The sequence below is a fragment of the uncultured Mobiluncus sp. genome (assembly GCF_947087965.1).
Taxonomy (GTDB): Bacteria; Actinomycetota; Actinomycetes; order Actinomycetales; family Actinomycetaceae; genus Mobiluncus.
Genome location: NZ_CAMUES010000003.1, coordinates 57672 through 115342, shown reverse-complemented (window position 1 = coordinate 115342; position 57671 = coordinate 57672). Strand labels below are relative to the sequence as shown.

Sequence of the window (57671 nt, the reverse complement as noted above, 5' to 3'; positions counted from 1 at the left end):
CATAACTTGCCCATCCTGACTGGCGCGGGTTGGGCAAGCTGAACGGGGGAACGTTATGGGTGTGAAATCTGGCCGGACGCTGATGCCGCGTCTGGTTAATCCTCGCACCGGGCGGCCCTACACCTTCCAACGTTGGGATTGGAAAGCAATGCGCCGCAAACCCGCCCTGCGAGGATGGATTCACACGGTGGCCACTCCGCTGTCTATGGCGGCTTCTATCGTGTTGCTGGTGTTGGCACCGAAATCCCTAAAATTTGCGTGCGTCGTTTACATGTTGGCTTCCCTGGTGCTGTTTGCGATGAGCGCCGTGTACCACATGGGTTCGTGGCCTAAATCGGTGGACGCAATCTTGCGCCGTTTCGATCACGCCAATATTTTCCTGTTGATTGCCGGCACGTACACACCTATCTCGTTCGGTCTGCTGGCAGGGCGCGATAGAGTCATTTTGCTTTCAGTAGTCTGGGTGGGAGCCGTTCTCGGGATTGCCACGTCTTTGATTTGGCCTCACGCTCCCCGTTGGGTCAACACGATTCTCTACGTGGTTTTGGGCTGGGTCGCTTTGATGTATTTCCCCGAGCTCTACGCGGCTTCCCTGCCCGCCTTTTGGATGCTGGTCGCGGGCGGTTTGGCCTATACGGTCGGAGCGGTTGTTTATGCCACAAAATGGCCTAACCCCGATCCGGACGTTTTTGGGTTCCACGAGTTTTTCCACGCTTGGACTGTCGCGGCCTGGGCGTGTCACTGCGTTGCGGCCTATTTCGCCATTCTCGGTTAGGGGTTCACAAGGCCGGTGGTTCGGGTTTCCTTGCAGCAGCGGTCTATTGCCGGGTTGTGTTCGTTTTTTCCAGCGTTTTACTTGGTTTTAATATCTGGTAAAGTAATGAGCGCTTGCGTTGCGGCTGATTTTTGAAACAAGCTAGCTTTCTCGCCTGACGCAGGCGCTAATCTTTTAATCTTTCAAGGAGACGATTATGGCTGAAGAAGCGAAAAAAAACTGGATGACCCAGGCGTCTTTTGACCGTCTACAAGCGGAGCTCGACGAACGCACGGGCCCGATTCGCTCTGAAATCACCAAGAAGATTGATGCGGCCCGCCGCGAGGGCGACCTGAAAGAAAACGGCGGCTACCACGCGGCTCGTGACGAACAATCCCAAAACGAAACCCGCATCTTGGAACTGCAAGAAATCCTCAAGTACGCCGAAGTTGGCGAAGCCGCGGCCGATGGCACTATCGGACCGGGCAGCGTAGTGGAGGCAAAGGTCGGACCGAAAAAGATGACGTTCCTGCTGGGTTCGCGCGATGCTGCCAAGGGGATGGATATTCAGGTGTTTTCCCCCGATGCTCCCCTCGGCGTGGCCCTGGCTGGTCACCGGACTGGCGACACCGTGGAATACGTCGCGCCGACCGGCAAGAAGATCAAGGTTCAGGTGCTGGACACTCACCCTTACCAGGGCTAAGTTCTTTCTCTCGTTTTTCTCGTTTGGTGCAATATTCCGCCCAGGTTTTCGACCAGGCGGCGAGTTTCGCATCAAGCGGGGCGGTGAGACGCGCCATAACCCACGCCAGACCCACTGTCGCCGCGAAGCACACCAGGGCGTAAACGTAGGGAGCGGCATCAGCCATGCCGAGTTCCCGCAACGCCAGCATCGGCAAACGCTGCAGCACATAAACCCAGAACAGGTGTTTACCAAACCAGTGCAGCACGGGATTATTCAGTTGTATGAATAGCGTGATTTGCACGACGAGGAGGCAAAACAGCATGGCTTCGAGTTCAAACACCAGGAAGCTCAAGTAATCGAGTTTAGTGGTGAGGACAAAGAGCGCCGCCGTTATGAGTAACGCGGAGACGTAACCCCAGGTACGGCGGTAGACACGCTCGAAGTGCTCGCGGGCCAGGCAGTAGCACATGCCCAACAGATAGCAGCACAGCGTGTTGTAGGTGTAGGTGGCGTTTCCTTTGAAATGCCACATGAACACGGTAAAGCCTCCCACCAGGACACAGTTCAGGATGAAAGCCAGCCACGGGTGGTTCTGGAAAATGCTAAACGCCAGCCAAGTCAGGGCATAGAGCACCAGAATCGCGAAAATGTACCAGCTGGAAGAACCGATGGACTTCCAGCCAAGGAACGCCCAGGCGGTCTGTGCCGGGGTGAACGGGCGGGACAGCGACAGGTTCATGATGATGAACAAGACCTGGGCGATAGCGAAGTTCACCCAGGTCACCGCCACGCGCTTGAGCGGCATAGTGTGGACATAACCGGGCTTGTGCACCAGGGAATACGCCACTCCGAACCCGGAATAGAACAGGAACAGAGCCACCATCAGCTGACCGAGTCCCGTGGCAACGTGGTGCATCACCCCGTCCCACGCCGGGTTATAGGGCATGTAGGAACGGATGTGGGCATAAAACACAATCAGGATAAAGACCCCGTTAATGCGAGTGGTGTGATCGTGATCGAGGTATCCCTCGAAATTGTCACCGTGCCGGTGAATCCTGGCGCCCCACAGCACCAGGATGACAATGAACAGCAGAAACAGATTCATTGTGCTTACCGTTCCGCGATAGGGCCTATTTGAATATCACATCGTCCACGCATCGGTCCCCGCTTTGTCCAACCCCACCAGCAGGCGCGGACGGGACGGCCGGAGCAGCCGGAGCCGGAGCGGTCGGGGCAGCCGGTACTGGCGGCGCTGGAACGGCCGGGGCCGGCTGAGGAGCCTGGCGAGCCGGCTGCGAAACGTGAGCGGGCGGCTTTGCAGGCTGCGGCGCCGCGGATTGAGCCGCAGCTTGAGCCGCGGCCTGGGCTGCAGCTTGGGCATCGGCCGCCTGCTTGGCTGCCTTAGCCGCGTCCAACAAACTGAAATCCTGACCTTTCGCGTCCCGGCCCGTGAGGTAGACAAATCCACCGGCATCATCTGACCAGTTCAGCCGCAACTCGCGGCTCTTGGACAAAACCTCATCAGTAATCTCGGGAACGCTGGCGGAGCTACCGCCCTCGAAAACCACCTGGAGAACATAAACCGGCTTCAGCGCCACTTGTGCCCCCGAACCGTCAGACGCGGTCCCTTCTGAAAGGGGCTTAGCATAAAAGACCTCCGCCACCTTGTCGACCCCCAGGTTCGGGTCGCCTGAAATAAGCAGCTCATCACTGGTGGCGACCCCGTTTTGTGACAACTTCAGGGAGGTAATGACCTTGCCCGTAGCATTGCGGAACTGGGCGTGAAGCGGCTGCGAATCGGTCTTTCCAAAGGTGACGTCGGCCGGAGCCTCACTCGGCGCTGCCGAAGCGGTTTTCTTAACCGGCTCCGGCGCGGTTTGCTGGTTTCCTGACGCACAAGCAGTCATGGTCAAAGCCAGCACTCCCGCACACCCCGCGGTGGCTAAACCGGAAACAATCCTAGACAACTTCATGAATCATCCTCTCCGCTGACTTACATCGGAAGGCTAGCAAATATATAAGCATTTCCACCGAATTTTGCGGATACCGCCACCATTTCTATCCGTCCATAGGTCGCAAAGTCCGTATCGGTCAGGAAAAACCGATACCCGAAGTCGCTGGCCTTCGTAGTCACATCATATCCGCGATAGACCGTTGGGAGACTTTGCGAGTCTGCGGCGTTTTTCGGGATAGCCCGCAGATAGACGGCCACATCGGGTTGACGCAAGGATTCCGGGATTTCTCCGGAAATGACCTGATAGGGGCCGTCAGGGGTGACTGTGGGCGCGGGCGTGGTGCCGGTACGCCCGACGTTTTTCTGTCCCGGCTGGGCGTGTTTGTCCCCAGCCAACCCCGGATTGCCGGTTTCCGGCCTTTTCACTCGATAGTTCGCCAGCGACCCGTAGAGGGAGGGGATGACGGCCGGGTCGGTTGCGAAAAAATCCAGGTGACGCTGCGCGCGTTCAATCACGATGGCCTTCGCCCCGGTGGACAGTGCGGTCCCCATGTCGTAAGGCACCAGTTTTGAGTAGTAGGTTTTCGCGTAACTGGGCGAAAACATGGGCACCAGGGAGTTGCCGAAGGAATCTCGGAACACAAACAGCGTGTCTGCGCCCACACCGTTGGTGGCAAAGTAGTCCGCGGTAACGTCACTGGTAGCGCTGTGGGCAAAGGTCCACAGTCGGCCGGTATATTCCGGCCCGTCGTTGGCATCCACGCTGACCCAGTTCGGTTCCGGAGTCGCCCCGGTAGGGGTGAGCATCAGGGCAATATCGCCCGTGAATCCCGGATCCGGTTTCCACCGCGGGGTTCGCACCACGTTCTCGGTGCCCAGCGCAGTCTCGATAGCGTCGGCCGCCACCCAAGCTCCCCGATAATCCCAGTGGGTGTCGGTTTTTTGATACAGTTCAGATTTTGCCGACTGACCCTCACCCGGCAGGGTTGGCGTCGCCACTTTTGCCTGACGCAATACGGAATCGAGGTCCACATAGTTCACGGAAAGCGCCTTGAGTTGAGATTGCAGGCGCTGCAGGTTTGAATCCTGGGGGTTACCCGGCAAATACCGGGACGGCAGATGCTCGGGGTACAGGGTGGCTTTATTCGGCGCGATGGCTACGACCAGCTGTACCCCTCGGGATTCTAGGTTGTCACTGAGTAGCTTCAGGTTCTGGGCCGCATTGCGCACCGAACGTTCGCTCATGGTGCGCCGTCCCAGGTAATCGTCTAGGGTAGCCGCATAATACAACCAGCCGTCCGACCCGATGATGACTTGGTTATTGGCCGCGGTGTGAAACAGCCGCGATTTTAGAGTGGCGGTGGCGCTAATCATCGGACCTCTGGCCGGGAAGTGCGACTCGAAGTAATCTCCCGCCTGTTTCAGCTGGCCCAAAGGGAATGCTTTGTGGGTAGCGTCAGGGTCTTCCGCAGTAATCTCGCTGGGGTCGGCGAAGCGCGGCAGAGGGGTCAGCGCGGAGGCCGCCGGCACCACCATGACCAGCAACGTTAGGGCCACAAAAATCTTTTCACCGAGGCTTTTCAGGGCGAACCGTCCGGCGGCTCCCGCTTCGCGAGGCCTGTCCGCCGAGTTTACAGCTGGCTGGATAGTGTCTTTCTGGCTCATTTTTCACCCCGAGAACCCTAGAACCTGAAATAAATAAACGGATGATATCCCCCGCTAGCCAGCAGGAGTAAATCGAATACCAGCAGCACGAACGCTCCAACAAACGTCACCGCACTCGGCCGAAACACGACCGGGGGACGGGGGGTGGTCTCTGCTGACGTCGCAGGACCGACTAGAGCGGGAGCGACCTTCTCAACCAGTCGCGTGACCGGGGTCATGGCGATGAGTGCCCCCACCAAAACGCACACGGTGAACGGATCGAGCAAACTCAGAGCCAGGCTGCCGGGCAGTATTGCACCGGGAGCCCCAAACATACGACCCCACATCAGCACAGCTTGCCCGAAAGTATCAGCTCGGAACAGTACGAAAGTTAGGAGGACTACCAGCAGGACGTAAACATGACGCAGTATCCGCGGGAGGCGCTGAATCGGCAGGTATTCTTCCAACAGCAAGAAAAATCCGTGAGCCAGCCCCCAAACGACGAAAGTCCACGCCGCCCCGTGCCACAGCCCACACAGCAGGAACACCACAATCTTGTTCATCACCGCCCGCGGACGGCCCAATCTGTTGCCACCCAACGGAATATAAAGGTATTCCTTAAACCAGGAGGACAGCGAGCGGTGCCAACGGCGCCAAAACTCCCGGATAGATTGGGACACGTAGGGGTAGATAAAGTTTTCGCGATAGTGAAAACCAAACATACGGGCCATGCCGATGGCCATGTCGGAATAGCCGGAAAAGTCGAAGTAAATCTGGAGCATGAACGCCAGCGCCGCCAGCCACGCGGCACCCGCATCGATTTCGGTGCTGGGCGCGTTGTAAATCGTGTCCGCCACCACCGCCAGTGTGTCGGCGATGATGACTTTCTTTGACAGTCCCACCACGAAACGCCGCAGCCCCAAGGCGATATCTTCGCTGGTAGCATGCCGGTTGCTCAGCGCCTGGGCAATGTCGGGGTAGCGGACAATCGGTCCGGCGATGAGCTGGGGAAAGAACGCGATGTACAGCAAAACATCACAGTAGTTCCGGTTGGGAGCGCACTTGCCGCGCGACACATCGATGACATAGCTCAGCGCCTGGAACGTATAAAAGGAAATCCCAATCGGCAAAGCCAATACTGGCAGGTTAAAGTCGGTGTGCAGCAATAGACCAAACGTGTCGGCGATCATCGCGGCGTACTTAAATGTCGCCAGCATTCCCAGATTCAGCACAACCGCCAGGGTCAGAAGGATTTTGCGGCGGGTTTCGGGGTTCCTTGGGGTGCCAGGTTCACCGGGTTTGCTATTGGAATCATCGGATAGTTCGGTTGACTTGAGTGGCTTGGCGCGAGGGGCACCGATGGCGAGGGCCACCCCCCAGTTAAACACGGAAGAAACCAGCATCAGCAGCACATAGACCGGCTCACCGTAGGAATAAAACAGCAGACTGGCGGCAATCAGCCACAGGTTGCGCACTTGGATTGGCCTGAACACCAGATGTACCAGGAACACCACCGGCAAGAACACCGAGAGGAACACAATTGAGGCGAATACCATAGTTCTGCGCTACCCTTTTACACTTTAACCGAGGCTAGTAGATCCTTTGACCCGCAGCGTCATAGTAATAAACCGGCGCGCCGGCGTAGGTCGTATAAAAGATAGTTTTCCCATAGGCTTGCCCCAGCTCCACGTCAATCACATATCTTTGACCGTTTTCAATGATTTCCGTCCATCCATGAGGACCCAGGCCGCGCCTAGCTTTCAGGTATCCCACCCTGACTTGGGCGTTATATCCCAGTGCTCGCGCATGCCACATCGTCATCGCCGCATACCGGTAACAGTTTCCACCCTGGTTGTTCCAGGCTTCAATACCGTAAGGCAGCTCGAAACCGGGGGCCGGATGCGGCTTGTGGTGAGCTCCCAGGTAGCGGAAGTGAGTGTACATGTAGTTGTGGAAACTCCCTAAGTCTGGATACTGCTGAGCTAGAGTCCGCAACACCGCGTCGAAGTTGGGGTCACCGGAAATGGAATCGCCCGAAACTGGTGCGGGATCCACGGCATTTGGTATCGAATTAGCGGCACTTGGTGCCGGCGAGGAAGCCGGCGCCTCGATAAAGCCGGTGTTGGAACCATGGTAGGCGATGGTGTACTGCCATAAGTTTCCGCCTCTATCTAGTGCGTAGACACACGTGTGTGTGTTCCAAGCACCGCAGGGAGCCATCATTTTCAAATCCTGAGAGGACACACCCAGGCGGTATGGCTCGCTGAAAGTGCCATTCGGGTTTTGCAAGATAACGCTCAACCACCCGTCAAAGTCCCTCATCAGCAGGTCGGTGCGACCGTTCTTGTCCAGGTCTTCCACCGGCCACGCCTGATAAAGGTAGGCGAAGTTCCCCGACAACTCGACCGGCTTGCCCAGGGTTCCATCCGAGTTAAACGGGAACTGCGTGACCTGGCCGGTGGAACTCAATCCAACCACCGCGGGGGCTCCATTAATCCCGTTGCGCATCGCGAATAAGTAGGCGAAACGGTTGAATCCGGAGCCGCGGGTTTCCGGTTCAGACAAGCCGCCATGTCCATCACCGCGGCGCAGCTGCAGGGTCCCGGAGGGGTCGACCGTCAACACGTCTACCCGGGTGTCATTATTCCAATCTACCCCGGTGAAAATGCCGGGGTATCTGCTCAAATCGGAGAGAATCATCTGAGCCCCGGTGACCCCGCCGCGGCCGTCAGCGAAGTGCGACCACAGCTGTCCGGTATTCCCCAAATACCCAAACTCTTGACTTCCGTTAGACCGCAAGAGGCCCATGCTGTACAGGTTGCCCCAACCCAGCCCGGAAGCAACCCTGGTTCGGCTGTAGGTAAACTGGTTCGCCACCTGGGGATAGACCGCCAAAGGGTTCACAGTAGTGGGATGCTTTCCCCACCGACACTGTGCGACCTCGGTTTTTAGCACTGCATCTGCGATTGCTCCCGGCCCTCCCAGAGCCACCACATCGTTGACTTCAGGGTGGTCCATCAAGTACCGGCAGGTCGCTTCGGGAATCGTGTCCGGGCGGGTCAGCAGCATGATACCGTCCGTCAATGTTCCTCCCGCTACGGCATCCACGAAGTTCAACCCGTTAGCCAGGTACACTCGGGATTTAGGCTGGGTGGAGGCCCCGGAAACCTTTACGGCTGTCTCAAAGCGATCCGAGCCTGCCAGCTGGGACGTTGCGGTGAACCCGGCCACGCTGCGCCCTCCGAGCTGGATTTTTTCATGCGCCCGAGCCACCACAGCCGCTGATGCCGGAGTCAAACCCTTAGCGGAGGAACCAAACAGGATTGGCCCGGCGGTTAACATACCGCCAACTACCGCATCGGGAGATCCGGCACCGTCTGCGCCGTATCCATCCGTCACATAAACTCTATCCGACCCGCCGGGAAAAGCCCGCGCGGCAATGAGGTTAGCCGTCTCGCGTCGATCCGCTCCCGCCAGACGCTCGGTCGCAAGACCGTCAGAGGTGATGGCCTGTTCGACCTGCGGGCCAAGCACGCCCTCGCCACCCAGAAGGATAACTTTTTGCAAACCGGCGTGACGCAAGCTGGCTAAATAATTCGCGACCGGTGCAGCCAAAACCCTCGCGTCAGTGAGCAGAACCGGGCCATCCGTGAGGGAACCGGCCGCCAAAGCGTCAGCCAGGGATTGAGCCGAAGCCACGTAGGCAACCGGCGCACCGGAAGGAAACGCCCGGCGCGCAATCTCTACTGAGGTTTCCACGCGCGATGCTCCAAAAATTCGCGACACGGGCGGCGCAGCCTGCGCGGGCAACACCACTCCTAAACCCGAAATCGACACCGCTACCGCAGCTAGGAAAGCCGCGAACTTTTTCCTGCGATTCACTGCTATTCTCCTGTAGTATTTCGACCTCCAGCGCCCCCGCAAGTTTTCTCACAGAGGGTTGCGCTGCAAATTATTGGCCGATTCCGGCGCTCCGTTCACCGGATTAGTGCCTCAACTCAGCTGGATGGAAACCCCAATCCTGCTGGCGAGCAACTCGCCAGCCGAACGAGGACTCACCCGTCAGCAAACACCGAGCCACAACCAGCATGACCCCGCATGACCCGCCAGCCGGTAAACACCACACCAACCAGATTGACGCCATGTCAACCGGTGAGTGCCTCGCTAACTCGCCATTACCCGCCAACCAGCCAGTGCTTCGTCAACTAACAAGCGAATGCTTCCGTCAACCAACGAACCACCGCCAATCAGCGAACGCCGGGCCACAACCAGCATGACCCGCCAGCCAGTAAACAGCACGTCAACGAGCTTGACGCCATGTCAACCGGATAAACACCTCATTGTACGTCTTATCTCGGCACGTTTGATTTATCACACGGCCTGTTGGTAATACCTTCCCCCTTTCTGTTCGGTACGACCGCTGCACCAGGCATTCCGAGCCGTGAGAGCTTAGCCCCGTTCAGCCAAGGCAAACAAGACAACTCACCAGACACTCCGTATCTGCAGAGCGTAGCCCCGTTCGACCGCCCTACCTTGCTTCGCTCCCCGGCAGGAACCATACTCCGGGTTCTGCCACCTGGCGATGGCACCCTGCCTTGTCTCAATCCCCGGCAGGGATCAGACCTGCGTCCCTATCTAGGGTGTTATCGGGGTTGCCTCGCCTCACTCCCCGGCAGGGGCCATACGCTCGTTTAACTTGGCTTGGGCAGCATCCAAGATGTCTTGGCAGCGTGAGGCCAGAGCCTCGCCGCGATCCCACAGTTTCAGAGTGTCCTCCAAGGGCGCCCCAGCGTTTTCCAGAGCCTGTACGGTTTCGATGAGTTCGGCTCGAGCCGCCTCATAGCTCATCTCAGAGACATCTTCGTTGCCTGCCACGCCCTTCCCCGCTGGGTCAGCCGGGGTTTGCTTAGCATTTTTTTCGCTCATGATTCGTTACCTTTCATCTGTGTTTGGGTTGGTGCCAAAAACGGTGGCGACCAGGGAGCCGCGCGCCAACACGGCCTCCAGGAGGTCGCCCTTCTGAACTGCACCAGCGTCAGTTACTACGGTTTGGTCGGGTTTGCGTAACACCGCATACCCGCGTTCCAAAGTGGCCTGGGGCGAGATAGCTCGCAGGGTAGCCCGAGCCGCCGCCAAGTCACGCGCCTGATTAGCGAGGACCGCCGCCACTCGCGACCGTAAGATTTCCAGACCGTGGTTGATGTCCCGGCGCCGTTCGTCCAGAGCGGCCAGCGGATTTTGCATGACCGGCCGGGAGCGAATCGCGTCAAGTTCCCGTAATCCCAGCTCAATACGGTTGGAAATGAGTGCCGTCATCCGGGAGCGCGCCCCGTTCAACCCCTCAATTTCAGCTGCCAAATCCGGGACAATCCGCTTGCCCGCATCGGTAGGGGTGGAGGCGCGGAAGTCCGCAACAAAATCCAGCAGCGGAGTGTCCTCCTCGTGGCCGACAGCGGAAACAATGGGAGTGCGCGCCGCGAAAGCCGCTCGCACCACGCTCTCATCAGAGAATCCCAGCAGGTCCTCCAGTGCCCCACCCCCGCGAGTGACGACAATCACGTCAACCCCTTCGAGGCAGTCAAGTTCAGCAATAGCCGCACTGACTTCCGCCGCACAGCGTTCCCCTTGCACCGCGACCTCACGAATCTCGAATTGCACCAGGGGCCAGCGCCGCGTCGCGTTTTCAATCACATCGGCCTGCGCCCGGGCGGCATGCCCGCAGATAAGCCCGACCCGCCGCGGGAGGAACGGCAAAGACTGCTTGTGCTCCCGAGCAAAAATCCCCTCGGCGGCAAGTTTTTGTTTCAGCTGTTCCAGCTGCTCGAGAAACCCGCCCAGGCCAGCCGGGTGAATCTCGGAGGCCATCAGGGACAGCGACCCGGTTTTCAGGTAGAAATCGGGCTTGACCCGCATCACCACTCGCGCTCCGGCGCTCAACGCCGAGCCGGCCGCAGCCACCACCCCACCAAACGCCTTGACCTGCATAGACATATCGGCTTCCAGGTCCTTCGCCACAAAAAAGGACATCCGGTTACCGGGGCGTTGGTTGTATTCGATGATTTGCGCTTCCACCCAGGTCGGATCGACCCGGTCGACGTATTTGCACATATTTTCGCTCAGACGGCTAAGCGGCCAGGGGTTTTCCCGGGTCGTCTCACGCGCCAGTCGCGCCGTTTCTGGTTTTCTCACTTCCATGACTCCATCATGACACAGACCCCGAGGTGAAATTTTTCGAGTTTTGCCCCGGGGCGCAAACCGCTAAACTCAAGGCAGTTGCACACCCGCCCGAGAAGTGGCGCCACCCGGACTGCTGAAAGGGATGCCTGGTGTGCCACTAACAAATCAGACCGGGGAACCTAGTGCGAAAGTGAGGACGGATGGGGAAAGTTTTGCTGGCCTCGCCGCGAGGCTACTGCGCCGGGGTAGACCGCGCCGTCACGGCGGTGCAGCGCGCGCTCGAAGTTTACGGTCAACCCATCTACGTCCGCAAAGAGATTGTGCACAACAAATTTGTGGTGCGTACCTTGGCTGACGCCGGGGCAATTTTTGTTGATGAATTGTCTGAGGTACCCGCGGGTTCCCGAGTGGTTTTCTCAGCTCACGGGGTGGCTCCGAGCGTTTATGCCGAAGCCGAGCAGCGCGGCCTGGAAGTGATTGACGCGACCTGTCCGCTGGTTTCCAAGGTGCATCGGGAGGCGCGGCGTTACGCCAACGAAGGCTATAACATTATTTTGATTGGCCACACCGGTCACGAGGAAGTGGAAGGAACCCTTGGAGTAGCCCCCGACAAGATTCACGTGATTGACACGGATTGGGTCGATACTTCGGCTTTGGCTGCGGCGGAGGAGGAATCCGGGAGCGATGCCGCGGGCGGATTCGGGAATACTGCTGGGAACGGAGTTGCGGACGGTACGCCCACAGACGCCGCAGATCCCCTGGCTGGGCTCAGTACCGACCCCGACGCCAAGCTGATTTGGCTGTCCCAAACGACTTTGTCGGTAGATCAGACAGCCGCTACAGTACAGCGTCTCCAGCGCAGATTTCCCGGTTTGATTAGCCCGCCATCAGACGATATTTGCTTCGCAACTCAGAACCGTCAGGGGGCGGTTAAGGCTATGGCGCCCCAATGCGAGGTTGTCGTAGTTGTCGGTTCGGCCAATTCTTCGAACTCAGTGCGGCTGCGGGAAGTCGCCCTACAGTCTGGAGCCGGCGCGGCCTACCGAGTTGAAGGCGTCCACGAGCTCAATCCAGATTGGTTTGCGGGAGCCGAGACCATCGGGGTGACTTCGGGGGCTTCGGTGCCGGAAGTCCTGGTGACCGAGGTGTTGGAGTGGCTGGCGCAACGCGGTTTCGATGAAGTGCAGACGGTGCAAACCACGCAGGAAACGACCTCCTTTGCCCTGCCAAAACCCCTGCGCTAGGTCTTTCATTCGAGGTCTGGCGGGGCCGAGTAAGGTCGCGAGGTTTGGCGGCGTTCGGGGGCCTCTCAGTCGCAGAAATACTTGGAAAGCTGCGCTTTCCGTACCGCTTCCTGGACTTTGGCAATGCAAGCGAGCTTGCGCTGCCAAAGTCTGCGTCGCGGTGGGGGCACTTCGTCGCGGGGGCGCTCGAGAGAGGCGGAAGGGGGAGGGCCCCCTCGCGTTTTGCGCGACTATTGTCGCAAAACGCTCACCCCCCAGCCTCTCGCTGAGTCGCCCCCCTGCTCCGGTCGCGCCGGATACCCGGTTCGGCTTGCGTCAGGTGATAAAGGGGGAGATTTGGCGGGTAGCTGCCATTATTGGCAGCTACCCGGCTATTCTCCCCTTATAGTGCACGCGCGCCCTGAAACCCGCTAACAAACAGCTCCTAAAATCCTCGAAACCCGGAATAAAACCTATTTAAACGGTTCGGTGTGCCATATATGGCACACCGGGGCGAATTAATAGGGTTAAGGCCTGGGTTTAACCGGTTTAGGACCGGTTGGAAAACCCACTAAGATTGAAGTATGGCTTTAACTATCGGTATCGCGGGACTCCCCAATGTCGGCAAATCCACTATTTTTAATGCCCTCACCAGGGCGAACGTGCTAGCGGCGAACTATCCCTTCGCCACTATTGACCCCAATGTCGGCGTGGTTCCGCTACCCGACCCCCGGCTGCAAGTCCTGTCAGATATGTTCCACTCGGAAAAGATTGTGCCCGCGACCGTGTCATTCGTAGACATCGCCGGCATCGTCAAGGGTGCCTCCCAGGGCGAAGGCTTGGGCAACAAGTTCCTGGCAAACATCCGCGAAGCTGACGCGATTTGCCAGGTCACCCGCGCTTTCACCGACCCTGACGTGGTTCACGTAGAGGGCAAAATCGACCCGGCCTCCGACATTGAGACGATTTCTACCGAGCTAATTCTGGCTGACCTGCAGACTCTCGAAAACACGATTCCCCGCCTACGCAAAGAAGTCAGCGGCAAGAAAACTCCGAAAGAAGTCCTGGCGGAAGCGGAAAAATGCGAGGAATACCTCAACGCTGGCACGGTCCTCTCTAAGGAAATCGCGTCGGGAAACCTGGACCGCGACATTGTTAAAACTTTTCAACTCATGACCTCAAAGCCCTTTATTTACGTATTTAATATGGACTCTGACGGTCTGGCAGACAAAGCGAAACAGGCCGAACTAGCTGCCCTAGTCGCTCCCGCCGAGGCGATTTTCCTGGACGGAGCTTTTGAGGCGGAGCTGGTGGAGCTCGACGCCGAGGACGCCCGAGAGATGCTGGCGGACGCCGGAATCGAAGAATCCGGCCTGGACAAGTTGGCGCGCGTCGGCTTTGACACGCTAGGACTGCAAACCTTCCTGACCGCCGGGGTGAAAGAATCCCGCGCCTGGACCATTCATCAGGGCGACACCGCCCCGCAAGCGGCCGGCGTGATTCACACCGATTTTGAACGTGGCTTCATTAAAGCCGACGTGATTTCTTACGATGAACTGGTGGCAATCGGCGACATTCATAAGGCTCGTGAACTGGGCAAAGTCCGCCAGGAGGGCAAGGACTACGTGATGGCCGACGGCGACGTAGTGGAGTTTCGTTTCAATGTAACCTGAGGCGCGCTAGTGTTAGCGGCATGACAACACGTGCTGCTATTTACCTCCGTATCTCGCTCGATGCTGCCATGGACGGCCTCGCCATCGACCGGCAGCGTCAGGACTGCGAAGCCCTTGCCGAGCAACGTGGCTGGGACGTCGTGCATACCTACGTCGATCAGTCGATCTCCGCGTCGAAGAAGGACGTGGACCGCCCCGACTACGACGCCATGGTGGCGTCCTTTGAGCGCGGCGAGATCGACGCAATCATTTGCTGGGACCTCGACCGCCTCACGCGGCAGCCCTGGCAGCTCGAAGAGTGGATCGACAGGGCAGAGGAGCAGGGGCTGAAACTCGTCACCGCGAACGGTGATGCTGACCTTGCCACCGACGGCGGCAGAATGTACGCGCGTATTAAAGCAGCCGTGGCACGCGGCGAGATCGAGCGGAAGAGCATGCGCCAATCCCGTGCGCAACAGCAGCGCGCCGAGCAGGGCCGCTGGTACTCCGGCGGTGTCCGCCCCATCGGCTACACCTCCACCGGCGAGATCATCCCATCCGAAGCCGCCGCCGTGCTCGGTATGTTCCGCGCTGTCGAGCGGGGCAACTCCATGCGCGACATCGCACGCGCCTTATCTGGGGTCGATCAGCCAGGCTTGCCGGATATCCCGACCACGCCGCGCCATATGCACACCGTGGTTAAGGAGCGCAACGCACGCCGCCGCGCTGCTGGCCAGGAAGAAAAGTCGGTTCCCGACGAGCAGCCGTGGGCCTACACATCGTTGCACTCGATCCTGCGCAACCCCGTGTATGCCGGCTACTCCACATATAAGAAGGCCAAGCGCAAAGGCGTGAAGAACAAATACCGCCGTGTCACGCATATCGTCCGCGACCCCGATACCGGCGAGCCGGTGAAAGGGCAGTGGGAGCCGATCGTCACACCCGATCTGTGGTGGCGTGTGCAGAACGTGCTCGATGATCCCGACCGGCTGACCAACAAGGAGCGGCGTAATACTCGCCGCCATCTTGGCTCGGGTCTGTATGTCTGCGACGAGTGTGGCAATCCCGTGCGCACGCATGCCGACCGCTACCGCTGCGCGGCCTGTGGCTTAGTGCGCACGCATAGCGTCGATGATTTTGTGCTCGCCGTGATCCGCGCCCGCCTTGGTCGTGACGACCTAGCAGACCTGTTGCCGACTGCGGATGACGACGAGGTCGACGCCATCGACGACGAACTCGCTGAGCTTCGCGCAAAGCTCGCCCGCGTCCAGGCTGACTACGACGAGGAGCTTATCGAGGCCCGTGACCTCAAGCGCGCGCGAAACCGTTATGAGCCGCAGATCGAGAAACTCGAAACGCGCCGTGCCCGCCTTGCTGGCGCATCGGCGCTGCTCGACACAACCGGCTACGCCTCGCCCGTGGACGCCTTCGACAACGCAGAGCTTGCCGTGCAGCGCCGTGTCATCAACACCCTGTGCCAGGTGCGCCTGCGCCGTGGCGTGCGCGGAAGCAAGACCTTTAACCCCGAATCAGTCCAGATCGTGTGGAACTAGGTTGCAGTGTGTGACACGTCAACAATCGCGCGCATGTGCTGCGACGCGCGACGCTCCTACGAAGGAACGCCACGGAGCCGGCAGTTCGGGGGAGATCTGCCTTCGTGTATCGGGGGTGACACTGCTCAACCGTGGCGTTCGGGGAAAGTATTACACGACTGTTTCCACCCCGCATGTCGAGCGCCGAAAGCAAGAACCCGGGTTGTACGGTAGCGGTAATTTGCGTTTTTGTTACACGCCGCGTTTCACGCAACGATCCCGGGCGGCTTCGCATCCTGCCATGTGTACATCGTTACATCTCAGGGGCGAGATGTGGAGGATCGGCCAGACTTGGATAGGGAGTGCCCGCATGGCAAACGAGCGGATTACAGAAGACTTAGTCGATGAAAAGCTCCGCAACCTCGGATATTACGAGGATGCAGAGAAGATCATCGTTGAGAAGCAGCAATCCGCCATTGAGCTGGTTCGCAAGTCTTTGTCGAAGGCGTCGAAAACTGGCGGCGGCGGTGGTGGTTTCCCGGAGTTCATCATCACTGCCCCCGACACCCCCGACATGATCGTGGTTATCGAGTGCAAGGCAGAGACACGTTGGCACGAGTCGGAAAATCGTGATCGCCCTAAAGACTTCGCGGTTGACGGTGTTCTGCACTACGCAAGTTTTCTGACACACAAATACACCGTGATCTCGATTGCAGTCTCGGGCACGCCTGCACATAGTGAATGGTCCTTCTTTGTCACCACCAAAGGAGAGAAGGAAGCACGCCCGCTTAAGGCCCCGAGCGGTGCAGCGATTACCGAACTTGTCAGCCTTGATGACCTCATTACCGCCGCATCGTTCGATCCTTCTGTTCAGGCAAAGCGAACAAAAGACCTCATTTCGTTCTCTCAGGAAATGCACGCTTTCATGAGGGATGAAGCGGAGCTAGAAGAGAAAGAGAAGCCTCTCGCCGTCGCGGGTAGCCTAATCGCGCTCAACGACCCTGTCTTTGCAAAGACCTACGAAGCATATGGTGCGAAAGACTTGCCCGACTTCTGGATGCAAACGATCCAGAAAGTCATCGGGTCTGCGCAAATCCCGTTCGCCAAGATAACGAACATGACCCAGCCGTTTACTGGCATCCAAGTGCACCCAGAGCTGGGTAAAGCTACCAAAGCCTATCCGCAGGGCTTGTTACACGAAATCGTGACCCTGCTTGCGGAGAAGGTGCTGCCCTTTATCACCGTTTATCACGACTTCGACGTTGTGGGAGCTTTCTACGGTGAGTTCCTGAAGTACACAGGCGGTGACGGCAAAGGGTTGGGGATTGTACTCACGCCGAAGCACATCACTGAGCTGTTTAGCCTGCTTGCCAACGTCGATAAGGACAGCATCGTGCTTGACACCTGCGCTGGTACTGGAGGCTTCCTAATCTCGGCAATGAACCAGATGGTCCGTACTGCGATCACGCAAGACGAGATTGAGTCGATCAAGAAAAACCAACTGATCGGCGTCGAACAAAACCCGAGCATGTACGCCCTAGCGGCTTCAAACATGATCCTGCGCGGTGACGGGAAGGCCAACCTCTACCAAGGGTCTTGTTTTGACACCGCCATCACCAAAGGCGTCAAGTCCCACAAAGCGACAGTTGGTTTGATTAACCCGCCTTACGCCAAAACTAAGGAAGACCTGCACGAGCTGCGATTCGTGGAACACATGCTTGATTGTCTCACTCCCGGGGCGATCGGTATTGCCATTGTCCCTATCTCGTGCGCAACTGCGCCTAGCATCCGCAAGCGCAGCCTCCTGAAGAACCACACACTGGAAGCAGTCATGTCAATGCCACCGGAAGTCTTTTACCCGGTTGGTGTCGTCACTTGTGTGATGGTGTTTACTGCACACATTCCACATGAAAGATCTGACCGGAAAAGCTGGTTTGGTTATTGGCGCGAAGACGGGTTCGTCAAAATTAAGAATCTCGGCCGCGTCGATCGAAATGGAACCTGGCCAGAGATACGCGACCACTGGGTTGAGATGTTCCGTAATCGAGAAGTCAAGCCTGGTGAATCTGTCATGCAAAAGGTGGATGCCGAGGATGAATGGGTCGCGGAAGCTTACATGGAAACGGACTACTCGACTCTTACCCAGTCGGACTTCGAGAAGGTCCTTCTCGACTACGCACTGTTCACCTTGCGCGGGGTCGATATCGAAGAAGGCGGGGACGCGTGACTCGCCAACCTTTAGGTGACCTATTTCATGTTGAGTACGGAAACAAACTCGACATGAACAAGATGACACCAACCGATCCACGGACAGGCATCGCATTTGTAGGACGAGTGGGTGGCCTGAACGGAAAATCAGGTGTCTCCGGGTACGTCGAGGCACTACCTGACCTGACCCCTTATCCCACAGGTTTAATCACAGTTGCCCTCGGAGGGTCGCGACTGCTGTCTTCCTATGTTCAGCAGCGCCCGTTCTATACAGCTCAGAACGTGGCAGTCCTTCGTCCAAAGCGAGACACCATGAGTCTCAACGAGCGTCTCTTCTACGCGATGTGTATTCGCAAGAACGCCTTTCGTTATAGCGCTTTCGGAAGGGAAGCAAACCGCACTCTAGCGACTATTGAGGTTCCCACCGAGATACCCGATTGGGTCGAAATTAGTGAGGTTCCGACTCATGAGGGGCTTCGGGCAGCTACAGGCGATCCCGTGGCTTTGACCGACCCCAGTGGCTGGTGCGATTTCCCGATAGAACAGCTATTTGAGATCAAGAAGGGTAAGCGAGTCACCAAAGCAAATAGGCAACCGGGAACAACACGTTTCATAGGTGCTTCGGACAGTAACAATGGGATTACCGATTGGAGCGCGCTTGAACCACTCTTCCCCGCAGGGACCATCACAGTTCCCTACAACGGATCGGTTGGTTATTCCTTCTACCAGGATCAACCGTACTTCGCCTCAGACGACATTCAGGTGTTAATCCCTAAACAAGAAGTGTCCTACTGGGCAATGCTGTTCATCTCAACCATGATTCGTCACGAGAAGGACCGATTCACGTATGGGTATAAGTGGAATTTGGCTCGAATGAGGAAGATGACACTTCGGTTGCCAGCTGCACCAACCGGGAAGCCTGACTGGGATTACATGGAAGGCTTTATGCAAGGATTACCGTTTTCTGCCGCGATCACTGGTGAGGTGGGTGTCTAACGCTCATCGGTTACGCCTACGTTCCAACCTCCAAGCAGAGACAGTAGCTCGACACTCAGCGTGACCTTCTTGTCCAGCGCACCCGTGAGGGCGTGGCGCACGCCCGCGCCCAGGGCAGGGTCGCCGGCCCCAAACCGAAGCTCGACCAAGAACAAGCCCAGATCGCCAAGGAGCTTATTGAGGGCGGCAAGTCCGTCAGTGCAGTAGCCAGGACATTCAACGTCTCGCGGCCGACGATCTATCGCGCTCTCAAGCGCATCGAAGCCGACGCCTAAGCACAGGCTGCGTCGCTAGCGCTCGCACCCGGCGAGAAGGCACCAGGCTGCGCTAGCGACGCCCGGCGCACAAAGGCACTGTACTGCTGGGATACGCCTGCGACCGGCAGAGCCGGGCCGAATACGGGATTGACCACATACACCCCGTATTCGTGCAAAGGAGCACTGCCATGTCCACTCATTCCCACACGCTTGCATCTCACGGCGAGATCCTTGCGAACCTCCCCGGCATCCTCGGCTTCTACCCGAACAACTCGCTGATCCTCGCGTTCTTCGTCGACGACGAGGGCGTCGACACCGTCCGCCTCGGCCCGGTCGCACGGTTCGACCTGGACGAGGCCGTGGAGAAGCTCAACGAGAGCCGCGAGCGGTTCGCAGCGTGGGTCCACCACCTCGAACTCGACGCAGTTATCGCGTACATGATCAGCGATGACATTGCGCAACCGGTCTTCGACGAGACGGCCACGTACCTCACCAGCGGGGCAGTGCACCTACCGCCGCTGCTCGGGGTGGTGCAGGTGCCCGAAATCGTCACCGGGGCCGCGTGGTGGTCTGTGTACCAGCATCCGCTCATCGACGAGCCACGCCACGGCGTTGTCGGCGAGGTCGCCGCATCGGCGGCGCTTCAGCAGATGCTAGAGCACACCGGAGAGCTGCCGGAGCCGAGCAAAGACGACATCGAAGCACGGTTGAACAGCACCGATCACGGCATCGACGCTGCCGAGCACGCCGACATCATCGAAGACGCGCTGGCGTATATCCCGCCCATGTTCGCGGACGTGCTGCAGCGTGAATACGAGCAGGCGGCGGCAGGGATCACCCAGCCGAGCACTCGTGCTGTTCGGTCTGCGCTGAAATGCTTCACCACGCCGCGCTTGCGAGACACGCTGCTCGCAGCGCTGCTCGATGAGCCGCAGGCTGGCCTTGCGTTCATAGAGCAGGTTATGCGCGCTGTCCCGACCAGCTGGCCGGGGATGCGGGCGCAGCTCACCGCCACTGTTGCCGTGCTCGCTCACGCCACAGGCCAGCCGGGACTAGCTGGCGTGGCTGCGCAGCGAGCCACCGAGATCGGACCAGACGAGAATTTCCCGTCTCTGGTGGCCAAGCTGACCGACATTGGCCAGGGCGAGCGGATGGTCGAACTCGTCCGCGAGGGCGCTGAGAAGACCCGCACGATCTTGTTCACCGAGTAGCACCACACACCCCGTTGCAGCGATGCAACGGGGTTTCTTTTTCTCGCGGGGCCGTGGCCAGCAGAGATGCACACCTAGCGGGGCGGGGGAGAACCCCCTAGACAGCAGAGCTGTCTCCAACAGACGGATTGACCATCCATCCGAACAAGGAGGCACCTGATGCGCGACATCACCCACACCGACCTGGAACTGCTCTACCAGCTCGCCGACGGCATCGACGGCGAGGACGCCGATCCGGGCGCAGCACAAGAACTGCGCGACCTAGAGGCGGCAGGCACACCGCTGCCCTGGGCAGTGCTGTAACGACAGCTCAACCCCCGCAGCGGCAAAGCCGCTGCTTAAGTACCCAAATTGCACGGCAAATCACACCCACTCACGTAAGGAGAACCATCATGTCCAACCCCTTCAACAACGGCACCATCGTCGGCAACGCAGCTCGCGCACCCAAGCTGTTCGAGCACGCAAACGGCGGCGCGACGGTGAAGCTCAGCGTCTATGCGCGCAACACCTTCAAGAACAAGTCCACCGGCAAGGTGGAAAGCGAGATCGTGGAGCTGACCGGCTACGTCCAGGACGCCGCGAACCCCGGTGTGTTCGGCTGCATCGGCTCCGGCGATCGCGTTGCGGTGAGCTACTCGCTCAAGACCGACGTCTACACCGACAAGGACGGTGTGAAGCAGTACCCGCTGGTGGCGCGCATCGACACGGTGCAGCTGATCGATTCCAAGAAGGAGTCCGCTGCTCGCGCTGCCCGTCGCGGAGGCGAGGCGGCGACCGCCGCCCTGGCTGGCGCTGAGGGCGAAGAAGTACCGTTCTAACTACGAAACCCCGCAGGGAAACCTGCGGGGTTATTTTTTCAACCATTTCACACGCCAATTTGCTGCGAATCACTTGTGCAGTTTTACGGTGCAGTGGTGCGGTGCTTTTACTGGCGTTTCTGCTGCGCAACTCACTGCACTATGTAGTGTCTGTGACATTTCATTAACACGTAGGTTGCACTGTGTATTGGGCACCCATTTCATCGACACGTTTACTGCGCAATCAAATGCCCTGTCACTTTAATGACATGTGAATTGGGCAGTGAAGTGGTTTGTCATCCTATTGACACCTTTACTACGCAACAGAATGACAACGACATTCTGTCGGCCCTTCTACGGACATCTCTTCTGCGCAGCACATGCCCCGTCGTACACACCGACGTGCTGCGCACTATCTCCGCCACTCAACAGGCCAATTCACTGCGCAACGTAGTGACACCGGCCCCGCCTAGCCGAGATTTCTTCGATTTTCGCTGAATATCAGCCGTTTACCCGCCGCCAATGACCTACGACGCCGACGGCCCCCTGTTAGGCCCGCAGAAGGCCGTACAGGGCAGGGGAGAGCAGTGCTACAACTCCATACCGCCATCACGATCACGCTGCTGTTGCTGCTGGCGGCGCTTCTCGATGCGCTCGCGTGCACGCTGCTGCGCCCCGCCCTTCTTGCCTGAGGTCTGCGACTGCCTGAACAGCGTGTAACGCTCAAGCAACTCTGGGCTGCGATGCAGTTCTTGCACCAGGAACTTCTTATCCAAGTGCTCCAACTGTTGTCCTGACTTCACCGCTTCTTCGATGATGATGGCGGCTTCATCTTCGGCGTCCGTGTGCGCGTTGCGGCGGATCTGATCAGCCTCATCGCGGGCATCCTTGCGCGTTACTGCAGCGTCGCGTGTGGCCTCGTCGCGGATGCTCGTGGCCTCATCTCGTGCTTTGCTGCGGATCGTCTCGGCGTCGCGCTCAGCCTGCTTACGGGCCTCGTCGGTCTTGCGAGTGATCGTCTCTGCTTCGCTGCGAGCTGCGGCTGTAATATCGCCCGCCTTGGCCCGCGCAGTCTCTTCGGCTCGTTCGAGCAGCTCGTCTGCTTGCGCTTCGGCCAGGCCCAACTCCTGCTCAGCATCCTTGCGTGCTTCGCTGCGGATCTCTTCGGCTTCTTGCTCGGCCTTCTCGCGTGCTTCCTTGAGCACACGCTCGGCAACCTCGCGAGCCTGTGCTTCAGCATTCTCCTGTACGCGCTGGGCTGCTTCGCGGGCTTCTTGCGCCTGTTCAAGTTCCTTAGCAGCCTGCTCGCGGTCACGATCAATTGCGTCCATGTCGCGCTGCACGGATCGCTTCTTGACTTCCACATCATCCTCGCGCTTGGCGAGATCGCGCTCCCGGTCTTGTTGCTCGGTGTAGCGGTCGAGGTTGAGTGACTCGTCATGACGTTCGGAGACTTCTAGTTCCACCGGATAGCCGAGCGAGTGCATGTGTTCGCGCAGGCCCCGTTGCGCGTCGATGAACTTCTGGTTACCCGAGATCTGCTTGCCCTTCTTCGGGCCGGATGTGTACCGCACTGAGGTGTCAGTGTTGTACGCGATGCCGGGGCGGCAACGGAGCTTGTCGGGATCTTCGGGCTTCGGTGAGAACGTATCCGCCTGGAACTGGATGTGTGGCGTTGATTCGTCAAAGTTCATATCACCGCCAGCGACTGCGTCGATACCGCCGGGGATGAAGTTTTCTGCAAGCCAGCGCATTGACTCTTCGAGGTACTGCTTTGCTTCCTCGTAGTCGCGGGCGACATAGCGCGGACGTTTCACTTCGCGCCCGTCCACCTCACTGGTGTAGTAGTCGGGGATCTCCTTGCACATCGACTTCGGCAGATACACGACGAACAGCGACGTCTTGAAACTGTTCTTCTGCACGCGCACTCCGTCCATCCGAGGCGTCTACGGCCGCCACAGGGCCGTACAGCCGTGGCCCACAAAGATGAACCAATCGGGTCGCGGCGCTACACATTTACATCAACAGCTGCCGCTGGATCTGCTGCGAGCGGGCGCTCGCGAAACACACGTCGCTGGCGGTGCTCATTACATGCGCTTGCGCGCATATCTCCGCCGCGAGCGTGATGCGTCTGCACCGATACTGTGCTTATGGCACGGGCCGATATGGAGTGTGTTACTCAGCCCGTGTCGTTACCCCCGCAGCAGCATCAACACCGCCTGGCGGCGGATGGCTCGCTGCGGGATTTGGAACACCCTGCAATGACCGCCTGACGGCGGTGCCAGAGTGCAGGGTGTCGCTGCGCGCACCACGTAAACAATGTCGGTCTTGCCGTTCGGTTAGACACCTTGCGCTCGCAAGCTCGCTGCAGGTGTCTCGATGACGCGGGAACACGCCGCAAGCGGCGTTTCCACCCGTCATCGGCCCTTACTTTAAGACCGACATACAGTGGCTGACGCCGCATGTGGTGCGCACAGCGTGGCGACCTGCAGGTTTTGCGTAGGCACCATGTGCGCTTCGCGCATCAACGGGCCGTTTCGGGTAAGGGTCGAAGACCGCATTAAGACCCGAAACACGCAGGTCGCAGCCCCCTTCTGTGTCAAAACCCCTATATGTTTGTCGTTATAGGGGTAGAAGGGGGAAAAGGGCATAAGGGGGTGCGACGCCTCCGCTGCGCTCCGGCGCTCGGCATAGCCGAGGCACTGCACCGGGTATTACTACTCGCTGGCGCTCGCATAACCCGGTGCCCGGCGCTGGCGCGCCGCCCCCTACAGCCCCAGTCTCAGACCTCGCTCGCTCGGTCTGGCTGGTGCTGTCTTGCCCTCCGCCTGCGCTCCGGTCAAGATGCCCAATAGTGCAGCTGGCGCTGCACCTTATGTGATGACCCATGCTCCGTATCACGACACTGCCGGCAATCCGATATATCCCGTTGATATACATTCGGATATGCCAGCATCGATGTGTCGTGTTTGGGTCATCACGAAACGCTCCATAACGGCAAGCCTGCCGAGATGGATATTGGCGTATCTCACGACGCGTCCATTATGCGGCGTCCGCCGCATACCATCTGCCGTCGCGGTCACAACTTCAGCAGCACAGCTGCTGAAATCTGCTCTGTCCACGCTGCTGTCTTTGCTGCACCCACGGCCCCGTCTTCGGCATATTTCAAGTCCACACAAGACTATGCCGGCCAGAACCGCGCATAACAGCAGCGCGACATACCGCCAGCCATGTGGCGGATGATCCAGGCGACGGGGCAGACGTGTATATGCCCCGTCGCCGATACCGGCGCAAGCATCGTGACAGTGTCACGTGTAGCGGTGCCGCAGCCACCCGCACACACGCGAAAACCCCGCCCTTGCGAGCGGGGTGTGTGGCGACATCAAACGTGACGGCTGTACGTCGTCACGCCGCGTGGCCGTACACACATGAGGTGATTGCGTGTACGGCTAAAGGGTTAGTCGGGTACAACTTCTAGATGCCGCTTCGGCTTACTGCCCTCGGTGCTCTCAGGCGTGTCGCCGTCACCGTTCTCAGGTGTATCGCTGTCCCCTTCGGTGCTGGCGGACTTGTCACCGTCCCCTTCGGTGCTGGCGGACTTGTCACCGTCGAGATTCACCTCGAACTCTTCGGCATACTTGCGCAACTGCGCAAGGCGCTCCTTTGTCGCTTTGTGTGCACGGCGCGCCTCGTTCACGGTATCTTTTGCTTGCTGCTCATCGCGCAGCGCTGCTGCGTAATCGTCTCTGAAAGACATGGTTTGTTCTCCTTGGTTGAATGAACTGTTTATTTGGACTCGGGGCACGACGGTGGAGCGCGCGTGTGTAGTAGCACGGCCATCACCCATCAGCCCTCGCACTCAGTTCAAGACCCAGCCTGACTAGCTGAGCTAAGCGGCGGGATCTCGTCGTAGGCGGGTTTGTCCGCATTAGTGCTTCACACCGCCCAGCACCGTGACGAGCTGCTGGCGCTGCTCATCTGTCAGTTGGGGCGCTGCATTCACGACGGCATCGACGAAGCCGTCGAATAGCTGCGGGGCAGGGCGGCGTGCGGCCGCGAGGTAGGCGTCGAGATCGTCTTGGCGAATCCGATAGGCGGTGCCGAAACGGTGGAATGAAAGACGGCCCTCTTTAATAGCTTTTCGCAACGTGGACTCGGAGCCGACGCCGAGATCGGCGAGTTCCTGCAGCGTGTAAAAGCGTGGCGCGACGGCGGTAGTCGTGTCCTTTTCGGACATAGAAAAACGCTCCTGGGCAGATTGATCTGTCCCGGAGCGGGGTGCTTTACCGGCTTGCTATTCAGGCGGCTTGGAGTGCCGTGCTCAACTCGCTAGAACGGTGGTCTGCCGTCCCATCGCTTTACGGGAGCGCTTACTCCCTACCTGACCGCTTTTGTGGTTGGCAATGCCGTTGCCGACCGGTCTATCTCGTCGGAGGAACCGCGCCTATCACGGTCGAGAGGCTGTCTCTTTATGAATTATCCTCGGGGTTATCCCCCGTATGCGGCTGGCTAAACCAAAAACGAATTAAAACGCCACATACGGTCTGGGGGCCATCGTACGGAACTTATGCGTCGCGCACAATAGCCTGCGACCTAATCTTTACGAATCGAACCGAGCACGTTTCTACACGCCACGTGGCACGGCTGGGGTGTTGTGGTGGGGCAGCTGTTGTGTGGCGGCATGGTGACACGCAAGGGGCGCGCCTTTTTATGACCTGTGACACGTCTGTAGCGCGCTCGTTTCGTAGTTTTGACCTCGTTTCGTAATTTGCCGATCAAAATACGAAAAAATTACGAAACGCTCTACCTGCGGTTTCGTGATTTCCGCAAACGAAAGGAACAAAACTACGAAACACGCGATAACGCTGTGACCTGCATAGACACGTCACATTTCGGCGGTGTTTCGTAATTTTGCGGTATTTCGACCCAAACCTTTTAAGAGAGAGACACAGACACACATTACGGGCACATGTCTACGACATAGACCGTCCTCATTGAGGGCACGCTGCAGGGGTTGCAGCTATGTGACACGGCCGGGATGCTGCGTCACGGTGACACGCAAGGGGCGCGCCTTTTTATGACCTGTGACACGTCTGTAGCGCGCTCGTTTCGTAGTTTTGACCTCGTTTCGTAATTTGCCGATCAAAATACGAAAAAATTACGAAACGCTCTACCTGCGGTTTCGTGATTTCCGCAAACGAAAGGAACAAAACTACGAAACACGCGATAACGCTGTGACCTGCATAGACACGTCACATTTCGGCGGTGTTTCGTAATTTTGCGGTATTTCGACCCAAACCTTTTAAGAGAGAGACACAGACACGCATTGCAGGCACATGTCTACGACACAGAGCGTCCTCGTTGAGGGCACGCTGCAGGGGTTGCAGCTATGTGACACGGCCGGGATACTGCCACGCTGCAACACGTCCGTGGCGCGCCGTTGTGTGACACGCAACACAGGTGTTGTGTGTTCGTTTCGTAGTTTTGACCTCGTTTCGTAATTTGCCGATCAAAATACGAAAAAATTACGAAACGCTCTACCTGCGGTTTCGTGATTTCCGCAAACGAAAGGAACAAAACTACGAAACACGCGATAACGCTGTGACCTGCATAGACACGTCACATTTCGGCGGTGTTTCGTAATTTTGCGGTATTTCGACCCAAACCTTTTAAGAGAGAGACACAGACACGCATTGCAGGCACATGTCTACGACACAGAGCGTCCTCGTTGAGGGCACGCTGCAGGGGTTGCAGCTATGTGACACGGGACACAATCGCAATCAAGGTGTCTCTTCTTATTTAGATTTTCTTCAAAAAGTGGAAAAATTACGAAACGAAAACCATTTACGCTGCTCAACGTATGTTTTTGTGTTTCGTAGTTTTGTTCTTTTCGTTTACGAGATTACGAAATGACCCGCAAATACCTACCGTGACCTGCGGTGATGTGTTTCGTATTTTTCTGCGTAATTTCACGTCGCCCGAAGCAGACACCCTGCCGTGTGCTTGCTGCAGGGCTGCGGCCGTCCCTCCATGTGGAGCGTCAGTGTCGATGCTGTAACTTAAACGTACATACATTTGTGGCGCTCTCGTTACGTGTCTGTGCATTGCCGAGCTCTTTACTGTTGTGTGTGGGCGCGCAGCCGTAGTGTCCGTGCCACTCCGAGTAGGGCGCGTCGTACCCCAAACCCATGTTCAATTAAATTCCAATCCAGAGAGGTCTTGCACTGTTGCGGTGCGGTTGTCTTCTTTCTCACCGTATTGGACCCTGCGAAATTAATTGGATACGATAGGCCCATGTTGATTTCAGGTTCCGTTTTCATGCGGCCGCTCACCAGCCGCTAAGGCGGTTTTCTCCCTCCCGCAGGTTAGAAACCGCTCCGGTCCTTTAGCCGGGCGGCCATTTGCCATGCCCGGCTCCGTTTCAACTCCACGGAGCACACCTGATGTCTACATACGGATACGGCCGTCACGAACATGGCCAAAATTTTCTCACAGACCACAAGATCATCAACTCCATCGTCGATCTTGTAAAACAAACCTCCGGCCCCATCATTGAGATCGGGCCAGGAAGCGGTGCCCTCACTCACCCGATATCCCACTTGGGGAGGGCAATAACGGCAGTTGAGGTAGACGCAAAACTAGCTGCCAAACTCACAAAAAAGACCGCCTCGGCGTCGGTCGAAGTGGTCCATGATGATTTCCTCAACTTCCCGTTACCCGCCACTCCCTGCGTCATTGTGGGAAACATTCCCTTTCACCTCACCACTGCCATTCTTCGAAAGTTGTTGCATGCGCCGGCATGGACTGCCGCTGTACTCCTCATGCAGTGGGAAGTCGCTCGCCGCCGGGCCGGGGTAGGTGCAAGCACGATGATGACAGCTCAGTGGTCCCCATGGTTCACGTTTCACCTTGGTTCCCGAGTACCAAGGTCTGCTTTCCGGCCACAGCCAAACGTTGACGGGGGGATCTTAGTGATCCGCCGGGTGGGTGACCCGAAGATCCCGATAGAGCAACGCAAAGCCTTTCAGGCGATGGTGCACACCGTTTTCACCGCCCGGGGACGCGGGATAGGGGAAATTCTCCGAAGGGCAGGGTTGTTTTCATCACGTTCAGAGACACAATCATGGTTGCGCTCGCGAGGAATCGACCCCGCAACCCTACCTCCCAGATTGCACACCAGCGACTGGATCGATCTCTTCCAGGTGACTGGTTCCTCTTCACCGCGCCATCGGCCCATTTCACAATCGGGAAGTAGTCAACGCCCTCCTCAACGGAAAAATCGAGGCCGGCGGCGGTAATCCCCCCACCACCAAAACCGAAATCCACCAGTAGTAGTGAACGACCCATGTTCGTCTACCGTGAGCCGCGTTATGGCAGTGACGTGTTCTCGTCGGGCACAGTCATAGTTCCCGGCGTTGCCAGCGACAGGGTTCTACACCCAGCAGCGGGACCGATCAAAATCACCCGCACGGGGAACGACCCTGCTGGTGGTTTCGATTTTGATGAAAGCGAGGAGACATAGCCCCTCGCCAACTCCCCGTAGCTGGCGAACAGTAGCTCCTGGCGCTGGCGCTCGTTGGTGAGTTTGCGTGCCACATCGAAAGCCTTATCGACTTCCCGGTCCAAGTTGTTGTGAGCCTTGAGCAGAATTGGGTCCATCGATAACGGGTTGTAGTGCTCCGCGAGTGACCGCTGGGGGTGCCGCTCGCGTGCCCGCAGCACCAACTGTCCAGCGTCGATGATTCGCTGCTGCGCCTTCTCATCTAGTTCACACAGAGCTGGTCCGCAGTTGTAGCTCCCGATGTACTCCGAAAAACGGAAAAAATAAATAGTGGGGATACATCAACCTTCCACTTTCCATTCTTCCGGCTCAGAGTATTGAGGGGTCTGGGACCGGGTCCGTAAACCCTTTATGTTTTTCGCGCACAGCGGTTTTTAGCGACGCACCCTATAGGTTTTCCGCAGAACCTATATGTGTTTCTGTGCACCCCCATATGTTGTCTGTTTCTAGCGGTATTTCGTTGTACTTTGCGCATCGAATAGTTATTTATCGACGACACTCCGTCGAGTTCAAGTTCAACGTCTAGCCCTCGCGGACAATTTCGCGGAAAACTGCGCACACTTGGGTGGGCACTGCTTGCTTCAGGGTTTACCAGCCAAACTGCGTGCAAAACCCGGCTCTTACTGCGGAACAGGGAAGTATCAAGCGCGGGTACAAATCAAGACGCACAAAATATCCTTTAGCCCACGAGCGAGGGGGGCGTTGCTAATTCGTGATTAAATCGGGGTTGCTGGTTATATAAGCCAGCAACCCCGATTTAATCACCGATTTCATACCGCTCAGCGCGAACCTAGTCCTCTATCACGATGGCGTGGGCGGTTTCTCGGTCGATACGTCCGAAGTTATAGAACGCGGCACAGGCCCCTTCGGGGGAAACCATGCAGGTCCCGATGGGTTTCTCGGGCGAACACGCGGTGCCGAACACTTTGCATTCCCACGGTTTAATCCGCCCGGTCAACACGGAACCGCATTCGCAGGCCGGCGGGTCAGGCACCCGCTGGCCGGGAACGTCAAACAGCCGCTCGGCATCCCAGGCGGCGAACTCCTCAGAAATCCCCATGCCGGAATAAGGCATCCACCCCAAGCCGCGCCACTCGAACGTGTCGCGGGTGGCAAACACACGATTGAGCAACCGCAAAGCCGCCGGGTTCCCGCCATCGCGCACGACCCGGGAATACTGGTTTTCCACCCGAGCCTCGCCGCGGTCTACCGCTCCGCTGGTGTACTGGTCAATGAGCATCGCCACGGACTGCAAAATATCCAACGGCTCAAAACCGGTCACGACCACGGGCTTGTTGTATTCCTCGGGCAGGAATTTGAACGCGTCAGACCCCACCACGGTACCAACGTGACCCGGCCCGATAAATCCGTCAACCCGGGTCTCATCAGCACCAACAATAGCTCGCAAGGGCGGCTCAATTTTGACGTGGTTGGAAAACACGGAAAAGTTCCGCACCTGCTGTTTCTGAGCTGCCACCAGGGTCACCGCCGTGGAAGGCGCGGTCGTTTCAAACCCGATAGCAAAGAAAACGACCTGTTTATCCGGGTTTTCTTTGGCAATCTTGAGGGCATCTAACGGGGAATACACGAACCGCACATCGCAACCGCGCGCACGAGCCTGCAACAAGGACTCTTTTGAACCGGGAACCCGCATCATGTCCCCGAAAGTCGTCAAAATCACGTCCGGCTGATTCGCCAGCCACAGTGCGTCGTCCACTCGTCCCATCGGAATAACGCAGACCGGGCAGCCGGGACCGTGGATAAACTGGACGTTTTCCGGCAGCAAATGCTCCAACCCGTGGCGGTAAATCGTGTGGGTGTGGCCTCCGCAAATCTCCATAAACGCCAGCGGGCGTTCAAAATGGGCGGCCTCGGCATTGATGCGCCCGACCAGTTTCCGGGCGAACTCGGGGTCGCGAAATTCGTCAACGTACTTCATCTCGTGATTGCTCTCTTCTCGACAGATTCCTCGACAGACTTCCGTGCAGGCGTTGGGAACAGGGTGCCCTAGTCCACCGAAGTCGTCTTAAACTGTTCCAGTTCACTCTCAAACTGGCCCAGTTTTTTAATTTGATCCAGAGTGGTGGCGGCTTCCGCAGCGTCAATCTTGGACATGGCGAAACCAACGTGCACCAGCACCCAATCGCCAATCTTAACGTCCTCTTCCATCAGCAAATCCGTGGAAATCATGCGTTCCACCCCGGACAGGGACACTTTCGCCCGTCCGCTTTCCGCCTCGTCAAATGCCACAATCTCGGCAGGCACTCCCAAACACATAGGCTGTCCCCTTTCAATCTACCTTTCCAGGTTACTTGCATTTTCCCAGTCCGTCCAAAAGATGAAAAGGCGAGTCGTTTGTGCGATTATCAATGTGTGGATCCGAAAAACCGCCTGAATACAGATGAAGTGCAAGTGAACTCGAATATCGCGCGGGTACGCCGCCGCGGAATGCAGCTGAAAGACGACTACGTGACGCTTTCTCACGGGGCAGGGGGCAAGGCTTCAGCAGCCCTGGTCGAGCAGGTGTTCGTTACCGGGTACGGCAACGAAGTCCTCGAGGAACTGACTGACGCCGGGGTGCTTCCCCTAGCCGAACTGCTCACGGGTTTGACCGGGGAGGGCACAAGCCCGGTGGGCGGCAAGCTCGCGATGTCTACCGATTCCTATGTGGTCAATCCGCTGGTTTTCCCCGGTGGCTCCATCGGGGAACTGGCGGTGAACGGGACAGTCAACGATTTGGCGGTCAGCGGGGCTATTCCGAAAGTCATCAGCGCCGGTTTCATCCTGGAAGAAGGGCTGCCCATCGCGGATTTGCGCCGGGAAGTCCAGGCGATGCACGACGCTGCCGAGGCAGCGGGGGTGCGGATTATCACTGGCGACACCAAAGTCGTGCCCCAGGGTAGCGGCGACAAGCTGTTCATCAACACGGCCGGAGTCGGAATTGTACCGGCCGGCAGGGAACTGGGCGCCAGCAAAGTACAGCGCGGGGACCGCCTGATTGTATCCGGCGCGATTGCTGACCATGGTATGTCGGTCATGATGGCGCGGGGTGACCTGGCCATTCAGGCCCCCATCAAATCCGATACCAGGGCGGTCAATCACCTGGTCGAAGCCCTAATCGAGGCGGTTCCGGAGACCCGCTGGATGCGTGACGCAACCCGCGGCGGCTTGGGAACCGTGTTGAATGAGCTGGCAATTGCGACCGGCTGGGGCATCGCCATCGAGGACGAAGCCGTGCCGGTACACGAGATGACCCGCGGAGCGTGCGACATGTTGGGGATCGACCCGATTTATGTCGCTAACGAGGGCATGTTTGTGGCGGTGGTTCCGGCTGACCAGGCCGATGCGGCCGTGGCGGCGCTGCGGAAACTACCCGGCGGCGAGGAAGCGGCGAATATCGGCCGAGTCGTGTCCAAACCGGAGTCCTCGGTCGTGATGGTGACCGCGTTTTCCGGCACCCGCATGATAGATATGCTGGTAGGCGACCCGCTGCCGCGGATTTGCTGACCCAAAAAGCCTGTGAGAATCCCGGGTTACCCGCCCGAATTGTATTTACAGGTCAGAGTGCACCTCAGCACGCGCCGAGGACCGCCGCCCACGCTTGCCCCAGGCTCAAGCCCCCATCGTTGGGCGGCACGTTCTGGTGGGTCAGCACCCGGTATCCGCTATGCTCCAGGAAATCCACAAAGTGCCTGGTGAACAGTCGATTGAGGGCGACTCCGCCGGTCAATCCCACCGTTTTCGTATCGGCCGACACGGCAGCTTCACGGGCCTGGTTCCCCAGCAGCTGCGCCAAGCCCACATGAAAAGCCCAAGCCCGCTGCCCGACCGGCCGGTCAGCGTCACCCAACTGCTCGACGAGCTCCTGATAACTACCAACCTGCGGCAAGCCCGCCTCCGGGTGGGCATTTGCCCAGTCGGTAGCCACGTGCTCCAGCTCCATCGCGGCCTGAGCCTCATAGGTCACTTCGGTGCGAATCCCTAAAATCGCCGCGGCCGCATCGAACAGCCGTCCGCAACTGGTGGTTGCACTCACCCCGAAACCGCTGTCCAGCTGGCTTTTCACCAGTTCCAGTTCGGTTGATTTGCCTTGCCGCTCTCCGATTTCGGCGCTGATTGCCTCCGTAATCCAGTCCAGGCCCCAATCGTGGGCAATTCCCAACGCGGCACGCCAAGGATAGCGCACCGCCCGGTCGCCACCGACCAGGCTGAAAGTCGGCACGTGCGCACTTCTCTGCCACTGCGAACCCTCAATATTCAGGACTTCTCCGCCCCAAATGGTGCCGTCCGTCCCGTAGCCGGTGCCATCCACCGCCACCACAACCGCCGGGTCGAGCCAAGAATGTTCTGCCAACAGGGAATAGGCGTGGGCGACGTGATGCTGCACCTGGGCCAGTTCGATGTCGTGAGAGGTAGCAAAGCGCTCGGCCCAACTGACCGTGGAATAGTTTGGGTGCAGGTCACACACAACTTTTTCGGGTCGTTGCCGCTGGAAGTTCAGCATTTGGGTCACGGCCCGGTCAAACGCCTCCTGGCTGGCGAGCGTACCCATATCCCCGATATGCCCCGAAATATGCGCCCAGTTTCCGTTAGCTAAGCAGAACGTGTTTTTCAGTTCTCCACCCACCGCCAAAATCGGCACGGTGGCAGGTCGCGACAGCGCGACCGGTAGCGGCGCGTAACCCCGAGAGCGCCGCGAAGGAATGGTGACCTGCGAGTTTGCCAGGAATACAGAGTCCTCCATAGGCAGATGAATGTCGCGGTCGTGGAACACGAACGCATCGACAATTCCCGCCAGTCGCTCGGCAGCGTCTTGGTTCGTGAAACACAGCGGTTCGCCTGCCAGGTTTCCCGACGTCGCCACTAGTGCCATCTGGGCACATTCCCCGCTCAACAACTCCAGGTGCAGCGGCGCGTAGGGTAGCAAAATCCCCACGTCCCCCAACCCGGGGGCAATCGCGGGAGCCAGGTCATATTCCGGCCCGAACGGAGCAATCACAATCGGACGGGCGGCAGTCTGCAATGTCCGCAGCTGGTCCGCATCGAGCTGCGCCAGCCGGACGGCAACCGTAGCATCCGCCACCATGACGGCAAACGGCTTATCCCCCCGATCTTTGCGTTTCCGCAGCCGCGCGACCGCGGCTTCGTTGCGGGCGTCGCACATGAGGTGAAAGCCACCGATGCCTTTCACCGCCAGGATTTCTCCGGCACGCAGCCGCTGGCGAGCTTCGTCCAGAGCCGCAGCAATCAAAGGTCGGCGGTCCCCTTCTGGAGGCCACAAGTCTGGCGCATCTGCCGGGCTGACCCACAGCACTGGTCCGCAGTCGTAGCAGCTGACGGGCTGGGCATGATAGCGCCGGTTGGTCGGGTTTGTGTATTCCTGGTGACAAGCGGGGCACATGGGAAACTTCACCATAGTCGTGGTGTCGCGGTCATAAGGGAGGTCCACCATGATGGTGGCGCGTGGTCCGCAGTTCGTGCAGGTGGTGAAGGGGTAGCGGTAGCGTCGGTTCGTCGGGTCTGCCATTTCAGCTTGGCAGTCGGGACAGGTGGCGGTGTCCGGTGGTATCAGCGTACGGGCGCCGGAACGACGGCGGGAGGGCACAATCCGAAATTCAGTTTCGCCCTTCTGTTCGGGCAGGTCTGTGGACGCGCTGTGCAGCACGCTAGCCAGCGGAGGCAGGGTCGTCAGCATGGTTTCCATGAAACCGTCCACCGCCTCACGCGTGCCTTGGGCTTCGATAAACACCGACTCATCGTCGTTTCCGACAAAACCGGTGATGGGGAAGTGGGCGGCGACCTGAGCGACGTGTGGGCGGAAACCGACTCCCTGCACCACACCCCGCAACTCATACGCTCGGCGCATCTCTAACCTCCTGCCGCAATCTGGTTCACCCCTAAGCCTAGTAGTTCTGACGCCCTCGGGCAGAAAACGGTAAGGTGGAATGCGCCGCGAGGAACCCAAAACCTAGTGAGGAGACACTATGCACGAAGTCGCCCTGTCCCAGCAACTCGCTCGCGTGGTAGCGCGCGGGGCGGCGGGACGCGAAGTATTGTCTGTCCAGGTAGAAGTCGGGCATCTGCGTCAGGTCGTGCCCGAGGCGCTGCGTTTTGCCTGGAGCGCGGTGCGGAAAAACACCCTCCGAGGTCCCGCCGAACTGCAGATTACGGAAATCCCGGCAGTCGTCGTCTGTCGGGAATGCCAGGCGAAAACCCAGCTGGGTGAGTATCTGGATTTCCGTTGCGGCCAGTGTTCTTCCCATGAAGTCCAGACAATCAGCGGCGAAGAGTTTAGAGTGGTATCGATAGATGTCACGCCAGAGAGGAATCACTAACATGGGACGTTTTCATCGCCACGACGACGGCACAGTACACGAACATGACCACGGGGATCACCCCCACCACCACGACCACGGCGACTACGTGGCAGACCCGGAAGTTATCGGGGATCACTCGGGATACGACACCGAACGCGAACGCATCGAGATTCTGGAAGACATCTATGCGGAAAATGACCACTTAGCCCAGCACAATCGGGATTCTTTCGCCGCACACGGGGTGAAAGTCGTGAACCTCATGAGTTCACCAGGGTCGGGCAAGACGACTTTGCTGGAGCGCACTTTGGCGCAACTGCAAGGCAAACTGCGGGTTGGAATTATTGAAGGCGACATTGAGACGCCGTTGGACGCCGAGCGTTTGGGCGGTTACGGCGCCCAAATTTCCCTGTTGAATACCGGTCATGGTTTCGGTGGGGAATGTCACCTGGATGCCCCGATGGTGCATCATGCCCTGGACGACTTGGATCTCAGCCAGCTGGATCTGGTCATCATCGAGAATGTGGGCAACTTGGTGTGCCCGGCCGAATTTGATGTCGGCGAGACCGCGAAGGCCATGCTGTTCTCGATTACGGAGGGCGAGGACAAGCCGCTGAAGTATCCGGTCATGTTCCGCTCGGTGAAGATTGTGGTGGTGAACAAGATGGATTTGGCTCCCTACCTGAACTTCGACATGGACAAGTTCCGTGGCTACCTCGAACAGGTCAATCCGGACGTGAAGGTTATCGAGATTTCAGCCCAGAATGGCGACGGTGTCGATGCGTGGATTGACTGGCTGAAAGAACTTTGAATAAGTCATCTGAGCTTTGCGAAAAGGCGTCGCACTTTTTTCCCGGTTTTTAGGCTCAACTGCGAAAACGAGGTAGGATAATAGCATGGACGTTGTTGTCCATTTCGATACTACTGAGGGACCGCATATGAGCTATGAGATTAAACCTTGGCGGGCGGGTACGCTCGCAGAAAACCTTGCTAGTGCTGGCGTGAGCCGACGTGACTTTGTCAAGTTCTGTGCCGGTTTGGCGGCTATCTTCGCGGTAGGGACTCCCGAGCTAGCGCACGCCTCTGCGGCACGGACTGCTGGCGAAGAACTGGCCGACAAGCTGGGAGCTATTACGAAACCGAACGTGGTCTGGCTCCAGCTTCAGGAATGCACCGGTTGCATGGAATCTACGCTGCGCTCCGGCGGCACCACGGTGGAAGAAGTCGTCCTAAATCTGCTGTCCGTCAACTACAACGAACTCGTAATGGCCGCTTCCGGAGAAGCCGCCGAAAAGGCCTTGGCCGACACGAACGCGAAGGAACACATCCTGGTCGTCAACGGTTCCATTCCGCTCAAGGACGGTGGCATCTATTGCACCATCGGCGGTAAGTCCACAGAACAGATACTGCGGGAATCCGCTGAAAACGCCACCATGATTCTGGCAGTCGGGGCCTGCGCGGTCTTTGGCTCGGTGCAGGCTGCCAAACCCAATCCCACCGGCGCGGTCGGAGTGGACGAAATCATCAGGGACAAGCAGGTCATCAACGTATCCGGCTGCCCTCCGATTGGGGAAGTCATCACCGCCTCCCTGGCTTACATTCTGACTCATGGCAAAGCCCCCGAACTCGACTCCGAGGGTCGCCCGCTGTTCGCTTACGGCCAGCGTATCCACGACTCGTGTCCGCGCCGCGCGCACTTCGACGCCGGCCAATACGTGCGCAGCTTCGATGATGCCGGAGCCCGCGAAGGCTGGTGTCTCTACGACGTGGGTTGTAAAGGACCTTCCACTTTCAGCCCCTGCCCGATTTTGCAGTGGAACCTCAAGGCCGGTTGGCCTATCGGCGCCGGTCACCCCTGTATCGGTTGCACGGAACGTGATTTCTATGATCGTTTCACGCCTTTCTACCAGAAACTACCTACAGTTCCTGGTTTTGGGGTGGAAGCCACCGCAGAAAAGATTGGCCTGGGTCTGACCGGTGTCGTCGCCGCGGGTGTGGCGGTTCACGCCGGTGTGACCGCCGCTCGTGCTGCCGCCGACCGCAAAGCCACCAAGAACTCCCCGATGGCCGCGTTCGGCGATACCCCCACCGATTCCCCCAGCTCGTCGTCAACAGAGGCAGCTACTGAACAGAACAGCGAGGCTAAGTAATGACAGAGAAAGTTCTCATTGATCCTTTGACCCGTATTGAGGGTCACCTGCGCATCGAGATGGAAACCGAAGGGAAACAAATCAAAAAAGCCTGGAGCGTCAGTACCCAGTTCCGTGGTATCGAAACCATCGTTCAAAATCGCGATCCCCGCGATGTGTGGGCCTTCGTCCAGCGGATTTGCGGGGTTTGCACCTCGGTACACGCCATCGCTTCCATTACCGCGGTAGAGAATGCGATTGGCTCCAACCCGCCGGAGAATGCGCGGTTGATTCGTTCCCTGGTCCTTGGTTCGCAAGAGATTCAAGACCACGTCATTCACTTCTATCACCTGCACGCCCTGGACTTCGTCAACGTGGTGAACGCCGCAAAGGCCGACCCCCAGAAAACTCTGGAGTTCGCGCATTCCATCGGTTCCAAGTGGCGCGGCAACAACCTGAAGCGTTTCACAGAAGTTCGGGACACGGTTCAGCAAGTTCTCGAATCCGGCCAGCTGTCGATTTTCACCGGCGGATACTGGGATCACCCCGACTACCGCCTGCCTCCCGAAGCTGACCTGATGTGCGTCGCCCACTACCTGGATGCTTTGGAATTCCAGCGTTCCATGATTCGCATCAACACGGTGTTCGGCGGCAAGAACCCCCACCCGAACTTCCTGGTCGGCGGCATGGCTTGCTCTATTGACCCGAACTCGTCAGAATCCATCAACCAAGTCCAGATGGATCAAATCAAGACTTGGATTGACGAAATCATCGAGTTTGTCAATGACTGCTACTACCCCGATGTTTTGGCGATAGCCGGAGTTTACAAGGACTACTTCGATATTGGCGCAACCCACCCGAATTACCTCGCGGTAGGTTTGGCCGGGTCCATTTTTGCTGGTGATCCCAATAAGTCCCGTATCTCCTCTGTACACACAGCCATTAAGCCGGGGGTCATCATGGGCGGAGACATCAGCAAGGTTCTCCCCTTCGACCCGCACAAGATTGAAGAGTTCGTCAGCTCGGCTTGGTACGAGTACTCGGTGGGGGACGATAAAGGTTTGACCCCAGACAAGGGCGAAACCACCGTCAAATACACCGGCCCCGAGCCGCCTTTTGAATGGCTGAGCGACAACGAAAAGTACACTTGGTCGAAAGCACCGCGCTATGATGGCAAACCGATGCAGGTCGGACCGGTGGCACGCATGATTCTGGCCTACGCTCAGGGCTATGAACCGGTCAAAAAGCTAGTTGATGGGGCAATCGAAACCCTGGGGATTACCCCGGCACAGCTCAACTCCACGATGGGGCGCACTTTTGCCCGCGCCGCGGAAGCCACGGTTTCCGCCCAGCTGCTGTTGGAGGACTACAACGCCCTGGTTGACAACATTAAGGAAGGCCGGATTGACGTTTTCGATGCCAGCAAGTGGGAGCCATCCAGCTGGCCGGCGCAGTGCGAGGGCTATGCATTCGTTGAGGTCGCCCGTGGCGACCTATCCCACTGGGTCTCCATTAAGGACGGCAAGGTCGAGCGGTATCAGGCGGTCGTGCCTACCACTTGGCTGGCCGGGGGACGTGACGCTAACGGCGTGACCGGCCCTTATGAAGAATCCTTAATGGGTACCGGCACTCACCCGCTGGTGGACCCGAAGGCCCCGCTGGAACCGATGCGCACCATCCACTCTTATGATCCATGCATGTCCTGCGGGGTGCACATCCTCGATCCGGACGGAAAACTGATTGGCGAGGCGGTGACCTCATGAGTACCGAGAGCACTCCTGCCCCGGATACGCTGACCGGCGGCACGGCCACGGGAACCGTGCAGGCCAGCCCGGCTCCCAGCGCGTCCCCGCAGGGACAAAACCAGATTCAGTTCTTTGCGGCGGACAGCAACCAGGCGAACGGTATCGAAGTTGGCGGCGGCTTCAGCTGCTCTGACCTATCGATGCGCCGTCTCTTGGCAATGGCTGCGGTGTCCCCCGAGGGCAGTACTGACCCGGTTGATGTCGCCCTTAAGGAGTCCCTACGTTATCGATTCCGCCACGGCGCCCCGAATGTTGACATTCCCGCTGCAGACTTCGATCCTCCGCACGAACGCCGCTATTCCCTGGCGCGTATCTCTGACATGAAACGTACCAAGACGGGGGAATCCAAACAGACCGTAATCGTGCGCGGCGACTTGGAATCCGTCATGAACGTGGCTCAGCCCAAGCGCGCTCAGCGCACCCTGTTGCGCAAGAATGCCCAGATGGCAGGCTCGCGCGGCTACCGCTGCCTGGGGGTCGCCTCCGCTACCGTGGATGAAAACGGTGAGCTAACTCCATTCCAGATGGAGGGTTTCGTCAACGTCCGTCCGGTCGGCACCGGTTTGCAGGGCGGCGACCTGACCCCCACCACGGAGGACTGGGTCCGCTTGAGCGTGTGGTCCGCAAGCCTGCGTTTCCTGCACTGGCTGAACGTACTGTTGATTGTGATGCTGTCCATCACCGGGTACTACATCATGGATCCGTTCTTTGGCGACACGTTCTTCCGTGGTGTCGAAATCGGATACCTGATGGGGATTATGCGGTTTATCCACTTCACCTGTGCGTTCACCTGGATGGCAGTCGGCGTGGTCCGGGTCTTTATCGCTTTCGTTTCCAAGGACCGCTATATGCGCTGGGAAACGTTCTGGCCGTTAAAGAAAAAGCAAGATTGGAAACATCTGGGCGAAACGTTGGGGTTCTACCTGTTCCTGCGCAAGGAAAGCCCGCTGTACGTGGCGCACAACCCGCTGCAGCAGCTCACCTACACGTCCATTTACGTGCTGGGGGCTTTCCAGATGGTCATTGGCCTAGCACTTTACGCTTTGCCGCACCGTAATGAGAACCTATTCTGGCAATTAATGGCTCTCCCGAATGACTGGATAGGCATTCAACTAATGCGGTTGATTCACGCCGCAATTATGTTCATATTCTGGGCGTTCGTGATTGCGCATATCTACCTGGCTTTCCGGGCAGATTCCCTAGAACGTCACGGCGGTATCTCGGCCATGATTTCCGGCGGTGTGTGGATGCGTCGCACGTCTAAGCCGGTTGACGCCCCCGAACTGTAGAAAGGTTTTGATGGCTCAAGGTGCCAAGCCTGCCGCACACACAGCGGCGGCTCTTTCCGTCGCGGTTCCCCATTCACCAGACGCCCCGGACCCGCTCGATGGTCAGGTTCCGTTGCCGGATATTTCCGACGTCGATGCCACCGGCTGGGCCGGGGCGCGTTTTACCGTCCTGGCGGTGGGCAACCCGATTATGGGCGACGACGGTATCGGCCTCCAGATTTTAGCTGGCCTCCAGCAGCTCCTGCCGACCCGTCCCGCCTGGCAGGCTGCGCAAAAGGCCGGTGAGTTGGCTCTGCTGGAGGGCGGTACCGGCGGCATGGAGCTGGTGCCGGTGGTGCAGGAATCTGAACAGTTGTTGATTCTGGATTCGGTGGCTCCCGGCAACGGGCGCACCCCCGGGCAAGCCCTGCACCTGAGTGGGGATCACGTGCCGCGCCTGCTTTCCATGAAAATGTCGCCTCACCAGGTCGGTTTGCTCGATATTTTGACTTCGGCCCGCCTGACCGGCAAGGAACCTCGCGTTCTCGAAGTCGTCGGGGTGGTCAGTGAAAACGTGGATTTGCGCCTGGGTCTGACCGAGAGTGCCCGGGGCGGTATCCCCAGCGCGGTCGGACTCGCGGCGGAAGTCCTCGATTCCTGGCTCAGCTGAAAACCCCGCGCGGACTAGGAATCCACGGCGCTGTTGGCGTCCGCCAGCGCGGTGTCCCACTGCACCCAGGCGATTTTGAACTCACGCCCGTGAGTCAGGTTACCGGTGGGCATCCCGCATTCCGGGCAAGCCAGGGCAAAAAACTCATCGATGGGCACATCCCGGGCACAACGCGGACAGTACACGCTGGCGGGAATGCTGGTGACTTCCAGCTCTGCTTCGGCGCAGATACTGTCCTGCCGGGCGATGGGCCAGGAACCGTAGAGCGCTTCGGGAATCGCCCCGGACATGGTGCCAACCTCGAGCGCGACCTTTTCAACTCGGGTAACCTGGGAATCAGCCTGAGCGGCCGCATTTTCGACCGCCGCCACCACCGAAGTTAACAGCCCAAGTTCATGCATAAATCAATTGTCTCAGGAGAATCATGAAAATCAATCTTGACGAAATCATCGACCCGATGGAGGGACGCATCGTCGTCACCCACGATTCTTCCGGCCGCCCGCACGCCCGCTTTGACCTGCAGGGCTTGCCGCGGGTTGATGCCATGTTGGAAGGCAAAACCGCGCTCGAAGCCCTGACAATGACCGAGCACCTGTGCGGAATTTGCCCGGTCGCGCATCACTTGGCCGGGACCCGGGCGCTAGATGCGTTGAGCGGTTTACCCCCGATTGTTCCCGCGGCGCAGCTCACCCGCCGACTGCTGCACTACGGTTCGATTGTGGAAGCCCATTCGTTGCGGTTTTTGATGCAGGACCGTGACGCCGGGGTGACGCTGAAACGGGTGTCGAAAAAGATGCTGGTCGCGGCCGGTTCGCCGGGTCATTTTCCGGCTACGGCAGTACCCGGCGGGGTCAGCGTGTGGCCGACTGCCCCGGCCTTGTGCGACCTGTCCGCAAACCTGGCCGCGGCGCGAGACACCGCCGAGCATCTCTGCGATTCGGCGTTAGCGCCCCACCTGGAACCGGTCGGGACCGGCGACTTCGACGGAGCGGACGTGGCGCTCATCGATGAAAACGGCGCCCCGGACGTGTTCGGAACCAAGGTCAGAGTGGTGCGGGATACCAGCACGATAGACGAGTTTGATTTTTCCCAGTGGAATGAACGGGTCACGGAGGAAATTCCCGGTTCACCTGCTCCCCGGCCATACTTGCGGGCTGACGGACCTGAAAACGGACGCTACCGGGTCGGGCCGGTCGCCCAGCTTTCTATTGGTACTTTGCCCACCTCGCGGGCGGCGGCAGCACAAGAGCGGTGGCTGGCTGGTGCACGCGACGCCGCCGGGGCTCGTGCCATCATGACTTTGCATGTCTTGGAACGCACCGAAACCCTGACCGAGCAGCTCACTGAACTCGTGGAGGGCAGCAACATGGGAGAGCTCGTGGACCCGGCCACCGTGCAGTTCACTCCCGGCAGCGGGACCGGACTGGTAGACGGGCCGCGCGGCATCCTCGCCCACACCTATACCATCGGAGCCGACGGCACGATTCAAGCGGCACGGATCCTCACGCCCACCGCCCAAAACGAACCTTGGCTGGCACAACTGCTGACCCAGGCTAGTGCCCTGGACCAGGCACAACAGGCCGGCGCTTGGGAACAATCCATTCGCGAAGCCGACCCCTGCCTGCCCATCAGTTCCGCCCCTGCCGGCCAGATGGGACTGAAAGTCGAAAACGTCTAGAATAGGGGGAGCGGGAGCGTTTCGGTCAACGATTCGCGTCCCCCGGTGGAAAGGACCCGTCATGTGCGTAGGAGTGCCCTGCCAGATTTTGTCGATTACCCCCGGCGTGATGCCGATGGGACGCATCGACGTGGCTGGTCAAGTGCAAGATGCCTGCATGGCCTACGTTCCCGAAGCGCGGGTGGGCGATTATGTCCTGATTCAAAACGGGTTCGCGATGAACCTGCTGACCGCTGAGGAAGCTCAGGAATCTCTGGATACCTGGCGGGAACTCGGCATGATTTCCTAGCGTTTCACCGTTTTGGCGCAGTCCAGGGCGCCGGCCGTGGTGAAATCAGGATTAGCGTAGCATATCACGAGAGTGTCGATTTTTATCAAACTTAGGCGCACCTGTGTAGAATAAATGCTAGGTTTTACCCGCACTCAAGTAAGGATTCATAATGGCATGTTTTCTGGTTCCCACCGCTGAAGCTGTCGCGGTGACGGCTGTGAAAAAGCATCTCGCTCATAAAGCCAAGACCGGCGAAGCCTCGGAAAAGTCCGCGCGCACCCTAGTGTTGGTTCGCAAATTGAACTGGCTGACGAACCTGCTGTGGGGCGGGGCTGTGCTGTTAATGTTTGAACACTTCTGGCATGGCGAAGTCGTGCCGTATTTCCCCTTCCTCACGGCGGCCGCCAACCCTGAAGATGCGCGGCAAATGCTCTTCGAGATGAGTACTGTCGGAGTCGGAATGGCCGTGCTGGTGACGGTCGTATGGGCAGTCGGACTCGCGGTCATTCGCGCCACCGAGCGCCGCGGCGTCTCCGAGATGAACCCGAAAGCGTAAGGGGTAGGACATGACCCTATTGATTACTCTATTTGCCGCCATTGCCTCGACCGCGTGGTGGTATTCCCACGCTCCGCAATCCAAGATGCGGGTAGACCTGCTGTGCTGGATGTACTGGGGAGCTTCCCTGATGTGGATTGTGGACTTGATTTCTGAATATATCTCTGACGGTGTAGAGGTGTTCAACCCCGAGCCTCTCGATATGCTCAACGATACGTACCTGGGCCTGTTTGTGGTGGCCTTGGGCGGCATGATTTGGGCGGTTTACTTGATTGTCAAGGATCCGCGTGGCGTGCGTCCCCCGCTGGATGCCCCGGTCACCACCCCGGAAACCTCCGCTGAAACGAAAGATTCGGTTTCTGTCGGCTAGTTTTCGGTAGCGAGACTTTCTAAAAATTCGACACTCTCCCCGGTCAAGCACTTTGACCGGGGAGAATTATTTTTCACAAGGGCGGGGCCGGGGTTTCCCGGTTTGTGGTGCGGTCCACCCCGCCGTTAGCTTTCGATGACCTTGTCGGCGTCGCCGCCCACCGCGACTTGAATCTTGCGCGGCTTGTTCTCTTCGGCGACCGGAATAGTCACGGTCAGGACTCCACCTTCATACGAGGCGGCAATCCGGTCCACTGCCAAGCCGTATCCCAAGGTCAGCTGGCGAGCAAAGGTCCCGGCAGGACGCTCGCGATTCAGCCAGTGCAGATCCTCACCCTCGGTGGGTTTGCGCTGGGCAGAGATAGTCAGGGTGCGATCCTCGACATCGATGTCAATAGTCGCGGGGTCCACACCAGGCAGGTCCACGCGAGCGATGAACTTGTCGCCCTCGCGGTACAGATCCAGGGGCATCGCCGGGGTCGCCGGTGAGTGCATCGCGGTGTTGAACATGCGATCAATTTCAGCAAACGGGTCACGATAAGTAGCCATGATTTGTATCCTCCATGTTGTTTTGCAGTTTGGGTTGTTTTTCAGTTTTCAGCTGCGGTCCCGGTTTTTTCCGGTTCCATTCAGTACAACAACCAGATTAGCACTCTTATTCCCAGAGTGCCAGCTTAACTTGATACGTATAGACTCAACTTTGATTTTTTAGACACGTATACGCAGGTAGACAGCATAAATTAAGCTGAGGAGAAATCTGGCGAGAGCCGCCGCAAATCGTTAAAACCGGTAGTCGTGGATAAAATCGACCAGCCGGTGGACCTCGGCGGGGTCCGATTCCGGATCCAACCGACCCGCCACGTTAAAGATGTGGGCAGACGCGCTCAACCCAGAATCCAGCACTTGGCGTGCCGCGTCCCGCATCTCATCACCACCGAGCAGAATGAGGTCCGGGTCGAGGTTACCTTGCAAGACTTTGCCCGGCGCAATGGCGGCCGCCTCCGCGAGGGTCAGCTCCTCGCCAACACCCAGCACATCAACATAGGGGGCGACCGAGGACAGCAAGTGTTCAGCACCAAGGCTGCAGGAAATCCGGGTGATGTCGTCACCAAACTCGTTGAAAATATCGCGCGCGTAGGATTCCGCCAGGCACGCGTACTCCCCCTCCGTCAGCGTCCGCACCCACGGATCGACCAACTGAATCACTTCAGCTCCCCCCCGCACTTGTGCAGCCAGGAAATGCCGCACCAGACTCGAAGTCCAGCCCATCAGCCGCTCCCAGTTACGCGGCTGGGACTGCATAAAGATGCGGGTCTGCAGGTTTTGCGGGGCGCTGACTGAGCCTTCCACCAGCAGTGACGACAGTACGAAAGGCGCTCCAGCAATGGCGATGAGGGCTTTTTCCGGCGCGAGTTCGCTGCGCTGCGCCCGACTGACAGCCTCGACCCGCGACCAATCAGGGTCGGGCAGAGCCAGAACTCGATCCACATCCATAGTAGAGCGCAAGGGGCGCAGGGGTTCACCGTTGGGAGCAATCTGGCGCGCTAGATCAAAACCCACCAGCCGCAAGGGAAACAGCACGTCAGAAGTACACAGGGCGGCGTCTACATCAAATTGCTGCACCGGGGTCAACGCGGTGTTTACCCCAACTTCAGGAAGCAGACAATAATCCACTTGTTCGCGTCCGCTCAAATCCTGCCAATTGTCGGGGTGCTGAAACACGGACTGTCCCAAGAACCACACCGGGGTGGAAGCGGGACGTTTTCCGCGGTAAGCCTGGCGGATAGGGGCATCTATTTTTGCCGTTGCACTAGGTGTGTCTGTTGAGTTCAAAAGGTTTCCCTGGTTGCTTTCCACGGTCGTTTTCCCTCTCTTTGGGGTTAAGTGTAGCTCGCCAGGCCAAATTCCACGCTCATTATCGGGAATTTATCCCCTAAAATGCTGACACTGCTTGATGGGGATAGTTACGCGATTAAAAACCATCAGCGGGAGCCTCACCGGAGGTTCCCGCCCATGGTCATACCGCAGAGAGCCAGTCTCTCGATTTATGCAATTATGTTCAACCGATTACTCCTGGTCGAGCTTGCGACTGCGCAGGCTGAACCATATCCCCAATCCCAACAACAGGACAGCGAGGGTGCTGATAACGGACACCGAGTACACGCCCGTGCGAGCCAGGGTACTGGGCATCTTTGGCTGATTCGGAGTGGTCGGAACCAGGGACGGAGTCTCGGTCACTCCCGCCACCGGGGGCAGCGGGGCTTGATTGCCACTGTTCATGTCCGGGGCAGGTTGGGGATATTCCTGGACTCCCGCCACCGGAGGCAGTTCCGGACTGGGGTTTGGAGCGATGTTTTCAGGGGCAACAGGAACGGGGAAGGTTCCACCAGGAGTGGTCCCGCCAGGAGTGTTACCTCCGGGGGTATTTCCGCCAGGGGTATTTCCGCCGGGGGTGTTGCCACCGGGAGTGTTCCCTCCGGGGGTATTTCCGCCACCGTTGTCGGGCTTGGTGATGTCGACTTTACCGGTGCTGGGCTCGGAGGTCTTGGTTTTCTCCGGGTCTTGCGGGTCGGGATAGGTCACGGTTACCTTGATGTCGCCGGTCTTGGCCTCAGTCGGGGTTCCCGAGATGACGCAAGCCGTGCCTTCCTTGTTCAACTTGATGGTCAAACCGGCGGCTAGACCCTCCGCGTGGCACTCCAGTTTGGCGATTTTTCCGGAGTTATGGACCGGGACGTCCACCGGCGTAATCGGTTTGTCAGTTTCTCCCTTCACGTCCGGGACAGTCCCGACGGTCGGGGCCACAGGGCAGCCATTGGCGTCAACCTTAGTGCCGTCCGGAGTGCCTGGGCAGTGGTCCTCACCGTCTTTGGGTTTGTTCGGGTCGATTGGATCATCCACACCGTCATTGTCAGAATCCTTACCCTTGATGGTGACATTACCGATCCTGTCGATAGAGCCAGCCGGATTGTTTTCATCCTGCGGGGTGTATTTGACAGTCACGGTGTAGGTGGTGCCAGCCGGAACCTTCACGGTCGGGGTGCCTGAAATCACGCACCCACCCTTCGCTTCGTCATAGGCAACGGTCAAGCCCGCCGGCAAATCATTGGATTCGCAGGTGATATTGGCCTTGCCGGGGTTGGTAACCGGCACCACAACTTCAGTGATGGGCTCGTTTACCGTGCCGTTGATGGTCGGGGCCGCACCCACAGTCGGGGCTACGGAGCAACCGTTGTTGTCAACATAAGCGCCAGCCGGGGTGCCGGGGCAGTGGTCCTCACCGTCGCCGGGATTGCTCGGATCCTCGGGATCGGGCACGCCGTCTCCATCGCTATCGGGTTTGTCAGAGATAACGACGCTACCATTGCTGGTGGCGGAACCGCCCTGGTACGCAACATCAACCTTCAGACCGTCTTGGTTAAGAGCTTTGTCGGGAACAGTGTCGGTGCTTACCACGCACTTATTGTTTTCCCACTTGGCGGCCAAGCCCAGGGGCAGATCCGTCGAGGTGCAGCCCGAAACGATTTTGTCCGGGTCAACGATGGTGATCTGAACCGGGTTGATGGCATTGCCCACAGTGCCGCGCACTGCGAAGTCGTTCACAGTGGGGATGGCACAACCGTCTTCGGTCACCTTGCCTTTGTATCCATTCGGGGTGCTCGGGCACTTGTCTTTGATATCCGGCACACCATCGCCGTCTCCATCGCCATCGGTAGCGATGAAGTTCGCGGTGGTTTTCGCACTGGTTCCGTCGCTGTAGGTGACGATGACCGGCACGCCAGTTACGCCTTCCTCAGTGGGAGTGAAGGTGATGGCACCGTTCCCGGCGGCCGTGCCCTTCTCAGGGGCGAAGTTCGTTGCCGAAGCCTTGCCGTCCTTGCCCAGTCCGTTGTACGGCTTGTGCTCCACCTCAGTAGTGGTCACGTCGTCAAACGTGGGAGGCTCGGAGGTAGCGGCCTGGCCGACTTTAGTATTAGTGTCGGTGTAGTTCGGCTTGTAGCGCTGCGCCATGGTGCAGCCATCCTCGTCCACCGCAGACCCAGCCGGGGTGTCGGCGCACTTGTCTTTGTCGTCGGGCACACCGTCTCCGTCAGCATCCTTCGTCTCAGGAACCGCCGTGAAAGCATCCATTGCCAGCGGGGTATCGATACGTGTTCCATCAGCGGCAAAAGCGTAGAGCTTTGCGGTATAGGTGGTCTTACGCTCCAAGTTTGCAGGAACTGGCAAAGGACAGGATTGCAAATCACCCATAGCGTTGGGACGCTGCTTCTCACAACTGCCACCGGGTACGACCTTACCCTCCGCACTCCACTCGATTTGGTACATTGTGGAGGCATCCCAAGCCTTCGGCAAACCGGTGGTGGTTGTGCCGGCCGTCTCTCCACGCTTTGCCAAGTTATCGGTTGTGTTGTAGGGGTTTACGTCAAAAACAACGTATTCGGGGTAAAGCGCGAAATTTACGTCAATGAGCCTATTCACCAAGTTAGTCGCTGGCCAACCCGCACTGGACAGAGAATCCGCATAACCTTTGAAAGCATTGTTATAGAAAGGGCTAGTTTGGGCAATTCCCGGATGGTTTTCTATAGAGATGAACATCCAATCGTCATTAATGTGCTTAGAATGTTTAGTTCCCAGCACCCACGAGCCTTTATTCGCATCGGCCGCGAGAGTGCCACACATTTTCTTGTCAACAAGGCCGCATTTTACCTTATCAGTAACACCATTACCCCAAGTTCCCTTGAATTGCAGGGCATACTCACCATTCGCATCCGTTTTCGTGGTTGCGGTTTCCGCAATCCAGTTATTCACGCCTTCTTCGGCAATCCGGTCTTTAATCCATGCCTGCATTGAGGCTTCATCTTTTGGCGTCCAGATACCGATACCACCCGCCCGAGGGGTCTTACGGGCAATCTTTTTGTACTCAGTCATGATGCGTTGGACAGCAGAGTCCTTCAGATAGGAACCAGTTACTGTTACGCCCGCAACAGCTTTGTCCTTTTTAGGGTTGAAATTAGTTACGGTTCTCCAGTTCTGTCCACCCGGCAATTCAGAAAGGTTCCAGTACACACGACCTGCAACATAGCCAGCCTTCTGTTTCGGACCATTGTCGCTGGCTTCGGAAAGATGCATCAGAGTGGAATCCACCCTTTCGGAGTAAACGAAACGCAGCCCCGTCACCTGATCGGGAGCGATTAGGTTTGCTGCACCACCGGCAGTGTCCATGACAATACCTTTTGGTCCAACTTGAGAATGGTTCCAGGACCACAAAAGTTGATACTTGTTAGTGTCAGGATTGACCGTCCAGACCCGCCACTTCTCGCCTTCGGGCAAGTTTGGGTCGGCATCAAATTTGGCCACCGCACCGTTATCCTTCTTGAACTGCTTCATTTCAATCGCGAAAGAACCGTCAGTCCCCGAGGTTGTCGTATAAATCGGAGAGGTAGAGCCGTCCTTTTCTGTCCACTGCGCATAGACACGGACACCAGACAAGGGAACGCCGTAGCCTTTTTCAGGATTAGGAGCCTGCCAGAGATCTCCACCCTGCTGCTGAAACACAAAACCCGAAATTGAATGGTGAGCTTTAACTGAGGTCGTGGCCTCAATCGCCCCTGTAGTTACTGGGTCAGTGGCATATGCGCCTGCTGTTCCGGCAACCAGCGTCGAGAAAACCAAAGAAGCTGCCCCGACATAGGCGAGTGCGGCTTTCGTCAAATCTGTCTTACGCACGTTTTCTTGCCTTCCTGTAGAAACATGTACTCGGAAACTTTATCCCTGTCACGATATTATCCCAGCCATTACCCAGAATAAAGACAGGATTTAATAAGGTTTACCTTATCTACCATTTCCCCATGTAGACGCAGTTTAACTCGTGCTACTATAGCTATATTTGTACTTACAAACCTGTAAGCAAGCTGATAATTTTCCCACTTTCCTGAAATTAGCGTGAGAATTTCCCAGCTCTTCCCGCCGCTACGCGAGGTGAAGGGGCTGACCCGAGGTTTGCCGAGGGCAAACCAACGGGGGCCTCCTCGCGGAAGCCCCCGTTGAATGCACGATCCTCACTCCATAGGTTCGCTTCGCATCTGGGATTTCAATAGACTTTGGTGCCACAGCTGCCGCAGAATTGCCCGTCTACCGGGGCATTACAGGCGGGGCAGTTTGTCGGATGCGCGCCCTGAGCTGGCGCCCCGCCCATTTGGGCGCCCATGCCCTGCGGGGGAACTGCCCCCATCTGGGGCTGCTGCATTGGCATCGCACCGGGCATCCCGGGCTGCATCCCCGGCTGCGCCATACCCTGCTGGTGCATACCCATGCTCCCGGCCATCATGCCGCCCGCCATAGGAGCCATACCCTGCTGGCCCATCATTCCAGGCTGGCCCATCGGCTGGCCCATGCCCGGCTGCATACCGGGCTGCATCGTCCCCATGGGTTGGCCCATCATGCCCGGCTGACCCATCGGAGCCCCCATGCCGCCAGCACCGGCACGGAGCTGGGCGAGAGCCTGAATGGTTTGCTGCGCCTCCTGGAGCTTTTGCATATCGTTACCCGCCCCAAAGAACGAGCCGCGCAACCGCACTTCGGGCCAGAACCGGTTGGTGGTGCCCACCACCATGGTGATGTCCGTCACTTCGGAAGGCATTCCCGCATCGTTGATTTGATTGCCGATGGAACGGAAGTACTGAGTCATTCCCGAACCGTTGACGAACATATTTGCTGATTGAGAGTTCAGTTCGCCGCCCATCGCCCCCATCATTCCCATGTTGCTGCGGTGTGAACCCTGAGAATCGCGATCGTACTGATCGGGGATACCATCGCCGTCCTCATCGTCCGCGATGGAATCGTAGTGAATTTCCGCATAGAAATTCCCCAGTTCGTTAAAGGCAAATACTTGGGCGTTACCCTGCTTGTAGTCGCGCCCAATCTTAAACCGGAACCAGCCGTGGGTGTCGTCAAGTTCCAGGCAACCCCCGGTCCCAATCGAGCGGGTAACTTGGAACTGGGCGGCACGATCTTTGTTTGCCTCACGCAACGCCAGATGTTCGTTCACGTCCGCGACGGTGCGTTGCTTCCACCCCGAGGACAGGTCAGACAATTTCTTCTTGCAATCCCCGCACAGGAAGCCGTCTTGCAACTTTTGTTTGGTGAGCATTCCGGCCTTTTGAGAACACAGCGCGCATTCTTTCGCATCAAATAAACCCATGATTTCCTCCTTGGTATTGACTCCCACTGCGGGATTCTCCACCCCTATGCTTACAGCGCCGCCGCCCAAAACGAACACCCAAATGGGTGAAAACCCGAACGCACCACCCTTGTGACCGCTCACGCCCTCCTGAGAAATGCCCGGTCGACACGAAACCTGCTGAGTTTTCACCCTTTTGGGTGTTAAATCGTCTAGATTTTTAGTGAAAGCTAGAGACGAATCAGCCGGGTAGTCAGCGAGGCGACCCGAGTGGACTGTTGAAAACACCGACATTAGGAGGAAAACATGGGCTTGATTCAGGCGGCAGCAGGCGCTATCGGCGGAACTTTAGCGGATCAGTGGGTGGACGCCATCGCAGCTCAAGACATGGGGGAAGGCATCGTCTTTACCAAGGGCGCCCAGATGCGCCAAGGCGGGCGCGGGTCTAACAAGCGCGGCTCCGAGGACATCATTACGGACGGCTCTAAGCTGCTGGTTTACGACCGTCAAGCCTTGCTGGTTACTGATTCGGGCAAGATTGTGGACTTTTCCACCGAGCCGGGCGCGTACACGTTTAATTCCGGTTCGGCGCCGTCGCTGTTTACCGGGAACTTGGGAGATGCGCTGAAAGAGACTTGGAATCGTTTCAAGTTCGGCGGCACACCTTCCGGGGCGCAACAGGCCTTTTACGTCAATCTGCAAGAGATTAAGGGCATTAAGTTCGGCACTCCTAACCCGGTGCAATACTTTGACAATTTCTATAACGCCGAGCTGTTCCTGCGCGCGCACGGCACCTATTCCATTCGCATCGTCGACCCGCTGAAGTTCTATGCCGAAGCGATTCCGCGTGATGCGACGCACGTGCATATTGATGAGATTAAGGAACAGTACCAAAACGAGTTCCTGGAGGCGTTGCAGGTTTCCATCAACCAGATGAGCGTGGACGGAATCCGCATTTCCCAGGTCACCTCCAAGATGAGCGAGCTGTCGAAGTACATGCGCGACGCTTTGGATGCCGAGTGGCTGCAACAGCGCGGTATCGAGGTTCAGGCCGTTGGTATTGCTTCGATTTCTTACGATGAACAGTCGCGCAAGATGATTGATATGCGCAATCAGGGCGCGATGCTCCAAGATCCCACGATTCGCGAGGGATTTGTGCAAGGGTCCGTGGCGCGCGGTATCGAGAACGCCGGGTCGAATCCGGCGGGCGCGGGTATGGCCATGATGGGTGTCGGCATGGGGATGCAGGCCGGCGGCGGTTTCATGGGGGCGGCTTCGGCTTCGAACCAGGCGCAGATGCAGGCTCAGCAGCAGGCGGCGCAGCAGGCTCAGCAGGCTGGTGCGGCGGGTGGCGCCGGCACGGCCGGCGCGACTTGGGCTTGCGATTGCGGGGCGCAAAACACCGGCAAGTTCTGTTCTAACTGCGGTAAACCACAGCCGGCGGCCCCGGCTGGGGGCGCCGGAGGCTTTTGCTCGAACTGCGGGGCAAAACTCCCCGACCCGAAACCAAAGTTTTGTGCAAATTGCGGAAACGCATTGAGCTAACGGCATCCGCCGTTAGCTCAAGAGAGCGTTTCCGTAACAGTGTGAGACCGGCATAAAAGCAATGTCCAGTGGACATTGCGCCGGTCGAACTCCAAGCAGAAAAGACGCATTGGGTCGGCGTACGCCGTTAGCTCAATAGAGCGTTTCTGTCACAGCGTGAGACCGGCAAGCCGGGCCCTACCGGGCTTCTGCCCCTCCGGCCTTGTGCCAGCGCAACAGACCCTGAGCACCAGCCTCCACGACCGCCAAAGTGCGATAAAACCCGTCCTGGTTCCCATACCAGGGGTCGGGCACGTCCGCGTGACCTTCGGAAGAATACTGGTCGGAATACCCTGGCGACGATTGCAGATAATCGCTGATGGAGCCGAAAGGCACGGTGCCGTCGAACTCCCGCCACAGGTGCAGTTTGTCGGCGCTGACCCCGGCGGAGGCCATCATGCGTCGCAGAATGCGGGCGTGACCTGTCGTCATAGCCAGCACAAGGTCGGCCTCGCGTAGTTCCGCGGTGGTGGCGCGGTGGGCGAAGTGGCGGGCGGGCAGGGTATATCCGGCTTCGCAAAGGACTTTTGCCGCGCGCCGATCCAGACCGTGGCCGTGCTCTTCGTCCGAGGTTCCTGCCGAAGATACGCGCAGGTCAAGCCCCTCTCGCTGGGCAGTTTCGCGCAGAACGATTTCAGCCATCGGGGAGCGGCAGATGTTGCCGGTACAAACGACGAGGATATTCACGGGTCGATTGTATCGAAAGCCGCGAACCTCGCGCTCTAGGGGCGGCTGGGCCACCTGCGCGATGCTTGCCAGCGCATCGCAGTTTCGGGTGGGACTCATGGCGCGGCGCGGATTTTCGGAGCGGCTGCGATTTCTGATATTTCGGTTCATCTGTATAATTGAGGGGTTGCAAAACGCACGGGGTGTGGCGCAGCTTGGTAGCGTGCTTCGTTCGGGACGAAGAGGCCGCGGGTTCAAATCCCGCCACCCCGACCAGGGCAAATGCCCACAATATCACCAAAAAACCGGCTTAAATCCCCAACACGGGAACGTCCAAGAATGACCAAAAATGGTGTAGATTATCCATGAAATGGCTAGACCAATGGCTAGACCAATGGCTAGACCAAAACCCCAAAAATTAGACACCCGAAAGACAAAAATTCTCATGCCGAAACAAAAATATCGCACCTACGGAACAGGCAGCCTCTACTACAACAAAAACAGAGACCTCTGGATCGGGACACTAGAAGCCGGCTGGACTGCGAAAGGCACCCGCAAACGCATCACCGTATCCTCACGAGACAAAACTAAAGCCCGCAAAAAACTCGACAAAGCCCGATACGAACTCCAACAAGCCCGGAAAACCCCCACTACAGACCCCACCCTGAAAACTTGGGCCGTAACCTGGCTAGAACAACGCAAGCACCAGGTTCGTCCAGCCACCTACATAGCCGACCGGTCAGCCATCGAAAAATATGCGATACCCCTTCTCGGCAGGCAGCCTCTCAGCCAGCTCCGCCCCTCCCACATCAAAAACGTTGCCAACACTGTAATCCAAGACGGCGGCTCCCCCTCCACCGCCGAACGGCACCAGACCACCATTATCGCAATGCTCAAAGATGCGAAACGTGAAGGCTACCCTGTGCCCGACCCTGTGCTGCTCGCCCAAAAAACCCACCGCGCCCACTCCACACGCACCGCCATACCTTTAGACGACGCGATAAAACTGTTACACGCCGCAGCCCAAACCCCCGCCGGGGTCCGTTGGGTGCTAGCCCTCCTCCAAGGGTTGCGGCAAGGCGAAGCCCTCGGCCTCACCTGGGACAGGATAGATTTTCGCAACGGGACTATTGACATATCTTGGCAGTTGCAGGCTCTCACCAAATCCACAACCAAAAAATTTCTTGCCCCGGACGCATACGAAACCATACATTTGATAGACGGCTACCATTTGGTGCGGACCAAAACGAAGGCCGGTATGCGTATTGTTCCGATGGTGCCGTGGGTTGCCGCCACCCTCAAACAGTTGCAAGAAACTACCCCGCCGAACCCGTGGGGGTTGGTGTTTACTAATAAGGATCGGCCTATCTCGAAACGGCACGACCTACAAGAATGGAAACAGCTCCAGATTTTGGCGGGGGTGCATAAACCAGACGGCACCCTCTATGTGACCCACGAGGCCAGACACACCACTGCTACGCTACTGCTTGAGGCTGGGGCGCAACCGGACACGATACAGCAAATCATGGGACATTCTGATGTGGTTGCCCAACAGGGCTATAAGCATGTTTCGACCGATTTCGCACAAAAATATATCGAGATTCTTGCCACCAAACTCCAGATAGGGGATTCTGCCCCCACACGGTGACACACGAAAAACAAGCCCCTCCCCGGAAGGACGATTCGTGGAAACCGTAGTGAAACAAGAATGGGTGACCCTGCCGCAGGCGGTAAAGATTACTGGCTGGTCTAGGCAAACTTTGACCCGCGCCATGCACACAATCGACCCCGAACAGCACCTCAAATTCCACCAGTTAGGGCAGCGGGGACACTACCGGATACGCAAAACTGATCTTGACGAGTGGATGGAACGCTACAGCGAATGAACATCACACAGTCAGAGAATATTCTGACCGGCACAGTTGAGTAGCCAGGGCTCGTCCGATACGGTGAACCACTCCGACCACCAGGGCGTTGCCCATGCAAAAGGCCCGGTTTCCATCGGTCATGCCGGTGTCTGTCCAGCCTGTAGGAAATCCCTAACTAAAACATCACCAAGAGTGCGGCTAGGCCCGTCATAGTTTTCCTGAAACTTCACAGTGGTGACGTGACTGGCCTGCATGATACCGGCCTCAAGAAAAGGGGAAACCTTTAATCCCTTCCCGAAGTCACGGCTAACCTTGTAAGGGTCGGGGTCGATATCGAACTCGCTGTACTCGCCTTCAAGCCTCGCCGGGAACGCATCGGGGAAAATCTTGGTAAACAAGGCCCCATCCTGCCTACCGGCAAGCTCAGCGAAAATAAACAAACGTTTACGCCGTTGCGCAAACCCATACTCGCCACTATTGACCATCCTCCAACTGACGCAGTATCCTTCCCGGGCCAGAGACGACAGGATAATCGCAAAATCACGACCCCGCTGCTTTGCAGGAGATTTTAAAATACGGTCAACATTTTCTAACAGCACAAAACGCGGCTTTTTCATCTGTAAGAACCGGTGAATCTGCCACCACAAAACACCCTTCTTGCCCTCGATACCGCCCGAAAAGGACAGCGGTTTTGCCACGGAATAATCCTGGCAAGGAAAACCACCCACCACCAAATCAACATCAGGAATCTGCAACCGGCCCGCCTGGGCATCATCCAAAACGGCCGCAATATCCCGATTGATAACACTCCCCTGCCCGAAGTGGGTTTCGTAACACCGTGCCGCGAACTGGCGAGACACACTACCTGGCGGCTCCCACTGGTTAGCCCACACCACCTCAAACGAGCCAGCCGCAGGCAGATGTTCGGGCGCGATTTTGTCTCCCGTCCAGCCTTCCAGACCCAGACGGAAACCACCTACGCCCGCGAACAATTCCGCGACACGAACAGTAGACTGTCCCACAGGTTGTTAGTTTTCGTTCTCGACAGTTTCGCCGGTCATGGGCCCTATGTCGGTCAGTAGAGAAACCCACCGGCGACGCTGCCCCCCACTAGTCCAATACTCGCCGTCATGACGCCAAGGATTACCCTCAGCATCAAACAATGTAGTGCCCTCACCAGGTTCGGTAGGGATATAAAACTTTTTCCCTGTAGACAGGTCGGTGAGAACTTTTTTGCTACCAATCAGGTCACGCCAACGGGTCACAAAAACCGGATGCCCCTCACGGTAATGCAGCCACATACGTCCAGAAAGCCGTTGGGAAGAACCAACCTGCGACAGGCAGATAAACATGTTGTCGTCCGTGTCAACGACCGTAGTACCGATATAGGGTTCGAGTAGTTTGTATTCCATAAAAAGTGTTTCTCCTATCAAACGAAGATGTATTTTTTCTTCGCACCTCACCGTGTGGGGGCAGCCTCGGTTTTCATGAACTGGCGCAACACGCTCCTAGCCCCGTCAGGCAGGGAAAGGGCATCAATCTCACTGCCGGTCATGCGCCATTCGTCGCCAACAATCTCCAACCCGATAACATTGCGTTTCGCATCCAAATCGATTACTAGCCCAGGGTGGGTGCGGGCTTGGAAAACAAACACCGCGTTGCGGTCAGGCAAAAACAGGCGATACGTTTTCTTGTTGCGGTATTGGCGGGTCAAATGAGCCTCGCGACACTCTGTACACAGTAGGTTTGCCGCAATCCCCTGCCGGCTCATAGTCCGCTCATAATGTTTCTCGCATTGGGGACACACCCACAACAGGGCACGGTTTGACTTCACAGCCACATCCCGCATAGATAGTGGCGAATCTGGGGCCACAAACCGGACAAGTTCAGGGAAAAACGTGTCGGCACTATTCACCCCCGGTTTCACCCGGAACGAAGCAAACCCAGGATGGCTTGCCCCTTTACGGACACAAGACACACACAAGCCGGTAGATGCCACCATCGACTGTACGGTGCGAACAAAATGGTTCCCGCACTTTTTGCACACCCACTCTTGCTCTTTAGCTGAACCGGACATAAGATTCACCGCCAGGCTAGGATCCGCAAGCTGGCGGGCTATCTCAGGATGCGTGGTGGCAAGATCTGTTTCCCCCCGCACAGGGTGGCGTCCAGAATAGGAACATTCCGGGCAATATTTGCGAGACTGTTTCGGGGGGTTTTCGAATCTCGCCCCGCATTGGGCGCATTTGGCGTCGTCCCGTTTTTTTGTCGCCCACAAAGCCTTGTTACAGTCCACACATAGCCTGTTGGAACGCAAATATTGTGCTTTCGGACGGTAAAACTGGCGTCCGCAATCTAAACAAAACCAAGTATCGCGAGGTCTAACCATACCTGCAACCGTGTGGGGTGCCCCACACGGTGAACCGTATGACGGAAAGTAAACAAAAATTTGGGCTACTCACCCGACTGTTGACCTCGCGGGAGGAACGCCAGCCACCAGTCCTACCCATCCCCCAAACCGGGGACACCACGAGCCTGTTAGGTGAGGCCGCGACCATTATCGCCACCCTCATTGATACTGCCCAGCGGGGGCTCCCCCATGCTGAATTCCCGGTTTATGAGGTGGGGTATAGGGATGGGCTGACCGAAGCATACTCGGTCA

General features: G+C 57.9%; 52 protein-coding genes and 1 tRNA gene (1 of these 53 only partly in view). 29 read left to right on the top strand and 24 right to left on the bottom strand.

Annotated features, from left to right (window positions below; genetic code table 11):
* Positions 1-82: 82 nt before the first annotated feature.
* Positions 83-775, top strand: coding sequence for a hemolysin III family protein (locus Q0V70_RS04465; protein ID WP_297589189.1), 693 nt, complete (start codon positions 83-85; stop codon positions 773-775).
* A gap of 196 nt (positions 776-971) precedes the next feature.
* Complete coding sequence (gene greA, locus Q0V70_RS04460) at positions 972-1457, top strand: transcription elongation factor GreA (protein ID WP_282922546.1); 486 nt, start codon at positions 972-974, stop codon at positions 1455-1457.
* Here the strand turns inward: greA and Q0V70_RS04455 are convergent.
* The 8 genes from Q0V70_RS04455 to xseA form a co-directional block, all read right to left on the bottom strand.
* Complete coding sequence (locus Q0V70_RS04455) at positions 1417-2544, bottom strand: acyltransferase (protein ID WP_297588873.1); 1128 nt, start codon at positions 2542-2544, stop codon at positions 1417-1419. The two genes, greA and Q0V70_RS04455, sit on opposite strands and share 41 nt — an antisense overlap.
* A gap of 25 nt (positions 2545-2569) precedes the next feature.
* Positions 2570-3412 carry a hypothetical protein gene (locus tag Q0V70_RS04450; RefSeq protein WP_297588870.1) on the bottom strand — a complete coding sequence of 281 codons (843 nt, stop codon included), beginning with the start codon at positions 3410-3412 and terminating at the stop codon, positions 2570-2572.
* Between the two features lie 20 nt (positions 3413-3432).
* A complete protein-coding gene (locus tag Q0V70_RS04445) occupies positions 3433-5058 on the bottom strand; it encodes an alginate O-acetyltransferase AlgX-related protein (protein ID WP_297588867.1) in 1626 nt (541 codons plus the stop codon).
* Between the two features lie 17 nt (positions 5059-5075).
* Positions 5076-6593: an MBOAT family protein gene (locus tag Q0V70_RS04440; protein WP_297588864.1), complete on the bottom strand. Its 1518-nt coding sequence runs from the start codon at positions 6591-6593 to the stop codon at positions 5076-5078.
* Between the two features lie 34 nt (positions 6594-6627).
* Positions 6628-8919, bottom strand: coding sequence for a cell wall-binding repeat-containing protein (locus Q0V70_RS04435; protein WP_297588861.1), 2292 nt, complete (start codon positions 8917-8919; stop codon positions 6628-6630).
* Positions 8920-9201: 282 nt separating this feature from the next.
* Entirely contained in the window at positions 9202-9336 is a 135-nt protein-coding gene (locus Q0V70_RS04430; RefSeq protein WP_297588858.1) for a hypothetical protein, read from the bottom strand.
* A 363-nt stretch (positions 9337-9699) separates the two neighbouring features.
* Positions 9700-9963: an exodeoxyribonuclease VII small subunit gene (locus tag Q0V70_RS04425; RefSeq protein WP_297588856.1), complete on the bottom strand. Its 264-nt coding sequence runs from the start codon at positions 9961-9963 to the stop codon at positions 9700-9702.
* Positions 9964-9969: 6 nt separating this feature from the next.
* On the bottom strand, positions 9970-11232 hold the full coding sequence (gene xseA, locus Q0V70_RS04420; protein ID WP_297588853.1) for an exodeoxyribonuclease VII large subunit: 1263 nt from the start codon (positions 11230-11232) through the stop codon (positions 9970-9972).
* Between the two features lie 182 nt (positions 11233-11414).
* On the opposite strand from xseA, the gene ispH reads away from it, so the two are divergent.
* The 9 genes from ispH (at position 11415) to Q0V70_RS04375 (ending at position 21111) form a co-directional block, all read left to right on the top strand.
* Positions 11415-12458, top strand: coding sequence for a 4-hydroxy-3-methylbut-2-enyl diphosphate reductase (gene ispH, locus Q0V70_RS04415; RefSeq protein ID WP_297588835.1), 1044 nt, complete (start codon positions 11415-11417; stop codon positions 12456-12458).
* A gap of 563 nt (positions 12459-13021) precedes the next feature.
* A complete protein-coding gene (ychF, locus tag Q0V70_RS04410; protein WP_297588831.1) occupies positions 13022-14110 on the top strand; it encodes a redox-regulated ATPase YchF in 1089 nt (362 codons plus the stop codon).
* A 20-nt stretch (positions 14111-14130) separates the two neighbouring features.
* Positions 14131-15642 carry a recombinase family protein gene (locus tag Q0V70_RS04405; protein ID WP_297588828.1) on the top strand — a complete coding sequence of 504 codons (1512 nt, stop codon included), beginning with the start codon at positions 14131-14133 and terminating at the stop codon, positions 15640-15642.
* A 349-nt stretch (positions 15643-15991) separates the two neighbouring features.
* On the top strand, positions 15992-17848 hold the full coding sequence (locus Q0V70_RS04400) for a class I SAM-dependent DNA methyltransferase (protein ID WP_024058955.1): 1857 nt from the start codon (positions 15992-15994) through the stop codon (positions 17846-17848).
* Positions 17845-18825, top strand: a complete 981-nt coding sequence (locus Q0V70_RS04395) for a restriction endonuclease subunit S (RefSeq protein ID WP_022865465.1) — start codon at positions 17845-17847, stop codon at positions 18823-18825. Before Q0V70_RS04400 ends, Q0V70_RS04395 begins: the two co-directional genes overlap by 4 nt.
* 92 nt (positions 18826-18917) lie before the next feature.
* Complete coding sequence (locus Q0V70_RS04390; protein WP_022865466.1) at positions 18918-19100, top strand: helix-turn-helix domain-containing protein; 183 nt, start codon at positions 18918-18920, stop codon at positions 19098-19100.
* Positions 19101-19270: 170 nt separating this feature from the next.
* The gene (locus Q0V70_RS04385) at positions 19271-20293 is read left to right on the top strand and encodes a DUF4192 domain-containing protein (RefSeq protein WP_038610815.1); all 1023 of its coding nucleotides are present in this window, start codon (positions 19271-19273) and stop codon (positions 20291-20293) included.
* A gap of 159 nt (positions 20294-20452) precedes the next feature.
* Positions 20453-20596: a hypothetical protein gene (locus tag Q0V70_RS04380; RefSeq protein ID WP_016456431.1), complete on the top strand. Its 144-nt coding sequence runs from the start codon at positions 20453-20455 to the stop codon at positions 20594-20596.
* Positions 20597-20685: 89 nt separating this feature from the next.
* On the top strand, positions 20686-21111 hold the full coding sequence (locus Q0V70_RS04375; protein ID WP_016456430.1) for a single-stranded DNA-binding protein: 426 nt from the start codon (positions 20686-20688) through the stop codon (positions 21109-21111).
* A gap of 569 nt (positions 21112-21680) precedes the next feature.
* Here the strand turns inward: Q0V70_RS04375 and Q0V70_RS04370 are convergent.
* A complete protein-coding gene (locus Q0V70_RS04370; RefSeq protein ID WP_016456429.1) occupies positions 21681-23012 on the bottom strand; it encodes a hypothetical protein in 1332 nt (443 codons plus the stop codon).
* A gap of 228 nt (positions 23013-23240) precedes the next feature.
* On the opposite strand from Q0V70_RS04370, the gene Q0V70_RS04365 reads away from it, so the two are divergent.
* Complete coding sequence (locus tag Q0V70_RS04365) at positions 23241-23363, top strand: hypothetical protein (protein ID WP_297588814.1); 123 nt, start codon at positions 23241-23243, stop codon at positions 23361-23363.
* A 1184-nt stretch (positions 23364-24547) separates the two neighbouring features.
* Here the strand turns inward: Q0V70_RS04365 and Q0V70_RS04360 are convergent.
* Together Q0V70_RS04360 and Q0V70_RS04355 are read right to left on the bottom strand one after the other, a co-directional pair.
* Positions 24548-24847, bottom strand: coding sequence for a hypothetical protein (locus Q0V70_RS04360; RefSeq protein WP_024058949.1), 300 nt, complete (start codon positions 24845-24847; stop codon positions 24548-24550).
* A gap of 171 nt (positions 24848-25018) precedes the next feature.
* A complete protein-coding gene (locus Q0V70_RS04355) occupies positions 25019-25327 on the bottom strand; it encodes a helix-turn-helix domain-containing protein (RefSeq protein WP_024058948.1) in 309 nt (102 codons plus the stop codon).
* Positions 25328-27533: 2206 nt separating this feature from the next.
* Between Q0V70_RS04355 and erm the strand changes: the two genes are divergently transcribed.
* On the top strand, positions 27534-28388 hold the full coding sequence (gene erm / locus Q0V70_RS04350) for a 23S ribosomal RNA methyltransferase Erm (protein WP_016456425.1): 855 nt from the start codon (positions 27534-27536) through the stop codon (positions 28386-28388).
* A 70-nt stretch (positions 28389-28458) separates the two neighbouring features.
* Here erm and Q0V70_RS04345 read toward each other — a convergent pair whose 3' ends face one another.
* From Q0V70_RS04345 to Q0V70_RS04335, 3 genes are all read right to left on the bottom strand, one after another.
* A complete protein-coding gene (locus Q0V70_RS04345; protein ID WP_016423158.1) occupies positions 28459-28812 on the bottom strand; it encodes a type IIL restriction-modification enzyme MmeI in 354 nt (117 codons plus the stop codon).
* A 629-nt stretch (positions 28813-29441) separates the two neighbouring features.
* A complete protein-coding gene (gene hypD / locus Q0V70_RS04340; RefSeq protein WP_297588807.1) occupies positions 29442-30590 on the bottom strand; it encodes a hydrogenase formation protein HypD in 1149 nt (382 codons plus the stop codon).
* Between the two features lie 68 nt (positions 30591-30658).
* A complete protein-coding gene (locus Q0V70_RS04335) occupies positions 30659-30928 on the bottom strand; it encodes a HypC/HybG/HupF family hydrogenase formation chaperone (protein ID WP_297588804.1) in 270 nt (89 codons plus the stop codon).
* A 78-nt stretch (positions 30929-31006) separates the two neighbouring features.
* Between Q0V70_RS04335 and hypE the strand changes: the two genes are divergently transcribed.
* Positions 31007-32158: a hydrogenase expression/formation protein HypE gene (gene hypE, locus Q0V70_RS04330; protein ID WP_297588802.1), complete on the top strand. Its 1152-nt coding sequence runs from the start codon at positions 31007-31009 to the stop codon at positions 32156-32158.
* A 64-nt stretch (positions 32159-32222) separates the two neighbouring features.
* On the opposite strand, the gene hypF is transcribed toward hypE, so the two are convergent.
* Complete coding sequence (gene hypF / locus Q0V70_RS04325; RefSeq protein WP_297588800.1) at positions 32223-34517, bottom strand: carbamoyltransferase HypF; 2295 nt, start codon at positions 34515-34517, stop codon at positions 32223-32225.
* A 118-nt stretch (positions 34518-34635) separates the two neighbouring features.
* On the opposite strand from hypF, the gene Q0V70_RS04320 reads away from it, so the two are divergent.
* The 6 genes from Q0V70_RS04320 (at position 34636) to Q0V70_RS04295 (ending at position 40837) form a co-directional block, all read left to right on the top strand.
* A complete protein-coding gene (locus tag Q0V70_RS04320) occupies positions 34636-34986 on the top strand; it encodes a hydrogenase maturation nickel metallochaperone HypA (protein WP_297588797.1) in 351 nt (116 codons plus the stop codon).
* A 1-nt stretch (position 34987) separates the two neighbouring features.
* Entirely contained in the window at positions 34988-35776 is a 789-nt protein-coding gene (gene hypB / locus Q0V70_RS04315) for a hydrogenase nickel incorporation protein HypB (protein ID WP_297588794.1), read from the top strand.
* Positions 35777-35861: 85 nt separating this feature from the next.
* A complete protein-coding gene (locus Q0V70_RS04310; RefSeq protein WP_297588791.1) occupies positions 35862-37115 on the top strand; it encodes a hydrogenase small subunit in 1254 nt (417 codons plus the stop codon).
* Positions 37115-38857, top strand: coding sequence for a nickel-dependent hydrogenase large subunit (locus Q0V70_RS04305; protein WP_297588788.1), 1743 nt, complete (start codon positions 37115-37117; stop codon positions 38855-38857). Before Q0V70_RS04310 ends, Q0V70_RS04305 begins: the two co-directional genes overlap by 1 nt.
* A complete protein-coding gene (gene cybH, locus Q0V70_RS04300; RefSeq protein WP_297588785.1) occupies positions 38854-40188 on the top strand; it encodes a Ni/Fe-hydrogenase, b-type cytochrome subunit in 1335 nt (444 codons plus the stop codon). The genes Q0V70_RS04305 and cybH overlap by 4 nt, the downstream gene beginning before the upstream one ends.
* Positions 40189-40198: 10 nt before the next feature.
* On the top strand, positions 40199-40837 hold the full coding sequence (locus Q0V70_RS04295; RefSeq protein WP_297588782.1) for a hydrogenase maturation protease: 639 nt from the start codon (positions 40199-40201) through the stop codon (positions 40835-40837).
* A gap of 14 nt (positions 40838-40851) precedes the next feature.
* Here Q0V70_RS04295 and Q0V70_RS04290 read toward each other — a convergent pair whose 3' ends face one another.
* Entirely contained in the window at positions 40852-41238 is a 387-nt protein-coding gene (locus tag Q0V70_RS04290) for a hydrogenase maturation nickel metallochaperone HypA (protein WP_297588779.1), read from the bottom strand.
* Between the two features lie 23 nt (positions 41239-41261).
* On the opposite strand from Q0V70_RS04290, the gene Q0V70_RS04285 reads away from it, so the two are divergent.
* The 4 genes from Q0V70_RS04285 (at position 41262) to Q0V70_RS04270 (ending at position 43712) form a co-directional block, all read left to right on the top strand.
* Positions 41262-42515 (top strand): nickel-dependent hydrogenase large subunit, encoded by a 1254-nt coding sequence (locus tag Q0V70_RS04285; protein ID WP_297588777.1) that lies wholly within the window; start codon positions 41262-41264, stop codon positions 42513-42515.
* A gap of 61 nt (positions 42516-42576) precedes the next feature.
* Positions 42577-42804 (top strand): HypC/HybG/HupF family hydrogenase formation chaperone, encoded by a 228-nt coding sequence (locus tag Q0V70_RS04280; protein ID WP_295027885.1) that lies wholly within the window; start codon positions 42577-42579, stop codon positions 42802-42804.
* Positions 42805-42955: 151 nt separating this feature from the next.
* Positions 42956-43342 carry a hypothetical protein gene (locus Q0V70_RS04275; RefSeq protein ID WP_297588775.1) on the top strand — a complete coding sequence of 129 codons (387 nt, stop codon included), beginning with the start codon at positions 42956-42958 and terminating at the stop codon, positions 43340-43342.
* A 10-nt stretch (positions 43343-43352) separates the two neighbouring features.
* Entirely contained in the window at positions 43353-43712 is a 360-nt protein-coding gene (locus tag Q0V70_RS04270; RefSeq protein ID WP_282922521.1) for a hypothetical protein, read from the top strand.
* Positions 43713-43837: 125 nt separating this feature from the next.
* On the opposite strand, the gene Q0V70_RS04265 is transcribed toward Q0V70_RS04270, so the two are convergent.
* The 4 genes from Q0V70_RS04265 to Q0V70_RS04250 all read right to left on the bottom strand — a co-directional run bounded on the left by Q0V70_RS04265 (position 43838) and on the right by Q0V70_RS04250 (position 50912).
* On the bottom strand, positions 43838-44260 hold the full coding sequence (locus Q0V70_RS04265; protein WP_282922520.1) for an Hsp20/alpha crystallin family protein: 423 nt from the start codon (positions 44258-44260) through the stop codon (positions 43838-43840).
* 231 nt (positions 44261-44491) lie between these two features.
* Positions 44492-45568: a uroporphyrinogen decarboxylase family protein gene (locus Q0V70_RS04260; protein WP_297588771.1), complete on the bottom strand. Its 1077-nt coding sequence runs from the start codon at positions 45566-45568 to the stop codon at positions 44492-44494.
* A gap of 210 nt (positions 45569-45778) precedes the next feature.
* Positions 45779-49438: a cell surface protein gene (locus tag Q0V70_RS04255; protein ID WP_297588768.1), complete on the bottom strand. Its 3660-nt coding sequence runs from the start codon at positions 49436-49438 to the stop codon at positions 45779-45781.
* Between the two features lie 364 nt (positions 49439-49802).
* Complete coding sequence (locus Q0V70_RS04250) at positions 49803-50912, bottom strand: DUF4428 domain-containing protein (RefSeq protein WP_297588765.1); 1110 nt, start codon at positions 50910-50912, stop codon at positions 49803-49805.
* 285 nt (positions 50913-51197) lie between these two features.
* Here Q0V70_RS04250 and Q0V70_RS04245 point away from each other — a divergent pair, with 285 nt between their 5' ends.
* Positions 51198-52436, top strand: a complete 1239-nt coding sequence (locus Q0V70_RS04245) for an SPFH domain-containing protein (protein ID WP_297588763.1) — start codon at positions 51198-51200, stop codon at positions 52434-52436.
* Positions 52437-52613: 177 nt separating this feature from the next.
* Here Q0V70_RS04245 and Q0V70_RS04240 read toward each other — a convergent pair whose 3' ends face one another.
* Positions 52614-53162 carry a low molecular weight protein-tyrosine-phosphatase gene (locus Q0V70_RS04240; RefSeq protein WP_297588760.1) on the bottom strand — a complete coding sequence of 183 codons (549 nt, stop codon included), beginning with the start codon at positions 53160-53162 and terminating at the stop codon, positions 52614-52616.
* 178 nt (positions 53163-53340) lie between these two features.
* On the opposite strand from Q0V70_RS04240, the gene Q0V70_RS04235 reads away from it, so the two are divergent.
* The 3 genes from Q0V70_RS04235 to Q0V70_RS04225 all read left to right on the top strand — a co-directional run bounded on the left by Q0V70_RS04235 (position 53341) and on the right by Q0V70_RS04225 (position 55027).
* Positions 53341-53417 (top strand) — tRNA-Pro (locus Q0V70_RS04235).
* Positions 53418-53586: 169 nt separating this feature from the next.
* A complete protein-coding gene (locus tag Q0V70_RS04230) occupies positions 53587-54789 on the top strand; it encodes a site-specific integrase (RefSeq protein WP_297588757.1) in 1203 nt (400 codons plus the stop codon).
* A gap of 37 nt (positions 54790-54826) precedes the next feature.
* On the top strand, positions 54827-55027 hold the full coding sequence (locus tag Q0V70_RS04225; protein WP_297588754.1) for a helix-turn-helix domain-containing protein: 201 nt from the start codon (positions 54827-54829) through the stop codon (positions 55025-55027).
* Between the two features lie 119 nt (positions 55028-55146).
* Here the strand turns inward: Q0V70_RS04225 and dcm are convergent, their stop codons facing one another.
* The 3 genes from dcm to Q0V70_RS09650 are packed head-to-tail and all read right to left on the bottom strand — an operon-like array spanning position 55147 to position 57398.
* The gene (dcm, locus tag Q0V70_RS04220) at positions 55147-56031 is read right to left on the bottom strand and encodes a DNA cytosine methyltransferase (protein WP_297588752.1); all 885 of its coding nucleotides are present in this window, start codon (positions 56029-56031) and stop codon (positions 55147-55149) included.
* 6 nt (positions 56032-56037) lie between these two features.
* Positions 56038-56421, bottom strand: a complete 384-nt coding sequence (locus tag Q0V70_RS04215) for a hypothetical protein (RefSeq protein ID WP_297588750.1) — start codon at positions 56419-56421, stop codon at positions 56038-56040.
* 47 nt (positions 56422-56468) lie between these two features.
* The gene (locus Q0V70_RS09650; RefSeq protein ID WP_366126622.1) at positions 56469-57398 is read right to left on the bottom strand and encodes a zinc-ribbon domain-containing protein; all 930 of its coding nucleotides are present in this window, start codon (positions 57396-57398) and stop codon (positions 56469-56471) included.
* Between the two features lie 38 nt (positions 57399-57436).
* Here Q0V70_RS09650 and Q0V70_RS04205 point away from each other — a divergent pair, with 38 nt between their 5' ends.
* Positions 57437-57671, top strand: partial view of a hypothetical protein gene (locus tag Q0V70_RS04205; RefSeq protein WP_297588746.1) — the 5' portion only. Its footprint extends 77 nt past the window's final position; the window shows 235 of its 312 coding nt (coding positions 1-235); it begins with the start codon at positions 57437-57439; its stop codon lies beyond the right edge, outside the window.

What these genes read in the sequence shown, in the direction of transcription:
- erm (WP_016456425.1), top strand. Translation starts at nt 27,534, where the DNA reads ATGTCTACATACGGATACGGCCGTCACGAACATGGCCAAAATTTTCTC.
- Q0V70_RS09650 (WP_366126622.1), bottom strand. Translation starts at nt 57,398, where the DNA reads ATGGTTAGACCTCGCGATACTTGGTTTTGTTTAGATTGCGGACGCCAG.
- Q0V70_RS04355 (WP_024058948.1), bottom strand. Translation starts at nt 25,327, where the DNA reads ATGTCCGAAAAGGACACGACTACCGCCGTCGCGCCACGCTTTTACACG.
- greA (WP_282922546.1), top strand. Translation starts at nt 972, where the DNA reads ATGGCTGAAGAAGCGAAAAAAAACTGGATGACCCAGGCGTCTTTTGAC.
- Q0V70_RS04385 (WP_038610815.1), top strand. Translation starts at nt 19,271, where the DNA reads ATGTCCACTCATTCCCACACGCTTGCATCTCACGGCGAGATCCTTGCG.
- Q0V70_RS04305 (WP_297588788.1), top strand. Translation starts at nt 37,115, where the DNA reads ATGACAGAGAAAGTTCTCATTGATCCTTTGACCCGTATTGAGGGTCAC.
- Q0V70_RS04250 (WP_297588765.1), bottom strand. Translation starts at nt 50,912, where the DNA reads ATGGGTTTATTTGATGCGAAAGAATGCGCGCTGTGTTCTCAAAAGGCC.
- Q0V70_RS04320 (WP_297588797.1), top strand. Translation starts at nt 34,636, where the DNA reads ATGCACGAAGTCGCCCTGTCCCAGCAACTCGCTCGCGTGGTAGCGCGC.
- Q0V70_RS04405 (WP_297588828.1), top strand. Translation starts at nt 14,131, where the DNA reads ATGACAACACGTGCTGCTATTTACCTCCGTATCTCGCTCGATGCTGCC.
- Q0V70_RS04230 (WP_297588757.1), top strand. Translation starts at nt 53,587, where the DNA reads ATGCCGAAACAAAAATATCGCACCTACGGAACAGGCAGCCTCTACTAC.
- hypF (WP_297588800.1), bottom strand. Translation starts at nt 34,517, where the DNA reads ATGCGCCGAGCGTATGAGTTGCGGGGTGTGGTGCAGGGAGTCGGTTTC.
- xseA (WP_297588853.1), bottom strand. Translation starts at nt 11,232, where the DNA reads ATGGAAGTGAGAAAACCAGAAACGGCGCGACTGGCGCGTGAGACGACC.
- Q0V70_RS04310 (WP_297588791.1), top strand. Translation starts at nt 35,862, where the DNA reads ATGGACGTTGTTGTCCATTTCGATACTACTGAGGGACCGCATATGAGC.
- Q0V70_RS04400 (WP_024058955.1), top strand. Translation starts at nt 15,992, where the DNA reads ATGGCAAACGAGCGGATTACAGAAGACTTAGTCGATGAAAAGCTCCGC.
- Q0V70_RS04280 (WP_295027885.1), top strand. Translation starts at nt 42,577, where the DNA reads ATGTGCGTAGGAGTGCCCTGCCAGATTTTGTCGATTACCCCCGGCGTG.
- Q0V70_RS04440 (WP_297588864.1), bottom strand. Translation starts at nt 6,593, where the DNA reads ATGGTATTCGCCTCAATTGTGTTCCTCTCGGTGTTCTTGCCGGTGGTG.
- Q0V70_RS04380 (WP_016456431.1), top strand. Translation starts at nt 20,453, where the DNA reads ATGCGCGACATCACCCACACCGACCTGGAACTGCTCTACCAGCTCGCC.
- ispH (WP_297588835.1), top strand. Translation starts at nt 11,415, where the DNA reads ATGGGGAAAGTTTTGCTGGCCTCGCCGCGAGGCTACTGCGCCGGGGTA.
- Q0V70_RS04270 (WP_282922521.1), top strand. Translation starts at nt 43,353, where the DNA reads ATGACCCTATTGATTACTCTATTTGCCGCCATTGCCTCGACCGCGTGG.
- Q0V70_RS04285 (WP_297588777.1), top strand. Translation starts at nt 41,262, where the DNA reads ATGAAAATCAATCTTGACGAAATCATCGACCCGATGGAGGGACGCATC.
- Q0V70_RS04215 (WP_297588750.1), bottom strand. Translation starts at nt 56,421, where the DNA reads ATGGAATACAAACTACTCGAACCCTATATCGGTACTACGGTCGTTGAC.
- Q0V70_RS04465 (WP_297589189.1), top strand. Translation starts at nt 83, where the DNA reads ATGCCGCGTCTGGTTAATCCTCGCACCGGGCGGCCCTACACCTTCCAA.
- cybH (WP_297588785.1), top strand. Translation starts at nt 38,854, where the DNA reads ATGAGTACCGAGAGCACTCCTGCCCCGGATACGCTGACCGGCGGCACG.
- Q0V70_RS04295 (WP_297588782.1), top strand. Translation starts at nt 40,199, where the DNA reads ATGGCTCAAGGTGCCAAGCCTGCCGCACACACAGCGGCGGCTCTTTCC.
- Q0V70_RS04375 (WP_016456430.1), top strand. Translation starts at nt 20,686, where the DNA reads ATGTCCAACCCCTTCAACAACGGCACCATCGTCGGCAACGCAGCTCGC.
- hypB (WP_297588794.1), top strand. Translation starts at nt 34,988, where the DNA reads ATGGGACGTTTTCATCGCCACGACGACGGCACAGTACACGAACATGAC.
- Q0V70_RS04265 (WP_282922520.1), bottom strand. Translation starts at nt 44,260, where the DNA reads ATGGCTACTTATCGTGACCCGTTTGCTGAAATTGATCGCATGTTCAAC.
- Q0V70_RS04360 (WP_024058949.1), bottom strand. Translation starts at nt 24,847, where the DNA reads ATGTCTTTCAGAGACGATTACGCAGCAGCGCTGCGCGATGAGCAGCAA.
- Q0V70_RS04445 (WP_297588867.1), bottom strand. Translation starts at nt 5,058, where the DNA reads ATGAGCCAGAAAGACACTATCCAGCCAGCTGTAAACTCGGCGGACAGG.
- Q0V70_RS04365 (WP_297588814.1), top strand. Translation starts at nt 23,241, where the DNA reads ATGGCACGGGCCGATATGGAGTGTGTTACTCAGCCCGTGTCGTTACCC.
- hypD (WP_297588807.1), bottom strand. Translation starts at nt 30,590, where the DNA reads ATGAAGTACGTTGACGAATTTCGCGACCCCGAGTTCGCCCGGAAACTG.
- Q0V70_RS04335 (WP_297588804.1), bottom strand. Translation starts at nt 30,928, where the DNA reads ATGTGTTTGGGAGTGCCTGCCGAGATTGTGGCATTTGACGAGGCGGAA.
- Q0V70_RS04275 (WP_297588775.1), top strand. Translation starts at nt 42,956, where the DNA reads ATGGCATGTTTTCTGGTTCCCACCGCTGAAGCTGTCGCGGTGACGGCT.
- Q0V70_RS04455 (WP_297588873.1), bottom strand. Translation starts at nt 2,544, where the DNA reads ATGAATCTGTTTCTGCTGTTCATTGTCATCCTGGTGCTGTGGGGCGCC.
- ychF (WP_297588831.1), top strand. Translation starts at nt 13,022, where the DNA reads ATGGCTTTAACTATCGGTATCGCGGGACTCCCCAATGTCGGCAAATCC.
- Q0V70_RS04245 (WP_297588763.1), top strand. Translation starts at nt 51,198, where the DNA reads ATGGGCTTGATTCAGGCGGCAGCAGGCGCTATCGGCGGAACTTTAGCG.
- Q0V70_RS04450 (WP_297588870.1), bottom strand. Translation starts at nt 3,412, where the DNA reads ATGAAGTTGTCTAGGATTGTTTCCGGTTTAGCCACCGCGGGGTGTGCG.
- Q0V70_RS04425 (WP_297588856.1), bottom strand. Translation starts at nt 9,963, where the DNA reads ATGAGCGAAAAAAATGCTAAGCAAACCCCGGCTGACCCAGCGGGGAAG.
- Q0V70_RS04290 (WP_297588779.1), bottom strand. Translation starts at nt 41,238, where the DNA reads ATGCATGAACTTGGGCTGTTAACTTCGGTGGTGGCGGCGGTCGAAAAT.